The 42,716-nt window shown below is 40.2% G+C and carries 36 protein-coding genes; 19 read left to right on the top strand and 17 right to left on the bottom strand.

Annotated elements, in window-relative coordinates:
• On the top strand, positions 1–208 hold a 208-nt coding region (locus ASJ81_RS23280), incomplete at its 5' end, for a hypothetical protein (RefSeq protein ID WP_212556063.1).
• A 10-nt stretch (positions 209–218) separates the two neighbouring features.
• Here ASJ81_RS23280 and ASJ81_RS09470 read toward each other — a convergent pair.
• Together ASJ81_RS09470 and ASJ81_RS09460 are read right to left on the bottom strand one after the other, a co-directional pair.
• The gene (locus tag ASJ81_RS09470; RefSeq protein WP_095644256.1) at positions 219–521 is read right to left on the bottom strand and encodes a hypothetical protein; all 303 of its coding nucleotides are present in this window, start codon (positions 519–521) and stop codon (positions 219–221) included.
• 481 nt (positions 522–1,002) lie between these two features.
• The gene (locus ASJ81_RS09460) at positions 1,003–1,365 is read right to left on the bottom strand and encodes a hypothetical protein (protein WP_095644255.1); all 363 of its coding nucleotides are present in this window, start codon (positions 1,363–1,365) and stop codon (positions 1,003–1,005) included.
• 628 nt (positions 1,366–1,993) lie between these two features.
• On the opposite strand from ASJ81_RS09460, the gene ASJ81_RS09455 reads away from it, so the two are divergent.
• From ASJ81_RS09455 to ASJ81_RS09440, 4 genes are all read left to right on the top strand, one after another.
• Positions 1,994–2,968: a C1 family peptidase gene (locus ASJ81_RS09455; protein WP_095644254.1), complete on the top strand. Its 975-nt coding sequence runs from the start codon at positions 1,994–1,996 to the stop codon at positions 2,966–2,968.
• A gap of 256 nt (positions 2,969–3,224) precedes the next feature.
• Positions 3,225–3,491: a protease inhibitor I42 family protein gene (locus ASJ81_RS09450; RefSeq protein ID WP_275112547.1), complete on the top strand. Its 267-nt coding sequence runs from the start codon at positions 3,225–3,227 to the stop codon at positions 3,489–3,491.
• Between the two features lie 253 nt (positions 3,492–3,744).
• Complete coding sequence (locus ASJ81_RS09445) at positions 3,745–5,676, top strand: SWIM zinc finger family protein (RefSeq protein WP_095644252.1); 1,932 nt, start codon at positions 3,745–3,747, stop codon at positions 5,674–5,676.
• Between the two features lie 227 nt (positions 5,677–5,903).
• Complete coding sequence (locus ASJ81_RS09440; protein WP_048108218.1) at positions 5,904–6,083, top strand: indolepyruvate ferredoxin oxidoreductase subunit alpha; 180 nt, start codon at positions 5,904–5,906, stop codon at positions 6,081–6,083.
• 83 nt (positions 6,084–6,166) lie between these two features.
• On the opposite strand, the gene ASJ81_RS09435 is transcribed toward ASJ81_RS09440, so the two are convergent.
• The 3 genes from ASJ81_RS09435 to ASJ81_RS09425 all read right to left on the bottom strand — a co-directional run bounded on the left by ASJ81_RS09435 (position 6,167) and on the right by ASJ81_RS09425 (position 8,749).
• Positions 6,167–6,646, bottom strand: coding sequence for a DNA-deoxyinosine glycosylase (locus tag ASJ81_RS09435; RefSeq protein ID WP_095644251.1), 480 nt, complete (start codon positions 6,644–6,646; stop codon positions 6,167–6,169).
• Between the two features lie 308 nt (positions 6,647–6,954).
• Positions 6,955–7,746, bottom strand: coding sequence for a helix-turn-helix transcriptional regulator (locus ASJ81_RS09430; RefSeq protein WP_095644250.1), 792 nt, complete (start codon positions 7,744–7,746; stop codon positions 6,955–6,957).
• Between the two features lie 148 nt (positions 7,747–7,894).
• Positions 7,895–8,749: a helix-turn-helix transcriptional regulator gene (locus ASJ81_RS09425; RefSeq protein WP_170943264.1), complete on the bottom strand. Its 855-nt coding sequence runs from the start codon at positions 8,747–8,749 to the stop codon at positions 7,895–7,897.
• Between the two features lie 1,098 nt (positions 8,750–9,847).
• On the opposite strand from ASJ81_RS09425, the gene mtaC reads away from it, so the two are divergent.
• Both mtaC and mtaB read left to right on the top strand, forming a co-directional pair.
• A complete protein-coding gene (gene mtaC / locus ASJ81_RS09420) occupies positions 9,848–10,624 on the top strand; it encodes a methanol--corrinoid protein MtaC (protein ID WP_095644249.1) in 777 nt (258 codons plus the stop codon).
• Between the two features lie 10 nt (positions 10,625–10,634).
• The gene (mtaB, locus tag ASJ81_RS09415) at positions 10,635–12,020 is read left to right on the top strand and encodes a methanol--corrinoid protein co-methyltransferase MtaB (protein ID WP_095644248.1); all 1,386 of its coding nucleotides are present in this window, start codon (positions 10,635–10,637) and stop codon (positions 12,018–12,020) included.
• Between the two features lie 1,265 nt (positions 12,021–13,285).
• Here mtaB and ASJ81_RS09405 read toward each other — a convergent pair.
• Both ASJ81_RS09405 and msrB read right to left on the bottom strand, forming a co-directional pair.
• Entirely contained in the window at positions 13,286–13,930 is a 645-nt protein-coding gene (locus ASJ81_RS09405) for an HAD family hydrolase (RefSeq protein ID WP_095644246.1), read from the bottom strand.
• A gap of 400 nt (positions 13,931–14,330) precedes the next feature.
• Positions 14,331–14,759, bottom strand: a complete 429-nt coding sequence (gene msrB / locus ASJ81_RS09395; RefSeq protein ID WP_095644244.1) for a peptide-methionine (R)-S-oxide reductase MsrB — start codon at positions 14,757–14,759, stop codon at positions 14,331–14,333.
• A gap of 316 nt (positions 14,760–15,075) precedes the next feature.
• On the opposite strand from msrB, the gene ASJ81_RS22750 reads away from it, so the two are divergent.
• Positions 15,076–15,216 (top strand): hypothetical protein, encoded by a 141-nt coding sequence (locus ASJ81_RS22750; protein WP_170943263.1) that lies wholly within the window; start codon positions 15,076–15,078, stop codon positions 15,214–15,216.
• Between the two features lie 691 nt (positions 15,217–15,907).
• Positions 15,908–16,741: a head GIN domain-containing protein gene (locus ASJ81_RS09390; protein WP_170943262.1), complete on the top strand. Its 834-nt coding sequence runs from the start codon at positions 15,908–15,910 to the stop codon at positions 16,739–16,741.
• A gap of 105 nt (positions 16,742–16,846) precedes the next feature.
• On the opposite strand, the gene ASJ81_RS09385 is transcribed toward ASJ81_RS09390, so the two are convergent.
• From ASJ81_RS09385 to ASJ81_RS09375, 3 genes are all read right to left on the bottom strand, one after another.
• Positions 16,847–18,058, bottom strand: coding sequence for an ABC transporter permease (locus ASJ81_RS09385; RefSeq protein ID WP_095644242.1), 1,212 nt, complete (start codon positions 18,056–18,058; stop codon positions 16,847–16,849).
• A 549-nt stretch (positions 18,059–18,607) separates the two neighbouring features.
• On the bottom strand, positions 18,608–19,405 hold the full coding sequence (locus tag ASJ81_RS09380) for a flavodoxin family protein (protein WP_245859998.1): 798 nt from the start codon (positions 19,403–19,405) through the stop codon (positions 18,608–18,610).
• 325 nt (positions 19,406–19,730) lie between these two features.
• Complete coding sequence (locus tag ASJ81_RS09375) at positions 19,731–21,923, bottom strand: DUF2341 domain-containing protein (protein WP_095644241.1); 2,193 nt, start codon at positions 21,921–21,923, stop codon at positions 19,731–19,733.
• A gap of 237 nt (positions 21,924–22,160) precedes the next feature.
• Here ASJ81_RS09375 and ASJ81_RS09370 point away from each other — a divergent pair, with 237 nt between their 5' ends.
• Together ASJ81_RS09370 and ASJ81_RS09365 are read left to right on the top strand one after the other, a co-directional pair.
• Entirely contained in the window at positions 22,161–22,676 is a 516-nt protein-coding gene (locus tag ASJ81_RS09370) for a deoxyuridine 5'-triphosphate nucleotidohydrolase (protein WP_095644240.1), read from the top strand.
• 416 nt (positions 22,677–23,092) lie between these two features.
• Positions 23,093–23,890: a 2-amino-3,7-dideoxy-D-threo-hept-6-ulosonate synthase gene (locus ASJ81_RS09365; RefSeq protein WP_048108204.1), complete on the top strand. Its 798-nt coding sequence runs from the start codon at positions 23,093–23,095 to the stop codon at positions 23,888–23,890.
• Positions 23,891–25,287: 1,397 nt separating this feature from the next.
• Here the strand turns inward: ASJ81_RS09365 and ASJ81_RS09360 are convergent.
• Positions 25,288–26,283 (bottom strand): radical SAM protein, encoded by a 996-nt coding sequence (locus tag ASJ81_RS09360; RefSeq protein ID WP_095644239.1) that lies wholly within the window; start codon positions 26,281–26,283, stop codon positions 25,288–25,290.
• A gap of 1,601 nt (positions 26,284–27,884) precedes the next feature.
• Between ASJ81_RS09360 and ASJ81_RS09355 the strand changes: the two genes are divergently transcribed.
• From ASJ81_RS09355 to asd, 4 genes are all read left to right on the top strand, one after another.
• Positions 27,885–28,985: a GTP-binding protein gene (locus ASJ81_RS09355; RefSeq protein ID WP_095644238.1), complete on the top strand. Its 1,101-nt coding sequence runs from the start codon at positions 27,885–27,887 to the stop codon at positions 28,983–28,985.
• 231 nt (positions 28,986–29,216) lie between these two features.
• Positions 29,217–29,525 carry a hypothetical protein gene (locus ASJ81_RS09350; protein ID WP_095644237.1) on the top strand — a complete coding sequence of 103 codons (309 nt, stop codon included), beginning with the start codon at positions 29,217–29,219 and terminating at the stop codon, positions 29,523–29,525.
• 236 nt (positions 29,526–29,761) lie between these two features.
• Positions 29,762–29,944 carry an indolepyruvate ferredoxin oxidoreductase subunit alpha gene (locus ASJ81_RS09345; RefSeq protein WP_095644236.1) on the top strand — a complete coding sequence of 61 codons (183 nt, stop codon included), beginning with the start codon at positions 29,762–29,764 and terminating at the stop codon, positions 29,942–29,944.
• Between the two features lie 270 nt (positions 29,945–30,214).
• A complete protein-coding gene (gene asd / locus ASJ81_RS09340) occupies positions 30,215–31,243 on the top strand; it encodes an aspartate-semialdehyde dehydrogenase (RefSeq protein ID WP_095644235.1) in 1,029 nt (342 codons plus the stop codon).
• A gap of 167 nt (positions 31,244–31,410) precedes the next feature.
• Here asd and larC (ASJ81_RS09335) read toward each other — a convergent pair whose 3' ends face one another.
• From larC (ASJ81_RS09335) to ASJ81_RS09310, 6 genes are all read right to left on the bottom strand, one after another.
• The gene (gene larC / locus ASJ81_RS09335) at positions 31,411–32,601 is read right to left on the bottom strand and encodes a nickel pincer cofactor biosynthesis protein LarC (protein ID WP_095644234.1); all 1,191 of its coding nucleotides are present in this window, start codon (positions 32,599–32,601) and stop codon (positions 31,411–31,413) included.
• A gap of 133 nt (positions 32,602–32,734) precedes the next feature.
• The gene (gene larB / locus ASJ81_RS09330; protein ID WP_095644233.1) at positions 32,735–33,541 is read right to left on the bottom strand and encodes a nickel pincer cofactor biosynthesis protein LarB; all 807 of its coding nucleotides are present in this window, start codon (positions 33,539–33,541) and stop codon (positions 32,735–32,737) included.
• A gap of 315 nt (positions 33,542–33,856) precedes the next feature.
• Positions 33,857–35,056: an aldo/keto reductase gene (locus ASJ81_RS09325; protein WP_095644232.1), complete on the bottom strand. Its 1,200-nt coding sequence runs from the start codon at positions 35,054–35,056 to the stop codon at positions 33,857–33,859.
• A gap of 73 nt (positions 35,057–35,129) precedes the next feature.
• Positions 35,130–35,708 carry a TetR/AcrR family transcriptional regulator gene (locus tag ASJ81_RS09320; protein ID WP_095644231.1) on the bottom strand — a complete coding sequence of 193 codons (579 nt, stop codon included), beginning with the start codon at positions 35,706–35,708 and terminating at the stop codon, positions 35,130–35,132.
• 220 nt (positions 35,709–35,928) lie between these two features.
• Positions 35,929–36,510 carry a nickel insertion protein gene (gene larC / locus ASJ81_RS09315; RefSeq protein WP_245860000.1) on the bottom strand — a complete coding sequence of 194 codons (582 nt, stop codon included), beginning with the start codon at positions 36,508–36,510 and terminating at the stop codon, positions 35,929–35,931.
• Positions 36,511–36,663: 153 nt separating this feature from the next.
• Positions 36,664–38,451, bottom strand: a complete 1,788-nt coding sequence (locus ASJ81_RS09310) for a hypothetical protein (RefSeq protein ID WP_095644229.1) — start codon at positions 38,449–38,451, stop codon at positions 36,664–36,666.
• A 301-nt stretch (positions 38,452–38,752) separates the two neighbouring features.
• Here ASJ81_RS09310 and pyrH point away from each other — a divergent pair, with 301 nt between their 5' ends.
• The 4 genes from pyrH to ASJ81_RS09290 form a co-directional block, all read left to right on the top strand.
• Positions 38,753–39,454, top strand: a complete 702-nt coding sequence (pyrH, locus tag ASJ81_RS09305) for a UMP kinase (RefSeq protein WP_095644228.1) — start codon at positions 38,753–38,755, stop codon at positions 39,452–39,454.
• 274 nt (positions 39,455–39,728) lie between these two features.
• On the top strand, positions 39,729–40,907 hold the full coding sequence (locus tag ASJ81_RS09300; RefSeq protein ID WP_095644227.1) for a hypothetical protein: 1,179 nt from the start codon (positions 39,729–39,731) through the stop codon (positions 40,905–40,907).
• A 74-nt stretch (positions 40,908–40,981) separates the two neighbouring features.
• Positions 40,982–42,097 (top strand): ABC transporter permease, encoded by a 1,116-nt coding sequence (locus tag ASJ81_RS09295; RefSeq protein ID WP_095644226.1) that lies wholly within the window; start codon positions 40,982–40,984, stop codon positions 42,095–42,097.
• 166 nt (positions 42,098–42,263) lie between these two features.
• A partial coding sequence (locus tag ASJ81_RS09290; protein ID WP_212556062.1) for a hypothetical protein occupies positions 42,264–42,716 on the top strand: 453 nt, incomplete at its 3' end.

The raw sequence follows: 42,716 nt of genomic DNA, 5'->3' as shown, positions 1-42,716 counted from the left end.
AGATAGTTCTCAAGATAGTTCTCAAGATAGTTCTCAAGATAGTTCTCAAGATAGTTCTCAAGATAGTTCTCTAGATAGTTCTCAAGATAGTTCTCAAGATAGTTCTCAAGATAGTTCTCAAGATAGTTCTCAAGATAATTCTCAAGATAGAGTTCTCAAGATAGCCCGTATAACTTCTATATCGAAGGTTTTTACTGCTTGGGATTAGCTCCTCATTGTTACAGCCACGATCCACCACGACTGTAAGTCGTTGAATTCAGGACAACCAGCCAGTCAAAATCGGTGAAACTTTGAGGAGTTAGTGCGAAGTATATGGGATTTTTGATACTACTCGGGCGAGTAGGAATATCTGCAATTTTCGAGGCTGGAAGCCTTTGACCTCTATGGGTTGGAATCAACCTCATCGAATCCGGTGCATTAGTCAGCCGAGCTTCAAGAGTTCCTACTTCGGGCTGACCAATCCCATTCGCTTCGGAAACGCCCAGTGCCGAACTAATGACTGCATAATGCGTTCCAAACATCTCACTGAGATGAGATGCCGCAATCTACTATGCTAACATGTCACTGCCCAATTGCCATTATTTGAAAACAGAAGTAGTTTTGGGATTGGCTCACAATAAAACAAAAACTGTTTGGTCAAGGCAAGGAACTTTAAGGACTCAAAATCTGAAACTAAGTTTTTAGGATGAGCTGGTTAAGTTCTTAATCACTATTAGAGTCTGGTTGTTTTTCTGTGCATTACCTTCACTGCTTATAGGTGTAGTGGCTGATTGTAATCAGTAGGCCCGAGGGTTCGAATCCCTCTGGCGACTGTTTGTTTTTGGTTCAAAATCTGTTTTCGTAGACCATCAAGTAACGGAAATATCTGTTTACAAAATGAACTGTTAATTATGAGGTAAGCCTCCTCCTTCAGAAAGCTGCTTACTTTTCTCACAATATATAATAGTATGAAATGTCATAATGCTCCCATCTTGGCCTTACTGACTTTCATTGACTATTTCATCAGAATATTTCCTGCATAATATCTGCTTCTTTCGACATCTCGTTGATATACTTTCGATGTCCTACAAGTTCTGCAATGAGATAATCTCTTGCTTCTGATAACTCACGGACAAACGCATTCCGATGAGAAAGCAGTGCTGTAGCATCGGTTACTGACATGCGATCTTTCTCTTCTTTGAAGGAATCTCGTGAAAGAGATTCTATAACGTCGCTAAGTTTACACAATGCTTCTTCCAATAAAAGATCACATTCTTCTATTGAATTTACAATATATTCTTCAGTATATTCATCTATATTCTGATTCTTTTCAAATGTTATATATGAAGAGTGCATCACTGTACTTGCAGTTTCACTAATTGTCATTTACTACCATCCTATGGAAAACTAGCCACAATATAGAAAAGCATTACAATATATACAAAGTTTTCCATGGATTATGTTCAAATGTAAATCACTCATAAATGTAAAATATTGTGAGAAAATAATAGTTATTAATTGTGTACTGGAGGGATTACCAGTGAATCTCTGGATTTTCTTTAGAGTAGTGATATATTCTCGTTTTGGAAATATTAAGGACGGATAGGGAGAAAAATATATTTTTTCATTACTAAAAACAAAATATTAGATTAAGTTTAAAAATTAAAAAATTGTTGGAAAAAGTGAGTTTCAGAACACTGTTACGCAGGAATGTTTCAAAATAGTTATTATTTTTACTATTAATATAACATGTAGTAATTTATTTTATCTTTACTGCAATTAACCTGAGTTTATGTAATTGAATATCAAAAGGACTCTTTATTTTTAAAGTTGAATATCAGTTTTAGAAAGTAAGCCACTGGAACTTTTCATAAACCAATTATCAAAAATATCAGTTGATAAAATATTAAAATTGTGGATATATAAAGATCAAATCTGTAGTATGGAACAACAAAACTATTGGATAAATTAGTCATTGGTAATCTATAATAATTAAAATGAGTGGGGTAATAAAGTGATTGGTATAGCAGCTGCTTTCGAAAAGGTGAAGATTCCGGAAACTGGGGAAACTTTTTCAACTGGTTGGCTTCCTCCGTTGCCGGACTTAAGAGATTACACGGAAGGAACAACAGAAGAAGATACTAAAATTCCTGAAATGGCAGAAAAACTCGGGCTCCTGTCTTTCAAAACGAAATCTGAAGCTCCGGAGTTGCCTGCATCGGTAGACCTTCGAAACTGGTGTTCGCCAATTGAAAACCAGATGGATCTGGGTTCCTGTACTGCTCACGCAGGCGTAGGAGTGATTGAATATTTCCAGAGGCGGGCCTTTGGAAAACATATTGACGGGTCAAGGCTTTTTGTCTACAAAACGACAAGAAACCTGATGGGAGTTATAGGAGATACCGGAGCCTGGCTCCGAGATACTATGGCAGCTCTTGTTCTTTGCGGAGTTCCTCCTGAAAAATATCACCCTTATACTGACAGAAAAATCCCGGGGCCGGCAGGGGAACCAACCTTCGACGAAGAACCATCAAACTTTGTATATTCGCTTGCCGATAATTTTGAAGCCCTTAAGTATTTCTGCCATGATCCACAGGGTATGAATATCCTGCCTGCAGATGTTCTTTTTAGTGTAAAGAAGTACCTTGCGGCAGGAATACCTTCAATGTTCGGTTTTTTTGGTTTTCCCTCTTTCAACAATACAGATGTAAAAGGTGGAATTCCTTTCCCAGGTCCCAAAGAACAGGCAATATGGGGCCATGCAGTAGTTGCTGTCGGATATGACGATGATATAAAAATCAAAAACACTCTCAGCAACAAGGAAACCACTGGTGCTCTCCTGATTCGCAACTCATGGGGTACAGACTGGGGAGACCAGGGGTATGGCTGGCTGCCCTATGAATATGTCCTGAATAAGTTCGCAGTGGACTTCTGGTCTCTTATCTCAATGAACTGGATTGACACAGGAAACTTCGGACTTAAACTCTGACGGTTCCACAAATAGCGAGTTTTAAAAAATCTTTAATCAAGATTACCTCCTACACACATATGTTGCCTCGTGTCAAAAATAGAGCCTGGTGAGAAGGTATGGTGCCAAATGCAAAATGTAAATTTTGCGGAGATGGTTGAGGATGCAGCTTGGATGCAGCTTATGTGCCATTTTTTTTTAAAAATAGAAATTTGAATAAATTCCGGAGGAGTTTACGATTATACTGAACAATCAGGATTTTGGCCGTACTATAGAAGTGGAGGCTCAAAGTGTAGTGACTGTACGCCTTGATGAAAATCCCAGCACAGGCTACCGATGGGATGTAGAGACCATCGAAGGATTGGAAATAGTAGGTGACAGTTTTGAGAGAGCTGGAGATGCGATGGGGACAGGAGGTGTTCGAGTATTACAGTTTCGGTTATTGGAAAAAGGCTCTTATAGGCTTAGTATTAGAAAATGGCGTGATTGGGGAGGAGAAAATTCGATAATAGATCGCTTTTACGTTACTATTGTGGTGAAGTGAGTTTGAAATCTCATTAAATGCAGGTCAAAGAAAGAGTTCAAATCAAAGAATCAAGTTTAGGGATAAGTTTCCGGCATCTCTTTTTCAGTTTTAAGTCTAATTTCAGCAACTCTACACTAGCTAAGCAGTTAACATCCGGAAAACAAGATTTCGTCCTCAGCAATGTGGCTTGCAATTGAACTTCTAAAACACTGAATTATATCACAGAGACTATACGTTTATTTTTATATCCCTTTTATATAAATACTCATATATGCCAGAAGAAAGCAAAACTGCCCGGACCTTCAAGGAACTTAAATGGAGTGATCTCCAGGATTGGGCCGGAGGGAAAGCAACTGCAAAGGGGATCAAATACCAGGAAGAGGAGCGGGTAAAAGAAATAAAATGCACATCCTCAGGTAGTCTGGTAGCTCGGGTAGAGGGGACAATAGAGTATTTCACAGAAGTTTTCCTGAAAAACGGGAAACTAAGTTCGGTCTGTACCTGCCCTGTCGGACATGACTGTAAACACGGAGTTGCAGCCGTACTTGAGTATCTTGACCGTGTTGAGCAGGGAGAAGATTTACCTGTTGTTTCTGAGGAAGACACCCTTATTAAAAGATCCAGAAGAGGATTTGCAGGAACCGAAATTTCTGAAGCCTATGAGGCCGAAGATTCTTCAAAGATTCTCCGCGAGTATCTGGAAAAACTGGAAAAACGGGAATTAATTGAGATACTGACAACGTTTGCGAAAAAAGATAACATGCTTGGCAGGTATCTGAGAGACCGCCAGAACCTTGCAACCAAAAATCCGGAAGGAGTTATTGGGAGCATCTATTCCGAGTTGGATGAGCTCTGGAGAGAATTGAAGAGCTCTGATTCTGATTTCTGGAGTTACGAAGGCGAAGAAGTGCCTGATTTTTCAGAGGTACAGGTTCGGCTGGAAAGTCTCCTTGATTCAGGTCATCCTGATGAGATACTTGATATCGGAAAAGAGCTCATGGATAAGTATAAAGAAATTGAGGAGTATGATGACGAAGGGGATGTAGGAACACAAATTTCCGGCTGCATGGATGTTGTATTTAGAGCTTTATCTCAGTCCTCTCTTTCTGCACATGAGAAAATGCTTTACGCCCTTGAACTTGAGCTAAAAGACGATTATAGCATTCTTAATGAACCTTCTATCTGGAGAGAAACCTATGCTCAGGAAGAGTGGAAGCTATTTGCAAAAGCCTTGAAAGCCCGATTGCAGGAAGTTGAAACAGAAACAGATATCCTGTATGAGTCATCCTGGGAACGAGATTATGTTGTTGACAGGCTTATCGATGCCCTGAGAAAAGCTGGGCTTTCTGAAGAAATTATTCCGATCTCCGAACTCGAAGCCGAAAGGACAGGTAATTATACAAGGCTTGTCAGAGAACTGCTCGATTTCGGGCAAAAAAAGAGAGCAGAAGAATGGATTTATAGAGGAATCAAAAAACTGAGGGAATATAAACCTGGCACTGCCTACGAACTTTTGCAAACCCTTATTGAAATTAAAGAGAATGAGGAAAACTGGTCTTTTGTAGCTGCTCTTGAGACTGAAGAATTTTTCAGATTTCCACAACTATCCAGCTATATTCGGATGCAGAAAGCCGCTAGAAAGATTGGGAAATGGAAGGAAATCCGAGAGGCTGCTCTCCAGTACTTGAGACGTGGAAAGTTGCCAGCCAATCAGCCCAAAACTACAGAAGAATTTTCAATCCTTCCTGGCATTCTTCCAAAAACAGGGCTGCTAGATGCGGAACCGTTAGAAAAGATTAAACCTCCTATCCTTGACCTGTTGATACAGATAGCTATTCAAGAAGATGAGGCTGACGAGGTAATTCACTGGTATGGAGAGCTTAAAAGTGGCAAAGGCGAAGCTGAAAAAACCAGAAGATTCACCTTGGAAGAAGAAATTGCAAATGCTGTAAAGGACAAATATCCTGAGGTTGCGATCGGAATCTGGAAAAACATTGCAGAAGACTTGATCTCCAAAACAAAAGTAAGCTCATATGAAGAAGCATCAATGTACCTCCGAAAAATAAAGGAGACATTGGAATCTATTGGAAATACTGAAGAATGGGAGGCTTATCTCAGGCAGATTCGAGAAGCCAACAGGCTCAAGAAGAAGTTGCTTGAAATTCTGGATCGGCTGGAAAAAACTCGAATTATTGGCAAGTGAAAAAAGAACAGAAAAAACTTTGCCTGGAAAATGGTTGAAAATGATATGCTCAGATTTATATATTTAAAATGACATAATTAAAAATAGGTTCAGGGTAACCTGGGCTTCAGACTAATTTAGACTCTAAATCTCGTATATGCTTTAAAAACACTGATCCAAAATACTGATCTGAATAGAATAACATAAGAAAAGTATAAAAAAGGTTGGAAAAATAAAGGAGCAATAAGATGCCAGCAAAAGTCAAGAAAGAAGAATGTACAGGCTGTGGAACCTGTGTAGAAGAGTGTCCTGTAGAAGCAATTATTATCGATGAGGACGAAGGTTGTGCGGTCGTAGACGAAGAAGAATGTGTAGACTGCGGAGCCTGTGAGGAAGTTTGCCCCATACAGGCTATAGAAGTCAAATAACCTGAAAAGGTTGAAATTATACAAAGTTTACTCTATTAACGAAAAATATTCAAAAGAGTGGGAGATAGTTAGGTAAGAATGGTCTAACAGCGCTTGAAAGCTGCTTCCCATTCTGATTTTCTACTATTTAAAGATCGCCGGTTTGCTCCGCTTGACGAGGGGAGGACTTTTGTTTCATATCCCATTGCTTTTATAATCGGTTCGTATTCTCCGGATTTTTTCCCGTTAAAAAGGACAAGTTTCAGGTTCGGAGCCATGTCTTTCAGTACTGAAAATTGGTTTATTTCTTCGTCCTTTATCTTTGTATCCTCGCTTCCTTTCCTTTTTCCGGCTTTGAAAACATCCCAGAGCCCTATTTTATTGCGCTTCAGAGTTTCAAGCCGATTTTGATAACTCATGTTCTGGAGGTCTTCTCCGATAATATTGCCAAGCAGCCTCCAGAAATCGTTGCCCGGATGACCGTAGTATTGATGTTTCTTGATAGAAACATCTCCTGGAAGAGACCCGAAAATCAGGATTTCAGTATTTTCGCCAACGACTGCTGGGAAACCTTGCTTTTTCATTGCTTAAATAAGCTGGAACTTAGATTATTTTAAGTTTTGGGGACGAAAAAGACTAAATTAGCTGAAAACTAAATTAGCTGAAAACTAAACTGATCAAAAATTAAACCGATCAAAAATTAAACCGATCAAAAATTAAACCGATCAAAAATTAAACTGATCAAAAATTAAACTGATCAAAAATTAAACTGATCAAAAATTAAACTGATCAAAAATTAAACTGATCAAAAATTAAACTGATCAAAAATTAAACTGATCAAAAATTAAACTGATCAAAAACTAAACTGATCAAAAACTAAACTGATCAAAAACTAAATTTGAGTTATTTGTTCGGACAGGTCTTTGTAATAGTTAATAAGTTCTTGACCCCAGACAAGGGCGCTTTTCTCAAAACTTATCATTTCATGGTTATAGTATCTTCCTTCCTTAGAGATCATGGACAGCGAGATAAAGCGATCTGTAACAATGCTGGAAGCAAGCTCAATTTTCTGGTCGCAGACAAAAAGGTGCGCATTTTCCATGTTTAAGAACTCTTTTACATCTGCCCTGTAGTCAGAAATTAGTCTTTCACATATCTGTCTTTCCAGGACAAGCGAGACCTCGATGCCTTTTTTTGCAAGGTCCAGGTAGAGGCTCGGATATCCAGGGCGGAAAATTGAAGAAATTTCCGTAACTGTTCTGGACTTGTAAAGAGGGTCCATAATCTCAGGAGGGTAATCAAAAATATGGGTTCTCTCAGGTAAAAGTTCCTTACAGCTACCAAGTTCTCCGATTCGGTCCAGCAAGTGAGGAGGAAGAGTCCGCAAGTTCTGCCTTGCCCAATAGTCATGGTTTTCGTCAAAGACCTGGAAAGTGGCGAGAAGAGGTTCCATTTTTGGGATAATAAGCTTTCCTTTTACAGAGAGACAATAGCTGTCTCCTTTTTGCACCAGCATCCCTTCTTTAAGCAGGATTCGGATCTGGGCCATTATTGGGCTAGAACTGACTTTAAGCCCTTTCTTAATTTCTTCAATTGTCTTTGGCCCATCCTTCAGGAGTAAAAGCAAATTTTTCCTCTTATCCGAAAAAAAAATTGTATCTATTAACTGAAGTTCTGTACTCATTCAATTTAGCCTCCGAAAAGGAAGTCTGAAGCGGTTCTGGAGCGTGATTGTGAAGACTTATGTCTGTACAAATTGCCTTATCAACTGGCTTACAAGCTGCTTTGCAAATTGCCTTATAAACTACTTTGCAAACCTGTTGCTTTGTTTATCAGTTAAGGCTGAACAGCATGGATTCCTGAAGAGCTTCGCTCTCGGCTGTACTAATAAAATTATCAATATATTGTTCGTTCTCGATTTGCCAGGCTCTAGACTTACAAAACTCTATTAATTCTTTTGCCCAGTTTATGGCTTCAGGTTCGGAACAGGACATGTATTCATAATAAAATCTCCCGTTGTTGTCAAAGAGAGAAATTATCATGCCATGGTCTGAGACCATAAGTTCAGCCAGCTTGACCCCGTCATTACAGACAAAAAGTTCGGTATTTTGCATTGTGGCAAGTTTTCTTACTTTCTTTTGATAATTCTGCATAATTTTTTCGAGTACTGACTCTGTGAAAATAAGGGTAACATCTGACTCCAGTCTTCCAAGCCTGGTGTAAAGTGGAAGGAACTCAGGCCTGTAGAAAGACGAAAATACCATCAGATAACGTGATGAGGAGAAGAAATTCAAAAGTTCCGTACTCGGCTCAAAAATCTGGCTAGGATCAGGTTCAACCAGCTTGCAGTCCTTTAAGTCTCCTATTCTGTCGAGGAGATACTTAGGAATTCCACTTAGATCGTGTTCGATCCAGTAATTGTCTTGTTCGAGTAAAGTAAGGACCTTGACAAGGGATTGGACTTTTTTAAAGACCTGGTCTCCCATATCTGTCAATTCGTAGTTGCCATTTTTTTGAATTACAAGGTCACTGTCTGTAAGCCTTTTGATCTGGGGTAAGATAGCCGTGGGAGAAACATCAAGAAGGGTCTTAATTTCTTCCATTGTTCTTGGTTTCTCTCCCAAGAGTAAAAGGAGGTCTCTTCTTTTCTGGGAACGAAATACTACATCTATTAACTCATGTTGCATTCAAACCACTTCTATCGCGTTTTGATATATTAATATGAAATCTACGTATCATGTGACACTAAAATCTCCACACAAAGACAGATGTAAATTCGAGTTTCATTCTGACTTTGTACGACCTGAATAGGAAGAAGCGTTTGTGCCATACATTGAGATTCGATATATCCATTTATATAAAAGAGTTTGGATTAATAATTTTAAACGTGAAGGCGTCTTAATAATATAATTCAAGTAGTCTTAAACTAATTCCTGATTATCCTAAAAACGGTAGCATTAGGTACACTTTGAAGTTGCCAGTATCTTAAATGGCAGAATAATCAAGTTATGTAAAGCTGAAAGATGACAGTATGATCATTGAAATTTTTGATAGGCTTTATCTGAATAATCACACTGTTTAAAGAACTTTGATATTTTTTCTCTTCCACGTATCTAATACCTGACTCTAATATTTTATTTTAGTAACTTGCTCTAATACCTCCTAACAACTTGCTCTAATGCCTCACTCTAATACCTCATTCTAACAACTTGCTCTAATGTCTCACTCTAATACCTCATTCTAACAACTTGCTCTAACATACCATTCTAATAACTCGTTCTGACAGCTTGTTCTAACAACTCACTCATCTAAAAGGCTAGATACCTTGTACTATCGAATTTCACTTCAAAAATTTAGTATCAATATCTCTGGATAAATGAAAGCGTAATATTTCAGGGTAAAAAGCTTCACAATTGATTCAAAATTTTAGACCCAATATTGCACTATAAAAACCGGGAAAAAATTTCCATCGGTTATGGTATATGTGATAATCTCCCCTAATAATGCTGTAAAGACGTGTCAGCATTAGCAGACACGAAATCAATCAAAAAGGAAAAGTTCCGGTGAAAAGAAAAAATTCTTTCGCTGGTAGATCCTGAGGATAATCTGAAGATAGAATTCTATAGAATGGATTATCTGCAGATTTTTCCAGGGCTGAGTACCTTCGAAAGAAATGATTTCACGGAGGTAAAGCCGGAACCTCACGACACCGAACATATCCGGGACTGCAGACCCGGTAACGGTAGAGACCTTTTTGCTAAAAACCAAGACGGAGGTTTAAAAATATGTTGGACTTTACAGAGGCAAGTCTGAAAAAAATTTTAACCAGATACAATGTGGCTCTGGAAAAGGCAATGACGCCTGAAGAAGCCGCAGAAGAAATCTATCCTAAGGACGAACTGATTTATCCGATCGCAAAGGCCATCTTCGAAGGAGAAGAAGATGACGTTATCGAGGGTCTCCAGGCCGCAATCGATGCAGGCAAGGACCCAATTGCTCTTATCGATGACGCTCTCATGGTCGGTATGGGCGTTGTCACAAGGCTCTACGATGAAGGTATAATCTTCCTTCCAAATGTCATGATGTCCGCTGACGCCATGCTCGATGGTATCGAATTCTGTAAGGAAAACTCCGAAACTGCTCCTGTGACCAAGGGTACCGTTGTCTGCCACGTCGCAGAAGGTGACGTGCACGACATCGGAAAGAACATTGTTACCGCTCTCCTCAGGGCAAACGGCTACGATGTAGTTGACCTTGGAAGGGACGTCCCTGTGGACGAAGTTATCAATGCAGTAATTGCAAACAAGCCCCTCATGGTTACAGGTACTGCACTCATGACCACCACTATGTATGCATTCAAGGAAGTTAACGACAAGCTCCTCGAGAAAGGATATAAGATTCCGTTCGCATGCGGTGGCGGTGCAGTTAACCAGGACTTCGTATCCCAGTTTGCACTTGGTGTATATGGAGAAGAAGCCGCTGATGCCCCCAAGATTGCTGATGCAATCATCGCAGGTACCACAGATGTCGCAACATTAAGAGATAAATTCCACAAGCACTGAGGTGAGTTAAATGGCAGCAAAAAGATACACTTCAATGGCATACGCAAGCGCAGACGAAATGACTTTCGGCGTATCCAAGTACCCTGTAAAGGCAGGTCTCGACCTCGAGATCGGTGCAGGTTACACAATTCCTGAAATTAACTACGCTCCGAGACCTGAAGCTGGGTCATCCAAAGAAAAACTCATAAAGGAATACCAGCGGATCACAACCGATATTATGGAAAGGATGGTCCAGGTCGGTTTTCCAGCAGTTATCCTTGAAACCGAGCACGTTCAGCAGATGTCCAACAACCCCTCCTGGGGAGCAGAAGTTGCACACGCCCAGAAAACCATCATGGAAGAATACCATGATGAATACGGCATAAAGTGTGCACTCCGCCACACTATCGGTGACATCCGTGAGAACAGGGATTTCCTCCAGCTCAGAGGCGACAAGTACTCTGTTTTCCTCGAAGCCTTCGAAGAATGTGCCAAAGCAGGTGCTGACCTTCTAGCCGTAGAGAGCATGGGTGGTAAGGAAGTTTTCGACTATGCAGTTCTCAGGAACGACATCGCTGGTATGCTATACGGTATCGGATGTCTGGGCTCCATTGATATGGAAATGATCTGGTCCGATATTGCAGCAATTGCAAAGAAAACCGGAACTGTAGCCTCAGGTGACACAGACTGTGCCCAGGCAAACACCGCAATGTTCATCGGCGGCGGACTGCTCAACAAGAACCTCGCCCACACCCTTGCAGTTCTTGCAAGAGCAATTTCTGCTCCCAGGTCCCTCGTCGCATACGAATGCGGTGCAGTCGGTCCAGGTAAGGACTGCGGATATGAAAACGTTATCATCAAAGCCATCACAGGTATGCCGATGACCCAGGAAGGTAAGACCTCCACCTGCGCTCACTCTGACGTAATGGGTAACCTCATTATGCAGTGCTGTGACTGCTGGTCCAACGAGTCTGTTGAGTACCACGGTGAATTCGGCGGTACAACTGTCCAGTGCTGGTCCGAAACTCTGGCATACGACTGCGCCCTCATGAATACCGCTCTTGAAACCAAGAACGAAAAAGTTCTCAGGGACCTCTTCATGCTCTCCGACAGGTACAGAGACCCACAGTCCTACGTGCTTGCATACGACAACGCATACAAGGTCGGCCAGGCAATTGTCAAGGACGGAGACAACATCTACCTCAGAGCAAAGAACGCTGCAGTCGAATGTTGCAACATTGTCAACGAAGGTGCAGCTGGCAAGCTCGAGCTCTCTAGGTTCGAAGCCAAAGCCCTCGCAGACGCAAAGGCAGCTCTCGAAGTTCTTCCAGACGACATGGACAAGTTCATGGACGACTGTCTTACAAAGTACAAGAGTGAAGTTAAAGTCTTCCTGCCGGAGAACTACGGCTTCTAAGCCGAACTCTCCGACTCTCTTTTTCTTTTTTTGATTTGTTCTGAATCAGCAAAATCTTAGTGTTTCTCGTAGTCTTTAATTTGTTTTGTATGTTATTTTTCATTCCTCCTATTTTCTGCTCCTGTATAATTCAATTTAACTTTACACGTGAGCGCTTGCATTTTTAATTTACAGAGTTTATACTCACAAGCTTTCTCCACTTGATCATACCGCAACCGTTTACCCGCAACCGTTGGGCCGCAACCGTTGCGCCGGTTGATCACGCCGTCGCGATGTTTTAGATTTAGCAGTGATTTTCGGTCAAGCCTTTTTGAAAAGGCTTGTGATCACGCCTATAGGGTCAGAGGATAAGTTTTTCAAAATCTAAACGTTACTTAAGTTTTCGGTCAAGCCTTTTTTGAAAAGGCTTGCGGTCAAGCAGTTTTTTCAAAAGGTTTGCGGTTAAGCCTTTTAAAAAAAATTGCTTGAGAACTCAGGGATAACTATTCTGATGTTTGATAAATTAATTAAAAAGAAAAACAGTATAAAGTAACATGTAAGATAAATTAAGTAGCGTAAGTCTAAATATCGTAAAAATAATTCTAAGGAATAAATTACATTCATAAAGAATAAGAATATATCTAATTTAATAATTACATAGAAAAAAAGAAAAAACATATATATATGGGAGAACTATCTATAGTTAGTAGCGTGGGACAAAAAAATATACGAACAGACCAAAAACCGTGCCATCAATGAGGAGTTTAAATAACTCTCCCATGTTACTCTTTCTTCTTTTAATTTTAAACTCTTAAAATAATCCAGTTTTAGGGTAGTAAGTTTTTTGTAGATGGAAGTTTTTTCAGCAATTTCGCAATAGTTTCTAATTTTGAATTGTTTCTAATTTTGAATTGTTTCTAATTTTGAATTGTTTCTAATGTGAATTGTTTCTAATGCTGAACTTTAACCTTTTTTTTCAAGAAAGAACTCCTAATGGTTGTATACGGAACAGTCACTTGAGGTGATCAGTTTTACGGATGTTCAGTTGTTCTACATCTCCTGAGGTCTTACTCGAATTTATTCGAGAAGTTATCGAAGATATGGAAGATACAGAAATAAAATCGAGAGATTGCGAAGACTTGCCAGAGAATTGGACGGACCTCGTGCTGCAAGAGAAAAGCTTGAAAAAAAATTTAACAGGAAAAATTTGTGAAAAATCTCTCCTGTTTCTGCAATATTCCTCTGCAAATCCGGCTGAGTGAAGAAATAATCAGGAAAAACCATAATCATTTTGCAATGAGGCTTTTCAGATATTTGAAAAGGGCAGCATGGTCTTCTAGCACGAGATCTGCATGTTCTATCTTTTCAGGCTCAAGCATACTCGCAACTGCAACACAATAAAGCCCTGCTCTCTTGGCAGCAGTTATCCCCAAAGGTGCATTTTCAATTACTATGCACTCATTCTTTGTCAGGTCAAGTTTCTCAAGGGCTTTGAGGTAAGGGTCAGGATTCGGTTTTCCACGTTCAAGGTCACTCCCGGTAATTATGACATCAAAATAGTTAGAAAAATACTTATTGACAATTTTGTTTACTGTATCATTGTGTGACCCTGAAACCAGAGCAAGTTTGAAGTGTCGTTTCAATACCTCAAGGCAATTCATAATACCTTCATAAGGCTTTATCCGGTCAAATTCCAGGGCCTCCCGCTTCTTTTCAGGCAGTTGCTCTAAATGCCAGGGTTCAGGCTCTTTTCCGGCCTTTTCGAAAATTAATTCAATTAATTTTTTGTTGTTTGAGCCTTCAAGTTCATAAATATCTTCCCTGGTAATGTTAATACCAACTTCCTTAAAGGTTTTAACCCAGGCTTCGGCCTGGAAAGGCATGGAGTCCACAAGCACTCCATCCACATCAAAAATTATTGCTTTTAACATCTATTCAATAGATTGTTATAATCTATAATAAATATTATGAAAATCGAAGTTTAGTAAAATCTCTATATAGATATATATTAGGCTGTGATGGCTTTATTATTTTTGGGTTAATCTCTTTTTTACTTTCTTTTTGAATACTTATCATACAGGATTCCCCCCAACCAGTACCCTACAAGGGCAAAAATGAGTGTGCCTGGAGCATAAATTGAAAGCCCTAACCCCTTAACGGAAAGAAATACATTAAAAAATAAAATATAGGAAATTAAGAAGATAAGAAATCCAATTATCTCGGCGTGTATTTTTGCTGGTTTCAAGTTTTACCTTACCTTCCTCTTCCAAACTTGTAAATCTGTGAATCCTGAAATCAAGCTTTTTGAAAAATACTTGACCAAAAAACTTCTCATTTTTCTTCCGTTTTCTTACCTTCTTCCCCTTCTTTCTTGAAATTAAGAGAAACGGAGTTAATGCAGTAGCGTTTTCCGGTTGGTGCAGGACCGTCTTCAAATACATGACCTAGATGACTTCCGCAGCGGGAGCATACTACTTCTATCCTGTTCATGAAATAGCTAGTGTCCTCTTTAAGCCTTACCTTGTCACTGGAGATTACATCGTAAAAACTTGGCCAACCGGTTCCGGATTCGAACTTGGTGCCCGAGGAAAAGAGTTCTTGCCCGCAGGCAGCACAGGTGTAAACTCCTTTTTCCTTGTTATAGTACAGATTGCCGGAAAAGGGACTTTCCGTACCTTTCTTTCGCAGGACGTGATATTGTTCAGGAGTAAGTACTTTTTTCCATTCTTCTTCAGATTTTTCACCCACTTTCTGTTCCATTTGTGAACCCCCTTTGTATATGATTTAGTTGTTCCAGCGATATTACTATTTTTTGAGTCCTTTATATTTTTTGCAGCAGTCTTTGAAGTTATCGTTTTTAAACAAATTAACCCTGGAAAGTTTACTCTGCCTTTTTATTTTCTAGTGCATCGATTCCAAAGTATGTCAGAAATGAATTTTTTGAAAACCACTGAAAGCACGGAAGACACGGAAATCAGTAGTAAAGGCGTGTTTCTTCCGTGCTTTCCATGGTTTGTAATATCCAGATAGAATCACATGCGACAGGCTGCGTTCTGTTTTCCCTCCGGAATTTGGATTGGGGCAGGTCTGCTATGGAGCGGTTAAAGCCAAAAAAGAGCCCATTGAGCGTGGGAAAGTGCTCATCAAGATAGGTTTTGGGCTCTTTATTCTGGTTCTCATAATCTTCAAGCTCTTTTTCCAGTATAAGCCGATTTGAAAGCTCAATACTTTAATCTGGCCTATTTAAGGCTATATACACTTAAAAGCCTTTAAGAAATATAGTTTTTAGCTCTTTCTTGACTTATTCATTCAGAGAAGGCTTGTAATTCCTTTCTTTCTGTAATGCCGTAACTTACAGTTATTTCCAGTAAAAATACGGCTAAAGAATAGTATTTTTGGACAGAGCTCCCTGTAAGTATTTGCCTGCAAGATCTCATCTAAAAAAGTTTTTAATATTTTGGATAACAATTTTCATTTGAAATTTTCGTTTAGTGGTATAAATGGAGCTTTCACAATACATAGCCAGGGGAGATTATACATGCTCCTCACCAAAATTTGCGGTTTTTAGGAAGGTTAATTGGATTTTAACCTGAAAAGAAATGGTAATTTTTTTGGAAACACTACTATCTTAGTTAATTGTCTGAAAAAAGGAGGAATAAGTTCCAGTTTGGTAGTGAATTTAAGAGGACCCTATTACTCTTATTCAGTTAAAAACTCCGAGGTAAGGCATCAGTTCTTATGCTGCTCTTTAAAACCCTGATTCAAAATGAGCTAGAATAAAAACTCGAAGAAAACATACTATGAGTATGTACTCCATGACTCCGCTCTTCGCTTCTATCAGGATATGAGGGTGCCTAAAAGGAACGATGTCAAAAGAAAAGGGACAAAGGTATGAGGGAGATAGAGATATGACCGGAAATGAGAAGGGAATGAAAAAACGGCTTGAAAGGGCAGGAAAAGTAAGATGGGAAAAAATATCGATTGGGAAAATGAAAGGAAAAGTGAGCGTAACCAAGCCTGCAGGGACTTCTGTTTTTCTCCTGGGAATCCTATTGCTGGCTGTGGTGATGGCTGAAAGCGGATGTACGGACTATGATTGCGAACGTGGCTCAGGAAATGTGGAAACTATAACCCGTAGCATTGAACCTTTTCACAGCTTGGATTCACGTATTTCAGGAAACGTATTTATTGAGCAAGGGGACAGCAGCCTTAGAATCGAAGCAGAAGATAACATCCTGCCCCTCCTGGAGACCAGCGTGGAAAACGGAGTTCTGGTAATCAATGCGAAAAAATGCATCCGCCCCCAGAAAACTATTAAGATCTATGCAGGGATGGAAGAAGTCCGGAGCCTTTCCCTCAGTGGCTCGGGGGATATTATAGGAACTACGCCGATTGATTCCGAAAACCTGGATCTCGCAATCACAGGTTCAGGTAATATCAAACTGGAGACAAATGCCAGCTCTCTGAAGAGCCTGATTTCCGGTTCTGGGGGTGTCCTCCTGAAAGGCAATACCTCTTCACATGAAATAAATATAGAAGGTTCGGGAAGTGTTGATGCTCCTGAACTCAGGACCGAGATGACCAGAGTAAGTATCAGGGGTGCGGGAAATGCAAATGTCTACGCGGACCGGAAACTTGACACTAATATAAGCGGAAGTGGAAATGTATTCTATGGAGGGGACCCGGATGAGTGCAACACGCAGGTTTCAGGCAGCGGCAAAGTCACAAATAAAGGCAGATAAATTAAAAGCAGATAAATCATCAAGTAAATAAATTAAATAAATCATTGGATAAAAATTCGTTAATGATTTTTAAATTAAATTATTCATTTCAATTTTTGCTGAATTTTACTCGTGCCTTAGTGAGTCTATAGGCTTCATTTTTGCGGCTTTTCTTGCAGGGTAGACACCTGAGACAAAACCTACGAAAACAGCCACGAAGAACCCGGCTGCAATGAGGCTGAACGGAAAGACGACAGGCAGTTTGAGGAGAGTTTCAACGCTGTACGCACCTGCTATTCCTACCGTACTACCAAGGAGTCCTCCGAAAACTCCTAGCAGAATTGATTCTATCATGAAAAGGAAAAGAATGTCAAAGCCTGTAAATCCAAGGGATTTGAGCACTCCTATTTCCCTTGTCCTTTCAGTTACGCTTACGAGCATGATATTCATGATCCCTATCGAGCCAACCAGCAGCGAGATTAGCGCAACGGCTGTCAGGAAAGAACTTAGGGCTGCTGCCATCATATCTGTCTGTTCAAGTACTTCTGCCTGATTGAGGAGATAATAAGGTCGCGAATCTTTATCTTCAAATTCCCTTTCGGAAATACCGAAATTTCGGGCAAGGCGCTTGTCAACTTCATCAGCTGTCCCCTTAACCGTTGCAGGGTCATCAGCCATTGCAAAAACCCCACCATAATCTTTTTCACCAAGAATCTCGTTCATGACATCTATCGGGATAATAACGGCTTCGTTATCGTCATATGCCTGGATAACAGTGTTTTCCGGGTTCTGAATTATTGCCTTAACTTTAAAGGTCTTTGTAACTTTTTCATCTTCTCCAACTCTGAAGGTTATGTTTATGGAGTTCCGAGCCGAGATGTTTCTGTCGAATTTCTCGTTTGCAACCTTGTATCCGATAACCGCCACGTACCCATCGTTGTCAGTGATAAAGTCTCCTTTCTGAAGTTTTGTGTTTGCCACTTCATCATAAGATTTGCCGACTCCGCTAACTAAAATGTTTTTGGTTTCGGACATGTACGTGACTTCTGCAGTTTGTGACTTCAAGGGCGAAACTCCCAAAATCCCGGGTGTGTTCTCAACGATCTTCAATTCATTGTCATAAAATATCTTGGGTTGCATTCCCTGAATATAAATGAAATTCGATCCTATATTAGTCACTTCGTTTGTAAAATGCTGGTTGAAGCTCGCTCCGAGAGACACATTTGCAATTACGGCTGCAACTCCTATGACGATTCCAAGCACTGTTAGGGTCGAACGCAGCTTTGCACTTTTAATGCTTCCAAACGCGAGTTTTCCTGCACTGAAAAGGGGGATCATAAATGTAACTCCTTTTTACAGATTTTATAGGGAAAGGCTGGAGGAAGTGTAGAATTATGGATCCGGATGAAATTGATTTTCTTAAACTTTCTTTAAATGAATTTCTCAACCATATAAATTCTACTGAATGAAGTATATGACTCAGTAATCAGTTCGATAATTTTTATAAAAACAATTTTATATTATTAATTAGAGCCTTCTAGAATCTGGGCTGAGATTCTCTACTGTCAATAAATATCAAATAAAAGTGTCAAGAATAGTGCTGGAGCATCCTGAATACTATTCCAAATTAGGGTTCAGGCAGGCAAATACCCTGGGAATGACAGATCTTTTCGGTGCATCACGTTGAAGCATTTATAGCACTGGAATTAAAGAAAGGAGTGCTTGAAGGTGGAGCTGGGATTATATGACATTCAGATGAGTTTTTGAGATCCAAAAAAGAAATATGGCATCTAAAATATGGAGTCTAAAAGAGTGGAAAGAAAGCCTTAAAATGAGCAAAATCAATTAAAAAGGTAATAAGAAGTAAAAGAGAATAAGGTAAGAAATTCAAAGAAGCGGGATCAAGCTTGACTCACCTCTTCTTAACTCAGAACCGGAAAGAGGGGAACCCGAGACCAATTTTCCGAGTTCTCTTGCTTTTTCAAGTAACTTGGGCCTGAATGAGACTTCAAGATTATCAGTGCCAGCTACAATAACGGTTTCCAGTACATCAAAGCCGAGATAGTAAAGAAGGCCGGCTGTGTATTCAAAATATGGTTTGAAGGCATCCCTATCCGAACTTCCCTGAGAAAAAACAAGGATTAATTTTTTATTATCAAGTCTGCTTGAAAAATCAGGTTTTAAGAAGGCTGTCAGGCGGTCAATTAAGAGTTTGGTCTGGGCAGTCATCTGCCACATGTAAACAGGAGAACCGAGTACAATAGTGTCTGCAGCCAGGATTTCTTGGTAAAGTTCCTGCATGCCGTCGTCTATTGCACAGCAGCCTGATTCCCGACATCTGAAGCAGGCGTCACAACCTTTGATGTTTAGAGAAGCTAGGTTGTAAATTACTTTTTCTGCACCGTTTTCGGCAGCTCCATCGAGAATTGCATTTACAAGCTTTGCAGTGTTTCCATTAATACTAGGACTACCAACTAATCCAAGAATTTTGATGCTAGAACCCCCGTTTGAACGTTTAAAAAATTCAAATTTCAACAGAATAACAAAAGTATAAATGTTCAATCTCCATAAAAAGATTTCTCTTGCTGAACTAAATGTATAAGTTTCTCTGAGATTTCGGCTGAAAACAGAAAGAGGACAATGGAAGATAGAAAGACAGCAGAGGAAGAAAGTAGGCCGTTTCATAAATCCATCAGGAAAATGATAACGGAAAAGAGAAAAAGAAGGGTGGAATAAGAAAAGAATGAATTAAACTAAAAGAAGATAAATTAAATAAATTAAGTTCAAAGAAAAAAATTAAACAAATTAAACTAAAAGGAAATAACTTAATTAAAAGGAAGTAAACTAAAAGGAAATAACTTAATTAAAAGGTAGTAAATTAAAACGAGATAAATTAAAACGAGATAAATTAAAACGAGATAAATTAAAAGGAAATAGAAAAAAGCCAAAAATTTGGTTTTTTCCTGTCATTTCTGCTCGAGTTTAGTTTTCGAGCCACTTTCTCTTTAGCTTAATTTCTTTTTCCTTTTAAAAGGGTAAAAGCTCCAAGCCCCGCAAGAATCACTGTAAGAGTTTTAAATCCGGAAATTACAGACTCCTTCTCTTCTTGCTGTGTTTGAGGCAGTCCTTTATATGTATCGTAGTTGAAAACCGAGACTCCCATAAAAGCCGAATCATTCGAGTAATAATCTGCTAGGCCGGTAAAAAGTTGCTGTATTGAATATTTATCCTTAAAGCCTTCTTCCACAGAAATTTCTATTATTCCTCTTGAGCCAGCACCTCTTATTTCTCCCATTTCGAGGGCAATGGCGTCAACGATACCTGAAACGGAATTAAGTTCTTTAGTTTCGCTGGGATAAGCCCTGATAATGAAGGAATTAACAAAAGGAGAGATTTCCTTGATTTGCGATGCAGTATAATTTAGCGGAAGGCTAGCTGAGATGGACACATTTTCTTTTGCTTCTTTATTGGCTACTTGAAACAGTGTTCTGTAATCTATTGTGCTTTCTTTAGAGCCTTCCCAGGTAGAAGAGTTTACGTAGATAACAATCCCATCAAAGGGAGCAAGGGACTTTTCGTTATAATCAAGTACTGTATCCAGAGAGTTCTTACAGAGGTCATCAGTTCCTTTTTTTGTACAATTTACGTCTTCCAGGAGCACGGCATCTATGGAAATCCCTTTTTCATGTGCCATCTTTACAAAGCGTTCATACTGCCATACGTCTTCGCTGTTTACGCTAAGGAAAATCGTATCTATGCCTGAGGAGTTCAATTCATTTACAAGGTCAGAGAAATCGAACTCGTACGGGGAAGAAAGTCTGATTCCGGAAATTCCTATATAGTATTCAGAAAATGGGCGTTCCGAAGTACCGGTCTCGTTCAGAGTCATTTTTTTCTGAGCCTGCGAAACTCCCTCGGAAGCAGATTCTTCGGAATTTGGTTCGGATTCAGCTGTGTTTTGAGGCTTGGAAATATTTTCAGATCTGTTCTTATAACTATACTTAATGTTATCTTCAGAGATGTTTTCAGAGTTATTTTCAGAAATACTTTGTTCAGAGGTACCTTCTGAATGATTTTCCATAGAGTCTTCAGAATTATTCTTATAAATGCTTTCTGAAGAAACTTTGCCTTCTTCCTGAGCTGAAATTATCTTTACAGTCGGTTCGGTTCCGATAAATTTCCGAACCAGCACATAATCGGCTGCCATGTAGCCTGTATTCTTTGAGGAGTCCTTGTAAGAAGCGGTATACAGGTAAACATGCATTGGGATATTGGTTACGGAATCATTTGAGGCAAAGTCCATTTTCGGATCACGAGCTCCGTTTTTAAACCACGATACTTTGCGAGTATTATTCTCCTCATACCAGGCAATTCCCGAGACATACCATTCCCCTTCAGGAACATCGACGTCAGTAAGATCATAGAGATTGTTTTTTTGCTTCCTGTAAATTGTTTCCAGGTCCACCTGCCTTTCGTTGGCAAGCTCGGTCTCATGCTTGATTTCATTTTTTTTGCTGTCTATCTGGTCTATGAAACCCTGCTGCAATACAGGTCCTCTATTGTCCGTACCTGTGGTGACTTTCATTCTTTTGACCACAAACATAGAATTGATTTCAAAACTTTTTTTGCTATATATCATAGAGGAGTCATAGGCGTGAACCTTAGGAGCTGAGACATTACAGATCCCGTTTTTAACCTCAACCAAACCTCCTCCAGCACTTTCAGCGTTCCAGTCCAGCTCATTAAGATTATTGCCCTCAAAATCATCAAAAAAGTCAAAAGTTTTTTCTCCACTACTTACGGCTTCAACCCCTGGGTTCCCATACCTCATGAGGACTTTAACGGTTTGGTTCGCAGAGAGAGACTGAAGCCTGACCCAGATAAGAGCATCTTCGTTTTCAGGATCCCAGGTCTCAATCCAGTAGTTGAGTGTTCTATCTCCTGAGGAGAATCGAAGGTCAGAGCCGTCACTTTTTGCCTCTGAAAAATTGAAATTCGAGGAGTCCAAAACAACAGCGACAGGGTACCCTTGCAGGTCTTTACCTGCATTCTCGGTAATTAGGATTTCCTTGGAGCAACTCCATGAATTATCTTTTGTGGAAATACCCGAAGTGCCGCTCGTGGCAGCCAGGGCACAGTCTGTTAATAAAAAGATAAGAACTATAGAGAAAATTACACATGGAATAGATCTTTTTGTTATCATTAGAAGCCTCTCGTAAGCTCTTTATTAAACCCGATTGAACATTAGTCTGAATATCTTAATAGGTAGTGGTTATTTACCTGAAAAGAATAAACCTTTTCATAAGTTCTTGTCTAAAATAATAAAGATAATAATATTAGTAAAACAATAATAAACTCAAAAAGGAAAGAGTTTAGAAAAAGATAAATTATAACATGAAATCCGAAACAGTAATAAAGAATCTTTACAATTACAGTTCCGATGACTCTTCTATCCAGCACCGAACTGAAAAAACTTATACAGGCAAAGCCTCCCTTGCTTGAAAATGCCATTGATATAGAAACCCAGACTCAACCTAACGGACTTGAACTTACCCTGAAAGAAGTGAAAACAATAGAAGGTTCTGGGGCCGTGGATTTTGATAACTCTGAAAGAAAGCTTCCGGATGGGAAAAACCTTGAATTCGGGAATGATGGTTGGATTCACCTGCCCGAAGGAATTTATAAGGTACTTTTCAATGAGATTGTGAATATTCCCATGAACCTTGCTGCGATTGCAAAACCGCGGTCAACCCTTATCCGCTGCGGAGCTACTCTTGAAACCGCAGTATGGGATGCAGGATACAGTGGTCGCAGCGAGTCGATGCTGGTGGTTTACAACACTGCAGGTTTCAGGCTGAAAAAAGATGCCAGAATTATGCAGCTTTTATTCTATACTCTGGACGGTGAAGTAGAAAATGGGTATTCAGGGATTTATCAGAACGAAAATATAAAATAAGTTATCAAAAAGCATATAAGTTATTCTAAACTTTTTCAATCTTTTAGTCTTTTTAACCTTTTAGTCTTTTTAACCTTTTAGTCTTTTTAACCTTTTAGTCTTTTTAACCCTTCTAGTCTTTTTAACCTTTTAGTCTTTTTAACTTTTTGATCTATTAACCATCTGATCTTTTTTAACATTTTTAAGTTTTTTGATCGTTTTAACTATTTTAATCTTTTCATCTATTTTGGTCTTCTTTTTAATTAATTTATTTTATCTAGTTTGCCCTTGAATTTTCCTCTTTCGATTTTAAATTTTTCAGTCTTGAGTTCCCGAAAATCTAACTCGTGAAAAGTGAGCAAAAGAAATTCTGATATTTAGTTCCTTAGAGAATATACTGATAAAGTTTATATCCTGTAATTCGAAATATGCAACCTATGAACACTATAGGTAAATCCGTAAGGATGGAACGTATATTCAATCGAAATACAGGTAATGCAATTATTATTCCTATGGACCACGGAGTAGGTGCAGGTCCAATTAAAGGGCTTAAAAATCTTCAGGAAACTGTAAACAAGGTCGCAGAAGGTGGGGCAAATGCCGTACTCGGGCACATGGGGCTTGCAAAGTACGGACACCGTGGGTACGGGCATGATGTGGGTCTTATAATACATCTTTCAGCTTCAACTTCTCTTTCTCCTGATCCGAACCATAAGGTTCTGGTAACAACCGTGGAAGAAGCTATAAAAGTCGGAGCCGATGCCGTATCAGTTCATGTAAATGTCGGAGCTGAAGACGAGTATGAAATGCTGCAGGGACTAGGTTACGTGGCAGGAAAGTGTGACGAATGGGGAATTCCTCTCCTTGCAATGATGTATCCGCGTGGGAAAAAAGTTCGTTCTGAATATGATGTGGATGTCGTAAAACATGCAGCCCGAATCGGAGCCGAACTTGGAGCCGATATAATCAAAACAAACTATACCGGAAACCCTGATACTTTTAAAGAAGTAGTTGAAGGTTGCCCTGTGCCCGTGATCATAGCAGGTGGTCCAAAAATGGATTCTGAACAGGAACTGCTGGAAATGATCGAAGGGTCTCTCGAAGCCGGAGGAAAGGGAGTTGCCATAGGAAGAAATGTTTTCCAGGCACAGGATCCTACAGGCCTTGTCCGAAGAATTGCAAAAGTGGTTCATGAAGGCGTAAGCGCGGAAGAACTATCGAAGTTAGGTAAGTAAGCCTGAAGGTTGAAAAGCTTGATGTAAGAATTCAAAGCTAAAATTTAATCTGAAGGAACAAGCGGAATTTAAGTCGGAATCGAAAGAATAAGGTCAGGAGGTCCAGTTTCACTTTTATGAGTTTCACCCTTTCCAGTGGAAATAAACGGGTTGAAATTTTTTATACAGATCTCCCTTCCAAATATTATGATAAACGCACCATATATAACAGGGTGTGAATATGACTCAAGATGTATGAATATGACTTAGATGTATGAATAAGACTTAATAATTGTGAATAGGACTTGAGAATCCTTGAAAAAGAAAAAATTCGGGTTAAAAACCTTAAAATTTATACTCTAGGTCCACTACTATTAACATAGTTTATTAATCATAGCTTGCTACTTCCTAAATCATAGCTTGCTATTTCCAAAACTTTACTCTAATATTTAAATACAACTTCTTTTAATTTTAAAGATTTTGCCTTAAAGTTTACCTCAGCTAAATCTTCTTTTAAAATTAAACTTTTAAAGTCTTATTTTTAAGAATTCTGTTTAAAGTTTCTTTAATATTTCCAAAAATTCAGTCTTCTTTTTTGGAATTAATATCTTTAAAATTTGTAGTTTTATTCTTTTGTTCTTACAACTCTAAGTTATAATCTTGTAAATAACTATCAGAAACATTATTTTAAGAGCAAATTACCTCAAAGTCATTTCACGTGCTAATGTAGAACGAATGATAAAAGAAAAAGCACAGGATGATAAACGAGAAATTGCAGAGTAAGAGAAAATGTGTTTTACTTGGCATGAACTTTTTTCAGATACTTTCGCTTTTGCTTGAAAAAGCCTGAGTTAAACTCGGGTATATATATTTCAGGAAAAACCGACCGTTAATCCATAGATTCCAGTGGAAATAAGGGGGTACTGGAATTATCAGTAGTGAAAATTAAAAGGTGAGAGTTAATGCGAGTAAGAAAACAAATATTTGAGCATAGTAAGCGAACTATAAATGGATTGTATAAGAAAGAATTGGACATGAAAGTACTTTAAAACTTTTAAAAATTGGCATCAGAAATAAAATAAATCAGTTTTCACATAAATATTAAAACTTGAGAAACAAATTCAAAAAATATATAGAAATATAACAAAAAAGAAAAAAGTAAACTAATTAATAGTTGTAAAAAAATTAACTCGTGAAATTCTCCAGTGGAAACAATGGGGTTCCTCTTAAAGAATAAAAGCAGGAATATGTGTGGTTGAAATAAAAATCAATAGCGTTAAGCCTTTAGTTGCCTGATATGAAGGTTTACTGAAATGGTTTTTGTGTTTGATTTAACTGCTCAAATGCACAAGTCTCATTTAAGACTGGATCTTTGAGAATAAAATCAAATTTTCGAACGAAAAATAAAAATGTGGAAATTAAAAATCAATAAAAGGAACAAGGTCACAACCTGTACATTTCAGGCACATGGTTTTTGCAAGCCCTGGATCGAGCCCGTATTTTTTGAGTATTTCGGCTTCAAGCTTTGCAAGCTTTAAAAGGCGGTCAGAGGACGGACGTTTCATAAAGCAATCTCCTGCTCTCAGAGGATGTGGGTTTATCGGTCTCAGAATAGGAATCACTCCCATTTGCGCAAGGGCCTCGACTCCATCTCTTACAGAATCGTCACTTTCCCCAAGCCCTATTATAAAATTACTGAAAACTCGGTTTTTTCCGAAAACATCCACAGCTTCCCTTAGTCTATCCAGAATATAATCAAGGGACAGATCTCCACAAACTTTTTTGAATATTTTTCTGTCCATAGTTTCAACATTGTACTTTACTTCAGAAGCTCCTGCTTCATAGAATTTTCTGGAACACCCTTCTGTAGGGTACACCGAAACTCCAATGGGAACATCGTACTTTTTGAGAGCAGGAAGCAGTTTGAGCACACGCTCAACCTCTCCTTCTATTGAGGTTTCAACGCCTGAGGTAAGGGAAATAGCTTTCAGGTTTCCTGCCTGCAAAACCTCCTCAACTATACTAAGAACCTCTTCCTCACTCTTAACATGCCCCTGCAACTTAGGCACAGGACAGTATTTGCAGTCAAACACACATCTTTCACAAAGGGTTATAAAAGCTTGATCAGGACAGTGTGCAGGGGCACGTTCAAGTTTCCCCCGTACCAGCTCTTTTCCTTGGTAAAAGACTCCAACATTTCCTTCACCTTCAACTTTCAAAATTGAAAGTGCGGAGTCTTTGTTTATGCTGAGTCTCACCCGTTTTTCTCCAGACCTGAAAAAAACCGAACTCGTACCTGCCCCCGGACCCGCAGTCGAACCTCGAGCCCGTGGGATAAGTGAGGAATCTACGGAAACCGAACCTATTGAAATAAGGAAAGCCTTTATTTCCGGCGTGATTAGCTTGCTTTGCATGCAAATGCTCCTGAGTGTGATTATAACGTGACCACAAGGTATTTTAAAAGTAATTATCAAGCGACTACTAAGTGACCGTAAAATTAATACAAGAGACCGATCACTAAGTGATTCCAGGACAAAAAGTGATTCCAGGATAAATCTAGTTCTGCAGCTTCTTTATTTTCTCTCATCTTTACTAAGGAATATATAAATTATTCTGTTGATATAAATTAAATTGTTTTTAGCTAATTCAATACCAGAAGAAATTTCCAGATCTTACCTTAACCCTTGCTCTAGGGAATCTCATCCTAATTTTTGCCTTAAATTTATCCCCTCAAATCTGAAAATTAAGGTTAGACAGATACTTCATTTTTTCTTTCAAACTGATTTTTTCACATATATCCAGGAAAACATTCTTTCACATAGATTTATCAATCATACCTCAGTTTTGTATGATGAAATAAGGTGTGGAAGCCCCACTTATACAGGCATAAAATAATGTTATAACAGTCGTATAAACTTGTTAGGATGGACTGAAATTATAATGATATGTTAATATCAAGATAATTGCATAACATTCTGTGCTAAAAATATTATATACTGTAAGCGCATAATATGAATTGCGTTCTCATCCCTTTAACACCCCATTCATTAATATCTACTCCACAGGTAAGGGGATAAAACGGAAAGAGAATTAACCAAAACTCGCAACCCGTGAGTCTAGTACCTCAGTATCTCTTCCCACATAAACAAAATCTCTTAAAGCCGTTCAGAACTTCCAGGTTCTTTGATGAGAACGCAATCTATTTTTCAATATTAAAATCATATTGTTGGTCTTCTTTCTAATAACTTAACATATCACCTGCTTTCGGCAGGTCGACATAAAAATCCATTCAATTTTTCTATTGATATCGTTTTTTTTAGAACTTTTGATATTTAATTTAAATCAAAAATTACTAAATGTTAACCATAACATAATTAATATATATTTATAATATATGAGATAAAAGACAAATCATGCTAGATAGATAATCCGCAAGATGCTGTTTTTTAACTTAACCTACAAAAAATAACAATTAAGAATATTTAGATGTTGGAATGTGCTTGCTGCCGAATGTAGGATATCATATTGACTGTCCTTGTTATGGAAACAACTTACTTAGATCATCTTGTTTGAATTTCCCCTTGAATACTCTTCTTGATTCAGGGCACATGTTGTCCAGATGCGGCCGGGCGAAAAGTTAAAACTTTCTAAATTCATCCTCATCAGTAATTGAAAAACAGCTTTTCATCTATAAATTGACCTTGTTGACCCACAAATTGAGCTACAACCGTTTACCCGCAACCGTTACGCCGGTTGATCACGCTATGGGTTTGGGGATAAGTTTTTCAAACCCAAACGTTACTGGAGTTTTCGCTCAAGCCTTTTTTAAAGGGTTTATGATCACGTCGTCATGACGTTTTATATTTAGTAGTGGTTTTCGCTCAAGCCTTTTTTTAAAAGGCTTACTTTACTCTGCTGATCCGAGTGGCACTGTCAATTTTATATATATCTTAAAATAGATTATACTTCTCGACCGTCTAAAAAACAATTTCATTATTGAAAAAAGGAGAGAGACATGAAAGTCATGATCATAGGAGGTTTTCTTGGAAGCGGGAAAACAACCACTATACTGAGAATCAGCAGGCAGCTAAGTAACGCAGGGAAAAAGATTGCAATTATTGTAAACGAAATAGGGGAAATCGGGCTTGACGGGGATATTCTTTCAAGGCCTGGCATTGTAACCGAGGAGCTTACAAGCGGCTGCATTTGCTGTACACTCAGGATAAGCATGCAGTATACCCTTCAGACCCTTGAGGAAGAGTTTATGCCTGACATTGTCATTATCGAACCGACAGGAATCGCCTTTCCTGGTCAGATACGGGACGAAATCGAAACAATGGGACTCTCTGAGCTATCTTTTGCCCCAATAGTAACCCTTATAGACCCTGTCCGGTTCGGGACCGAGGCAAAAGAAATCCCGAAGTTTATAGAGACGCAGATAAAAGATGCTGAAATTCTCTGCATAAACAAGATTGATGTAACACCTGTAGAAACTGTCCTGGCTGCTGAGAAAATGCTCTATGATATAAACCCTGAAGCTCAGCTTCTCAAATTCTCTGCAAAACATCAAGATGATCAATTCGAAAAGTTGCTTTTACTTCTCGATGTACCGGGATTTAAAAAGCCTTCCCGGGAAAAGAAAAATTCCATTGAGCTTTCTGAAGTTTCGGCTTACTCAGTTCTCTATACACTTGGATCACAGGATTTCAGTCCTGAAGAAAGTGCATGTTTCGTAGAAGAAAACCTTCAGACCATTCAGGACATGATTCGGAAAATTAACCCTGAGTTTGTAGGGCATGTAAAGCTTTCCATGAAACTTCCAGAGTCTGCAGTTAAGGGTAGTGTAACCTCCTCTAAAGAAGTGCCTCAAGTAGAATTTCTCCCTAACTTGGAAGGTAAGAAAACAGAACTCAGACTGCTTTCTGCAGTTACAAAGGTCCCAAAATCTAAACTCATAGAGATAATTGAAAGCACTCTTGAAGGAAATCTCGGGAAATCAGGTTTTATCTTTAAAAAGGAAGTTCATGAGCATGATACTGATGCTCACTCTGAGAGTCATGGTGAACATGCACATGAGCAAATATGCAAGGTTAATATATACAGGAAAGACGATTGAAAATAGGTCAGACTTAACTTACAGCTAATTTAAATCTGAACTCAAAGTTAATTTAAATCTGAACTTAAGGCTGAACTCAAAGTTAATTTCAAGCTAAACTTACAACTGAACTTAAAGCTACGGTAGGAACCCACTACTCAATTTAGAGGTTTGTAATCACACTCATCCCTGTTGAAACTATTTAAAAAAAGGTTGATTTCGATAAATACAAAAAACTAAAGGAGTATTAATATGAGCGAGGAAATTGATGAACTTGATGTTTATTTCGAGAACAAAAGCGAGCCTACCGAAGGAGAAGCTGTCAAACTGGAACATATGATGATGGAAAAGGTTTCCATAAATCCTGCAAGAAGAAAGCTCCTGAGGATTGTTGGAATCTTTGGAAAGACTGAAAAACAGCTAAAGGAAGAATCCGGATTAAATGACTTCTTCTTTAAGTTCCACATGGATTTCCTGTTAAAAGAAGGCTTTCTGAAACTCGAAGAAGGAATGTATCGCCTGACTGATGTTGGAATTGCCATGCACGATTCAGTGTGTTAAATAAGCTTTTTTCAATTTTCCCTTTATTTTGCAACTTTCAATGTGATTTTCTAGTTGTTGGATGGTTAACTCCATCCTGATTTTAGAAGCTTCCTTTTGCTAAAAAGCGATAAGTTTTTATGTTTGTCTTGTCAATGGCGTTATGACCAAACTTTTCGATATCCTATGGAAGTTTCAAAACGCCCTATTTAATTTCCAGGTATATATCGAGCAATCAAAAAGGAGTGTGAATAAATATGCCAGCAATAGTTAATGCAGATGAATGTTCCGGATGTGGAAGCTGTGTCGATGAATGCCCCAATGATGCAATCGCTCTTGATGAAGAGAAGGGAATCGCAGTAGTCGACAATGACGAGTGCGTAGAGTGCGGTGCATGTGAGGAAGCATGCCCGAACCAGGCAATTAAAGTAGAAGAGTAAAACGATAACTAATTGGAATAACCTACTTATTCCAATTTTTCTTTTTCTTTTTCTTTTTCTTTTTTATCAATCAGTTTTATCAATCAGTTTTATCAATCAGTTTTATCAATGAGCTTTATCAATGAGCTTTATCAATGAGCTTTATCAATGAGCTTTATCAATCAGTTTTATCAATCAGTTTTATCAATGAGCTTTATCAATCAGTTTTATCAATGAGCTTTATCAATCAGTCTTATCAATGACTCTTATCTTTCCGGAGGTAGCTTTTAAATGGTAGCAATTAAAGCGGGTATTTTAGGCGCCACAGGCGCTGTTGGGCAGAGATTTGTAGAAGCACTTGCAAACCACCCCTGGTTTGAGATTACAGCCCTTGCAGCATCCGAGAGAAGCGCCGGCAAAACATATAAAGAAGCCGCAGGCTGGAGATTAGATACAGCAATGCCGGAAAGCGTTAAAGATATTAAAGTTGTTCCGGTGGATCCAAAAGCCGTAGATGCGGACGTAGTGTTCTCGGCACTTCCTGCAGACCTTGCCCTGACAGTGGAACCCGAATTTGCAAAAGCCGGATTTGCAGTGGCAAGCAATGCCTCATCTTACAGGATGGAAAAGGACATACCTCTTGTGATTCCTGAAGTAAATCCGGAACATCTCGGGCTTCTTGAAGTCCAGCAGGATGCAAGGGGATGGGACGGATATATTATTACAAATCCTAATTGCTCCACGATTGTCATGACCGTTACCTTAAAGCCCCTTATGCAGTTTGGGCTCGAAACCATACAGGTGGCCACAATGCAGGCGATCTCAGGTGCAGGTTTTTCCGGAGTTGCCGCAATGGCAATTTATGACAATATAATTCCGTACATAGGAAGCGAAGAACAGAAGATGGAAACTGAAACTTTAAAACTGCTCGGAGAGTTCAATGGCTCTGAAATCGTGCCTGCAGATATGAGAGTCAGTGCTTCCTGCCACAGGGTTCCTGTAACAGACGGGCATACCGAAGCCATCTGGGCCGGAATGAGAGATAAACCGACGCCTGAAGAGGTAAGGAAAGCTTTCCTGAACTTTAACCCAGGGCTGAAAGAACTTCCTTCCGAACCTGCAAAGTCTTTAATAGTAAGAGACGAAATCGACAGGCCTCAGCCGCGCCTTGACCGCAATATGGGAAAAGGCATGAGCGTTTCAGTAGGCCGTATAAGAGAAGGAATCCGCTACATTGCAATGGGACATAACACTATTCGTGGAGCAGCCGGAGCAAGCGTATTGAACGCGGAACTCCTGCATTCTATGGGCAAACTTTAATCTGGATGGCTTACAAGCAAAATAGAATGAAAGTGAAAGCTTAACAGTTTAAGGCTTTTGCTTTCTACTTTACTTTTCAGCTCTATTTTTCAGCTTCGTTACTCATTTTAAATCTATTCAAATCTATTAGTCTTTATTTTTTATTTACTTCAGACCTTTTGAAAATCTTATAAAAATAGTTTTCTTCCAGCTTCCTCTACCTTTCTCATAATCTCTTTTACAGGGGTACCGGTTGTTTTTGCGATTTTTTTGCAGTCCTCGAACTCAGCAGAGATGTTGAGCAGAATTCCCTCAGAGTCCCTGGCAATCTTGACCGCAGATTCATATGTCTGCCCTTCTATCTCAAACTTAACCAATTCTATTCGCCTGGCAGCCATCAACCTGTGCCGGGTAGGAATAACTCTAACTCCAAGGGATCCTGTTTCGATAATGATTTTCCGGGCGAGCTTTGCAGTGTCTTCAGGCTTTGCAATGACCTTAATAACATGAGCTGGACGGCCTTTTTTCATTGTTGCCGGGAGAATTGCAACATCTCTTGCTCCCATAGCGAGCAGTTCTTCGAACAGGTTCCCCAGGACCTCTCCGCTCACGTCATCGGCATTCGTTTCGAGAACTTCTATTATATCCGGAATCAGGCAGGAATCAAGTTCGGTTAATATTCCCTGAAGCACGTTAGGCCCTGCAAGCTCGGAATCCCCTGCTCCGTACCCTATTGAAATTACCCTGCCCTGAGGAAAAGCTTCCAGGGGTCTTGTAAAGTGAGCAAGAACTGCAGCTCCTGTCGGAGTAAGAAGTTCCTTTTGCTCAATCCCTCCCCTAAAATAGAATTTTCCTTTCCTGAGAAGCTCAAGAGTTGCAGGTGCTGGCACAGGCAGAATTCCATGTGCGCATTTAATTGTTCCACTGCCTACGTTTATAGGAGTGCAGTAAATAGATTCACAGTTAAGGGAATGGATAGCTGCCGAAGAGCCGATTATATCGGCAAGCGCATCACTCTGCCCCACTTCATGGAAGTGAAGTTTCTCAAGATCAGGCTGCCCGTGAACCGAAGCTTCAGCCTCAGCAAGCTTTGAAAAAATATCAAGGGTACTTGCTTCCACATTGGGGGGCAGTTTTGCAGCTTTTACTATATCTATGAGTTCAGGGTATGTGTGGACTGGCTCTTTTTCAGGTACGTTTATTCGGACATCAAGGGCTTTTATTCCCTTTTTCATAACTTCTCTTATATCCACTGATACGTCAACAGAAGCTTCTATCAATTCTTTAACCGTTTTTCGGTCAGCCCCGAGATCAAGAGTGCACCCAAGGATCATATCTCCTGCTGCCCCTGAAAAAGGGTTGAATACAAGTGCCTTCATAAGATTCTTTCCTGATTTTCGATTTTTTACATTTTCTTTTCCTTTCTATTCTCTTCCTGTTCTCTTTCTATTCTCTTTCTATTCTCTTTCTATTCTCTTTCTATTCTCTTTCTATTCCCTTTTTATTACCTTGCTACTCTCCCTCTTGGCCTGTTCTGTCTTCTTTGCCATGTGTGTAGGCAGCTGCAATCATGTTTGCAATTCTGGCTGCATATGCTCCCGCAACAAAGCCTGCATCAATATTCACAACTGCAAGTGTCGAACAGGATTGGAGCATTGCTAGCAGGGCAGCCTCTCCTCTTCCACCTGCTCCGTAGCCTGTCGAAACCGGAAGCCCGATTACAGGTACGTCAACTAATCCCGAAACTATCGTTGGAAGCGTTCCTTCCCTTCCGGCTGCAACCACGATTGCTCCGGGTTTCATAGCTTTCAGTTTGTCCATTGCCGGGATAAGTCTGTGGATTCCTGCAACCCCCACATCATAAACCGCAACAGTCTCACACCCCATTTCTGAAGCTACAACCCTGGCTTCTTCCGCAGCTGGGATATCTGCCGTGCCTGCTGAAACAAACCCTACGACACCACCGGTTCTGGGTGCAGGTGTGCCATCATGGACAACAACGGTGCGGGCTCTGCTGCTCCACTCAAGTTTATCCTGGTCAAAAGCCTGCTTTAAGGCTTCCAGATGCCCTGACGAAACTCGTGTAATAAGGGCTCTTTTGCTCTCTGCAACCATGATTCTCGCAATTTCTACCACGTCGTCAGGGTCTTTACAATCGGCAAGAATAGCCTCGATTACTCCGGTTCTGCTTTTTCTGTGAGAATCAAGTTTTGCTATATCCATATAAGAAACAAACCCCAGGCTCCGAGCCTTCTGCTCCGCAGTCTCAACATCCATTTTTCCGTCTTTGACAGCTTTAAGTATGTCAGTAAGATCCATGTATTAACCTTCACCTAGAAGAATTGAGTGCTTTAGCAATAACCAGTTTAAATACCAAATTTTAGATAGCAATTTATTCATCTGGAGGCTCTTTAGAGTTTTGCGCTATACTCACACAAGCTTGATTTCCTGAATTATTTGAGTTATTGCTTTGCAATTTGAGGTAAAAATTCAAAATTCTAACTCTGGATGAGTATAGTTAACTGAACATAAAGATAAGCATCGGAAAACGAAGATACTGTTTAATCTTTCAATGAAGTCAGCCTGAACAATATCTTCATTTTGCTTTTCTGGCACTTAGAATTGTTTTCTCTTTTATGTTTGCTTCTTGAACAGCTGCTTTGCCATGGCAACTCTCTCCTCCAGATCAGATCCTTCAAGTTCTTCTACAACGGACTCGAGAATTGTTGGGATATCAAGGTGCTGGGGACATTTCTCAAGGCATTTTCCACATTTTGCGCACTGGGATGCAAATCCGGTTTCTCCGCCTAGAATACCACCCAGCCTTGCAGCATACATGAAATTTGCATCGCCTGCATTGTTGGACATGTACAGGTTGTTGTACGTTTCGAAACATAACGGAATGTCCACTCCTGCCGGGCAGGGCATACAGTATCTGCAGCCTGTACAGCCTACTTTCATCAGTTCACGGTACCTCTGCTCTACTTTCCTTATTAGCTGCAGTTCAGCTTCAGCCAGAGAATTCGGGTAAGCCTCGCCTGCAACCTTCAGGTTCTCTTTAATATGTGTTTCCTCATTCATTCCGGAGAGGACAACCGTGACCTCTGGATGGTTCCATACCCAGCGAAGAGCCCATTCTGCAGGAGTCCTCTTAGTAGGGGCCTCATCCCATATCTCTTTTACAGCAGGAGGCACTGGACTTACGAGGTTTCCCCCACGTAGAGGCTCCATAATGATTACTCCAAGGCCTTTTGAAGCTGCATATTCCAAACCCCTGGTACCTGCCTGGTTTTTTTCATCAAGGAAGTTGTACTGTATCTGACAAAAATCCCAGTCATAGGCGTCAACTATCCTATTAAAATCCTCTCCTGAACCGTGGAAGGAAAAACCTGCGTTAATTATTAGACCATCAGCTTTGGCTTTGTCAAGGAAATCAGCTACACCCAGCTTTTCAATATTGTCCCACAGTTCACCAACGAGAGCGTGGATAAGGTAATAGTCGACGTGGTCTGTTTTGAGTTTCTCCAGTTGGACATTCAAGAACTTATCCATATCCTCCCGGTTCTCTATAAGCCAGGAAGGGAGCTTTGTTGCGAGTTTGACCTTTTTTCGATATCCATCAGCAAGAGCACTACCTAAAAAAGGCTCGCTCTGTTCCATGTGATAGGGCCATGCAGTATCAATATAGTTTACTCCATGGTCAATTGCATAGCGTACCTGCTTGGTGGCTCTTTCTTCATCTATACTGCCGTCTTCTTTCAATGGAAGGCGCATGCATCCGAATCCAAGTATCGAAAGCTCGTCTCCATTCTTCGGAACTTTTCTGTACAGCATTTTTTTTCTCCTAAATTTTGAGTTATTTTTTTGTTTTTGATTGACTGATCACTCAATAGTAGAATGAAAAAAATTATTTATCAGCCAGACCTCTCCAAATGATCTGAAATCCATCTTCTAAAACCTTATTTTCGTCCAGTGAAGAATCCGAATCAAGGATAAAGTTCACTACTGTCCTGCTACTCTGATAAAACATTGCAATGGTAAGCTCTGCGGAAAAGTCTCTTATCTCTCCTTCTCTTATTCCTTCATCCACAAGCTTATGGAGGAAGACATATTCTTTCATCACTTCATCACGCGTAAACTTTGTGATATAAGGGGATGAGCAGAACTGTCCGACAAAAAGGAATTCATCCTGATTTTCGATTCCCCATCTGACTAAGTTCGACCATATTTTTTTTAATTTATCCTTGAAGATACCCTGTACCTCAATTTCTTTCCCCATACTGCGGCTTAACTCTCCCTTTACTTCAAAATACAGACTATTGATAAGGTCCTCTTTCGTAGGAAAGTAATTGAAAAGCGTGCCTGTGGCTACACCTGCTTCTTTTGAAATCTGAGCAGTGGATGTACCGTGGAAGCCTCTTTCAGTAAAGAGCTTCAGGGCTGCTTCCATAATGGCTTTTCTTTTGTCTTTGATTTGTTCTTTCATGTATTATCTCGATAATTGACTGATTAGTCAGTTATGTTGTAATATTACGTATTATAAATACTTTATGGCGGTTTTTAAACACTCAGCCAAGTATTGTAGTAGATATTTGGCAACTATGAGATAACGGGCACTTAATAATATCTTTCACGATAAAAATTTTCAAGAAAAAGAAGGCTTTTGGGAAAAGGGCCCTTACTTCGAAAAAAAGTAAAATCGGGCTTCAATTCCCGAAGCAGGTTTTTGTCTGATCCTTACAGCAAAGTTTTTTCGAAACCGGGGGCAGAGACTCACTATCCAGTCCCGGACCACAATCATTGAAATTAACAGTAAAGTCCTTTATGCCTTTCAGAGCCCTTTCTTCAATTAATTCTTTAATTTCGTACATGGAAAGCTTCAGGCCCTCTTCTCTTACCCTGCTTGCCAGTTCCTTAAGTTCTTCGTACTCCACTCGGGCAGAAAGGGGCTTTTGTTCTTTTCCTATAACTATTTTTATATCAATTTCCCCTTCCCAGAGAGGCAGGTCATTTTCATCCCTGAAAGAAAGGCAAAGCTTTCTCAGCTCGTAGTCAAAGGGATAATGCTCGGTCTTCAAAAGCCTGACCCCGAGAGCCCCGGTCTCCAGTGCCATGAACTCGGCAAGTGAATCAAGAGTATCTTTCTCACTATCAATGAGAAAAATATATTCAGGCCTGCCTTTTTTTGTAAGGGCAGGCATTACATGTACGTTTTTAGCTCCAAGTTTCATCAATTCTTCGATCAGGTACGGGACCTGGTCACAGGTGATATTGTCAACGTTAGTCATCAACAACAAAAAGAAGCCTCCCGGCGTTTTCCAGAAAAGAAAAAGGCAGAGGTGGAAATGGAATTAAAGCCTGTAACTTAAATCCTTTCTCCTCTGTCCAGAATCCAATGCCGTTTTTTGTGGATTGATTGGTTCTTAGCTTGTGGATGGTACTCAGATACCTTCCATGGATCTCATTATCCTGACTGCTAGCTTTGCAACATCCAGCGCTTTTTCCCGGGCTCCGGGAATTGCAGCTGAACAGGACTTCCCTCCTTTTTCTGCAAGCTTTGCAACTTCTTTTGGGTCGGCAACGTTCATTGCAGCTGCAACGGCTGCAGGTACTGTGATATTAATAATCGAGTGCCCCGAAAGCTGAAGTTCACAGACGGGTATGGCTGCGAGGGGTATAATTTCCAGAAGCTCCGTTCTGTCATTGAAAATAGCGTCCGGGATCACCTTCTGCCCAAGCCCCAGAAGTTCGAAAGTCTTGCCGTCTACAGTTAGTTCAACATCAGCATCCGTATCAAACCCGTAGTAAGAATTCGTGAAGGGATGGCTTCTACGGGCACCTCCGACCATTTTCTTGATTTCAATCCTGATATCGTGCCCTGTCATGGCTCCAAGCATCGCAGCAGCCCTGGTTTCAACAGTTTTCTTCCTTTCCAGGTCCAGTTCCCGCACGACATCCTCTACGGACTTTCCGGCTTTTATATCCTCATATGCCTTTTTTGCCCTCCTGACAATTGCGGCTGAGCGAACTCCATCAGTCCCGAGGATCATGGTACGTGTAATAGGGCCTCTCCGTACCTGTTCGGTCTTCCTTGCAATGGTATTAAGGGCAACTGAGGCAATTTCCGGGTCAAGCCATTCGTTCTTTTTTACCTCTGCAATAATATCTGCAGCCTGTTCGATATTGCCTTCAAACTTGATCAGGGCCCTGAGGGCAATTATGGAATCTGCAGTCATATGCCCAAGAGGAGGCATTATAGGCCCGCCGGAAAAACCAGCCCCTATTTCTACAGATTCTTTAAAAGCGCATAGCATCTCGCCAAAAGACATCATTCCAACAACAGTCGGAGCCCCTATGTCTTTTAAGATGACCCCAAGGTCCCCTACCAGCCGAAAAGAGTCATATTCTTCGTCTGTGCCGCGCATATGAAGCTTTTCCGGGATGCCTGCAGCCTGGCATGCAGCTTTGCCTGCAAGGTAGGCGCTGTTCACTTCGAAGAAACCGCCGTATTCCTCACCCACAAAAGCATCAGGATGAACAATTTCAAGAGCTGCTGCGGCCCCGAGCGCTGCCGAAATGATGGGGCTTGCGGAAACACCTGCTCCCCAATAGGCCTGCATCATCGCTTCTGTCCCTATCCTTGCACCATTCATGGCTACTTCCGGAAAGCCTATGTCTTCTCCGAGGGTGTTGTGCCCGTACAGAGGACCGCCTGCAACTCCCAGGGGAAGTTTTCGCCCATCAATTCTGGTAAGCTTGCCTTCCGCCATAGCACTGTAAATAGCCTGCACGGCTGCAAAGCCTGAGACCTTATTGTTGGATTTGGGAGTGGGAACAGCTATAACCCCTGTCCTGTCCGCTCCTGCAATCATACGGGCAAGTGCCCCTAACTTCCGGTTCCCTGCAGGGACTCCGGCCTGGGCATTGGAACCTGCAAAGTAGCAGATTGTAGCTGCAAAAAGGGCTGCATTTGCAGGGCTTGCTCCGGCTTCTTCTGCGGCTTCAATGCCTTTTTTGAGTACATGATCAATTTCCAGGCTGCCACTATCTTCATCGGTAAGCTTGATATTCGCACCCCGGAAAAGCTCTGTAGCGATAGCGTTTGCAGCACACATAGCGCCTATGTTTGTCATTCCATGGCCTTTGGTCAGGGCTTCAATTCTATCGTTTGTAAGATTCTGGATACCTGAGACTGAAGCCATTACTGCAGCATACACTTCGTTATTCAAAAGATCTTGCCTCCTTCAAAAAGTATATAGAGAGTATTTTCTCTCAATAGTTTAAAATTTATTATGTAAATAGTTATTCATTAACACTGTGACCACGATGAAATAATAAAAAATTATATAAAAGGAAATAAAAATCAAGTAAAGTTGAATTAATCCTCGTCGGAAACATTGAAAAAGTGTAGAACAAAGAGGGTTCAGAAACCCTGTCGCAGCCTGGAGAATGAAGAAATATGAACAACTGTGAGTAAAAAATATCAGCGATACATTTAAAAATCCGAATTGTTAATGTGTAGAGATCATCATGCTCATAGTACTCTCATTAGGCGGTTCAATTCTCGCAAAAAATCTTGACCCCGAACGTTTTTTAAAATACGCGGATGTTCTCCGTAAGCTCTCGAAAAAGCATACCCTGCTTGTGGTAGCCGGAGGAGGAGAGGCGGCAAGGAATTACATCGATACTGCAAGGGCAGTTGGCGCCGATGAAGTAACCTGCGATTATATAGGCATTGAAATTACTCGCCTGAATGCACGCCTCCTTGCTGCAGCCCTTGGACCCGCTTCTTGTCCGGAAATTCCTGCCAATTATCTTGAGGCCTCAAAGGCTATCCGTCCCGGAAAGGTAGTTGTTATGGGAGGAGTTACTCCTGGCCAGACCACGGATGCCGTTGCTGCAATTCTTGCGGAGTTCCTGCGGGCGGACCTGCTGGCAATTGCAACATCTATTGATGGAGTTTACTCCTCGGATCCTAACTGTGACCCTTCGGCAATAAAATACGATAAAATCTCTCCTGAGAAACTCATAAACATAGTTATGGCAATAGAGATGAAAGCAGGCTCCAAATCTCCTGTTGACCCTGTAGCCGCAAAAATTATCGAACGCTGTAAACTCGACGCTCTTGTCATGGATGCTCGAAACCCCGCCATGCTTGAAGAAGTTCTCAATGGAGAAGCAATTAAAAAGTCTCCCATTTCCTGCGGAACCTGGATTACGACAAAGATCTAAGGCTTAAAACAACTGAGATAAGGCTCGGACAGTTTTAATAGCCAGGTAAAACAAGGTCAGGAAAATAAAACCTGGATTTAAAATCTTTATTTTTACAGAAAAATGAAAAATTAAACATAGAGGTTCCAACATATATCCCAATAATAGAAAAAGACTGGAATGCCGGTTTAGAGTTTAGAACTCCTGAAGGGTTGGTTTAGAGTTTAGAACTCCTGAATAGCTGGCTTCCTTAAGTTTCTATCCTGAAATTTATGAAAGGGAGGAGGAGCCGGGCTTGAGCTTGCCTGAAGAAATAAGTTCTTTTAGACATAGAGAGTTTATTTTCTGCTTTTTTTTCGTTCTTTTGTTCCTGATCATCTTCTGTGCTGAGCTTAGTCCTGTTTTCGCAGCAGTAAATGGGACAGACTTTGAGATGGAAAGACAGGAAGATGCCGTTATCACGGATTTTTTCTCAGACTGCGAACTCTCGGATGCTACAGTCAGGTTTGAGCAACCTCTTGAAAATGTCTCTCTTGTTTTTACTTTGAGTTCAGAGAAAAAACTGCTGAAATCTGAAACTTTTTTTCTAGGACCTGTTAAGAAAGGGCAGGAAATTACAAGAGTCCTGTTCTGGAAAATTGAGGACAATTTTCGAAAAGATAGAGACTCTTATAAAGCACAGGTTCTTGTGAAAAACGGGAGCCAAAGTATTAGTTCGAGAGAACTTTCGTTTTCTTCCCGAAATCCCATCCTTTCAAAGCTTAAACTTGTTGACTTTTCTGCAGATTCTGAGAAAGCTTCAATTCTAATGAGTCTTACAAGCTCTGCTAGTTTAAGAACTATACAGGCTCCTGAGCCCGGTATGATCGACCTTGACCTGAAACTTCTATCGGACACGGAAATCTTGTATTCTGAAAAGCAGAAAAATATCCCTATTACAAGCACTTATTATAATGTAAGCTACTGGCCTTTATTGCTCGAGAAAGATAAAAAATACACTGCATTTTTGAAGGTCCATTCCCACTCTCCTGATGTCACTGCAGCCTATATCTCGAATTTTAGAGCCGAAGAAAAGGTGGAAATTATTGATCGGGATATCGATGTGGATGAATACGGAGCAAGTGTTACTGTTGTCGGAAAATCCCAGGTACCTTTTGACGGAATTGTGAGGGTTGTGCTGATGCCTGAAGAGGGGAAAGTTCAGGTTTTTGAGGAAACCGCAGATCTCCTGACTTCGGGAAAAGAAGACACGGTAGGGATAATCTGGCAGGGAGTCCCTACGGGAGATTATAATGTAAAGATTTACGTGCTAAATTCCAAAGGAGAAATTTTGGACAGCTATGAAACGGTTCTCAGGGTTTTTGAACCGGTACCAGAAGCAGGTCCTACCAAAGAATCCCCTGCTCCTGATTTTTTCACAATCTTTGGAATTTTTCTCTTTGTTGGAACTTTGTTTGTAAGAAAAAGAGAATAACAGTGACTGAAAGTCTTGAACCCTTTAAAGCTTTGATAGCTTAAGTCTATGTAATACTCGAATGCAGGATCACCATGTTTGACCTCATCATCCGAAATATAATGAACAGGAAAGTTAGGAGTGCGCTTACAGTCTGTGGAATTGCACTTGGAATCTTTGCAGTTATAGTTATGGGTGCGATGTCAGAAAACTTCCACCAGACCTTTGAGCGTTCCATGAGTGTAACCAGCGATAAAATCCGCGTCTTTTCCGAAAGTGGAGTTTTTGGAGGGGGACTCACGGAAGATAAGGTAAGCGACGTCCTTCGGGTGGCAGGGGTGAAAGATGCGTATGGGCTTTTAATGACTACTTTTGATGAGGACAAAATGGGAATGACCGGGAAGCAGATCCTTGGCGTTCCCCCGGAAAAATCCAGCGTTGCCCTTTATCCTGTGAACCTGAAAGCAGGCCGTTTTCTCAATCCGGGTGATTCCTATAATGTTGTTGTCGGAAGCAACATACAGAGGGAATATAAACTTCAGATAGGAAGTAAGTTTGAGATCCATGACAAGTACTTTACCGTTGCAGGAATTCTGGATTACACAGGCTCGATTTTTGACAATGCGGTAATTATACCTCTCGAAACTGCGCAGGATCTATACGATGTGGGCAATTCGGTTTCCTATATCTTTGCAGTGCCTGATGAACGAATAGATGCCGAAATGCTCTCCAAACGCATAGAGTTAAGCGTTAAAGGTACAAGCACTCTTTCTCCGGGGGAACTTGAGGTGCAGGCAAGGCAGTCCTTTATGATTTTCAGCGTAATCACTATCAGTTCAGGGCTTCTTGCAGCAATCATAGGCGGGCTCTGCGTGATGAATACGATGCTCATGTCCGTTGCCGAAAGGACAAGAGAGTTCGGAATTTTAAAAGCAATTGGGGCCGAGACGAGGGATATTCTGCTCCTCACGCTTGGAGAAGCTTCATTTATGGGCCTTTTCGGCGGAATCCTCGGAATTCTGGTAGGTTCCGTTGCCGTCTATATTATGAATGCGTGGCTTGCGAACACGAGGATAGTGCTTTTCCTGATAACGCCCAGGCTTCTTATAATTGCCATGCTCTTCGCCTTATTGATAGGGGCTCTCTCAGGGCTTTATCCTGCGTACAGGGCTTCTAAAATGAGCCCTATGGAGGCTTTGAAGCATGCCTGAAATGGGAATTGAAGTTAAAAAAATAATAGATATGTTTTTTGATTTTAACTATATATTACACTCAAAAATTTACCCGAATCTCCACCATGCTCCTTCTTAACGTTAGGTACTTCAATTGTCTTGCTAAATCGGTATGCCTAAATAAAGTAATGCAGTATGTAAGTTTATGGAGGAAGAAACGAACAAAAAAGTTGACTTGACTGATTTAAGACCAGTTATCAGTTTTGTTCCAGATCGTTGGGGGCAAATTCGGAAGTTTATACATTTTCATAATCAAACTTATCTATTTAGTCGGGACCAAGATTCAGCTCTTTTTGGAGCAGATGGGCATTTTGGCAAGTACAATGTTTTAATGGGGCTTGCTAAAAAACTTGCCCCAGAGTTAAATAAAGATTATGAAGAGTTAATTGAGAGAGGATTCTCTCAAGCGATTCACTCTAAAGAGTTAGCAGCTATTATCGACAGCTTATTTTATGACCTTTATTCCTCTGTGGATTGCACTCGACGTGTTATTGCAGCGGTCTATGGGAAATATCAGGGTATAACTAGTAACTCAACTTCGGGTTTATTTCAGTCGAATACCCCGCTAGCTTGCTGCGGGGATGGAAAACTTCCCCGG

This window comes from Methanosarcina spelaei (genome assembly GCF_002287235.1).
GTDB classification, from domain to species: domain Archaea; phylum Halobacteriota; class Methanosarcinia; order Methanosarcinales; family Methanosarcinaceae; genus Methanosarcina; species Methanosarcina spelaei.
This window is presented reverse-complemented; position numbering and strand designations above follow the sequence as displayed.

What these genes read in the sequence shown, in the direction of transcription:
- mtaC (WP_095644249.1), top strand. Translation starts at nt 9,848, where the DNA reads ATGTTGGACTTTACAGAGGCAAGTCTGAAAAAAATTTTAACCAGATAC.
- ASJ81_RS09390 (WP_170943262.1), top strand. Translation starts at nt 15,908, where the DNA reads ATGACCGGAAATGAGAAGGGAATGAAAAAACGGCTTGAAAGGGCAGGA.
- msrB (WP_095644244.1), bottom strand. Translation starts at nt 14,759, where the DNA reads ATGGAACAGAAAGTGGGTGAAAAATCTGAAGAAGAATGGAAAAAAGTA.
- ASJ81_RS09435 (WP_095644251.1), bottom strand. Translation starts at nt 6,646, where the DNA reads ATGAAAAAGCAAGGTTTCCCAGCAGTCGTTGGCGAAAATACTGAAATC.
- ASJ81_RS09350 (WP_095644237.1), top strand. Translation starts at nt 29,217, where the DNA reads ATGAGCGAGGAAATTGATGAACTTGATGTTTATTTCGAGAACAAAAGC.
- ASJ81_RS09375 (WP_095644241.1), bottom strand. Translation starts at nt 21,923, where the DNA reads ATGATAACAAAAAGATCTATTCCATGTGTAATTTTCTCTATAGTTCTT.
- ASJ81_RS09325 (WP_095644232.1), bottom strand. Translation starts at nt 35,056, where the DNA reads ATGCTGTACAGAAAAGTTCCGAAGAATGGAGACGAGCTTTCGATACTT.
- ASJ81_RS09425 (WP_170943264.1), bottom strand. Translation starts at nt 8,749, where the DNA reads ATGCAACATGAGTTAATAGATGTAGTATTTCGTTCCCAGAAAAGAAGA.
- ASJ81_RS09440 (WP_048108218.1), top strand. Translation starts at nt 5,904, where the DNA reads ATGCCAGCAAAAGTCAAGAAAGAAGAATGTACAGGCTGTGGAACCTGT.
- larC (WP_095644234.1), bottom strand. Translation starts at nt 32,601, where the DNA reads ATGAAGGCACTTGTATTCAACCCTTTTTCAGGGGCAGCAGGAGATATG.
- ASJ81_RS09430 (WP_095644250.1), bottom strand. Translation starts at nt 7,746, where the DNA reads ATGAGTACAGAACTTCAGTTAATAGATACAATTTTTTTTTCGGATAAG.
- ASJ81_RS09345 (WP_095644236.1), top strand. Translation starts at nt 29,762, where the DNA reads ATGCCAGCAATAGTTAATGCAGATGAATGTTCCGGATGTGGAAGCTGT.
- ASJ81_RS09370 (WP_095644240.1), top strand. Translation starts at nt 22,161, where the DNA reads ATGACTCTTCTATCCAGCACCGAACTGAAAAAACTTATACAGGCAAAG.
- pyrH (WP_095644228.1), top strand. Translation starts at nt 38,753, where the DNA reads ATGCTCATAGTACTCTCATTAGGCGGTTCAATTCTCGCAAAAAATCTT.
- larC (WP_245860000.1), bottom strand. Translation starts at nt 36,510, where the DNA reads ATGACTAACGTTGACAATATCACCTGTGACCAGGTCCCGTACCTGATC.
- mtaB (WP_095644248.1), top strand. Translation starts at nt 10,635, where the DNA reads ATGGCAGCAAAAAGATACACTTCAATGGCATACGCAAGCGCAGACGAA.
- ASJ81_RS09365 (WP_048108204.1), top strand. Translation starts at nt 23,093, where the DNA reads ATGAACACTATAGGTAAATCCGTAAGGATGGAACGTATATTCAATCGA.
- ASJ81_RS09460 (WP_095644255.1), bottom strand. Translation starts at nt 1,365, where the DNA reads ATGACAATTAGTGAAACTGCAAGTACAGTGATGCACTCTTCATATATA.
- ASJ81_RS09385 (WP_095644242.1), bottom strand. Translation starts at nt 18,058, where the DNA reads ATGATCCCCCTTTTCAGTGCAGGAAAACTCGCGTTTGGAAGCATTAAA.
- ASJ81_RS09360 (WP_095644239.1), bottom strand. Translation starts at nt 26,283, where the DNA reads ATGCAAAGCAAGCTAATCACGCCGGAAATAAAGGCTTTCCTTATTTCA.
- ASJ81_RS09320 (WP_095644231.1), bottom strand. Translation starts at nt 35,708, where the DNA reads ATGAAAGAACAAATCAAAGACAAAAGAAAAGCCATTATGGAAGCAGCC.
- larB (WP_095644233.1), bottom strand. Translation starts at nt 33,541, where the DNA reads ATGGATCTTACTGACATACTTAAAGCTGTCAAAGACGGAAAAATGGAT.
- ASJ81_RS09380 (WP_245859998.1), bottom strand. Translation starts at nt 19,405, where the DNA reads ATGAAACGGCCTACTTTCTTCCTCTGCTGTCTTTCTATCTTCCATTGT.
- ASJ81_RS09355 (WP_095644238.1), top strand. Translation starts at nt 27,885, where the DNA reads ATGAAAGTCATGATCATAGGAGGTTTTCTTGGAAGCGGGAAAACAACC.
- ASJ81_RS09405 (WP_095644246.1), bottom strand. Translation starts at nt 13,930, where the DNA reads ATGTTAAAAGCAATAATTTTTGATGTGGATGGAGTGCTTGTGGACTCC.
- asd (WP_095644235.1), top strand. Translation starts at nt 30,215, where the DNA reads ATGGTAGCAATTAAAGCGGGTATTTTAGGCGCCACAGGCGCTGTTGGG.
- ASJ81_RS09445 (WP_095644252.1), top strand. Translation starts at nt 3,745, where the DNA reads ATGCCAGAAGAAAGCAAAACTGCCCGGACCTTCAAGGAACTTAAATGG.
- ASJ81_RS09295 (WP_095644226.1), top strand. Translation starts at nt 40,982, where the DNA reads ATGTTTGACCTCATCATCCGAAATATAATGAACAGGAAAGTTAGGAGT.
- ASJ81_RS09470 (WP_095644256.1), bottom strand. Translation starts at nt 521, where the DNA reads ATGTTTGGAACGCATTATGCAGTCATTAGTTCGGCACTGGGCGTTTCC.